This window comes from Achromobacter sp. RW408, assembly GCF_003184165.1.
Lineage (GTDB): Bacteria > Pseudomonadota > Gammaproteobacteria > Burkholderiales > Burkholderiaceae_B > Achromobacter > Achromobacter xylosoxidans.
The window spans coordinates 908,806-966,476 of record NZ_QHHO01000046.1 but is presented as its reverse complement, the minus strand read 5'-3'; the positions used below and the strand labels follow the sequence as shown (position 1 = coordinate 966,476).

General features: G+C 68.4%; 43 protein-coding genes (1 of these 43 running past the window's edge). 16 read left to right on the top strand and 27 right to left on the bottom strand.

What is annotated here, in order from left to right:
- From DK459_RS14500 to clpS, 11 genes are all read right to left on the bottom strand, one after another.
- Window positions 1–428, bottom strand: the 5' portion of a protein-coding gene (locus DK459_RS14500; RefSeq protein WP_006383978.1) for an ABC transporter ATP-binding protein. The gene continues 661 nt to the left of window position 1, outside the view; only the first 428 of its 1,089 coding nucleotides appear in the window; it begins with the start codon at window positions 426–428; the stop codon falls past the left edge of the window.
- Window positions 425–1,276, bottom strand: coding sequence for a branched-chain amino acid ABC transporter permease (locus DK459_RS14495; protein ID WP_370445600.1), 852 nt, complete (start codon window positions 1,274–1,276; stop codon window positions 425–427). Before DK459_RS14495 ends, DK459_RS14500 begins: the two co-directional genes overlap by 4 nt.
- A 240-nt stretch (window positions 1,277–1,516) precedes the next feature.
- Window positions 1,517–2,662: a branched-chain amino acid ABC transporter substrate-binding protein gene (locus tag DK459_RS14490; RefSeq protein WP_006383980.1), complete on the bottom strand. Its 1,146-nt coding sequence runs from the start codon at window positions 2,660–2,662 to the stop codon at window positions 1,517–1,519.
- 187 nt (window positions 2,663–2,849) lie between these two features.
- Window positions 2,850–6,671, bottom strand: coding sequence for a trifunctional transcriptional regulator/proline dehydrogenase/L-glutamate gamma-semialdehyde dehydrogenase (putA, locus tag DK459_RS14485; protein ID WP_110134830.1), 3,822 nt, complete (start codon window positions 6,669–6,671; stop codon window positions 2,850–2,852).
- Window positions 6,672–6,839: 168 nt separating this feature from the next.
- Window positions 6,840–7,532: a membrane integrity-associated transporter subunit PqiC gene (locus tag DK459_RS14480; RefSeq protein ID WP_006383983.1), complete on the bottom strand. Its 693-nt coding sequence runs from the start codon at window positions 7,530–7,532 to the stop codon at window positions 6,840–6,842.
- 4 nt (window positions 7,533–7,536) lie between these two features.
- Complete coding sequence (locus tag DK459_RS14475; RefSeq protein WP_020928439.1) at window positions 7,537–9,201, bottom strand: intermembrane transport protein PqiB; 1,665 nt, start codon at window positions 9,199–9,201, stop codon at window positions 7,537–7,539.
- A gap of 56 nt (window positions 9,202–9,257) precedes the next feature.
- Window positions 9,258–10,574: a PqiA/YebS family transporter subunit gene (locus DK459_RS14470; RefSeq protein WP_006383985.1), complete on the bottom strand. Its 1,317-nt coding sequence runs from the start codon at window positions 10,572–10,574 to the stop codon at window positions 9,258–9,260.
- A gap of 271 nt (window positions 10,575–10,845) precedes the next feature.
- A complete protein-coding gene (gene clpA, locus DK459_RS14465) occupies window positions 10,846–13,155 on the bottom strand; it encodes an ATP-dependent Clp protease ATP-binding subunit ClpA (protein ID WP_024069529.1) in 2,310 nt (769 codons plus the stop codon).
- Window positions 13,156–13,210: 55 nt separating this feature from the next.
- Entirely contained in the window at window positions 13,211–15,433 is a 2,223-nt protein-coding gene (pbpC, locus tag DK459_RS14460; RefSeq protein ID WP_107315709.1) for a penicillin-binding protein 1C, read from the bottom strand.
- Window positions 15,430–20,574, bottom strand: a complete 5,145-nt coding sequence (locus tag DK459_RS14455) for an alpha-2-macroglobulin (protein WP_227740243.1) — start codon at window positions 20,572–20,574, stop codon at window positions 15,430–15,432. The genes pbpC and DK459_RS14455 overlap by 4 nt, the downstream gene beginning before the upstream one ends.
- A gap of 231 nt (window positions 20,575–20,805) precedes the next feature.
- Complete coding sequence (gene clpS / locus DK459_RS14450) at window positions 20,806–21,120, bottom strand: ATP-dependent Clp protease adapter ClpS (RefSeq protein WP_006383989.1); 315 nt, start codon at window positions 21,118–21,120, stop codon at window positions 20,806–20,808.
- Between the two features lie 226 nt (window positions 21,121–21,346).
- Between clpS and DK459_RS14445 the strand changes: the two genes are divergently transcribed.
- A complete protein-coding gene (locus DK459_RS14445) occupies window positions 21,347–21,592 on the top strand; it encodes a cold-shock protein (protein WP_006220277.1) in 246 nt (81 codons plus the stop codon).
- A gap of 92 nt (window positions 21,593–21,684) precedes the next feature.
- Window positions 21,685–22,203 (top strand): DUF192 domain-containing protein, encoded by a 519-nt coding sequence (locus DK459_RS14440; RefSeq protein WP_006383990.1) that lies wholly within the window; start codon window positions 21,685–21,687, stop codon window positions 22,201–22,203.
- Between the two features lie 119 nt (window positions 22,204–22,322).
- Here DK459_RS14440 and pcaF read toward each other — a convergent pair whose 3' ends face one another.
- From pcaF to xseA, 6 genes are all read right to left on the bottom strand, one after another.
- Window positions 22,323–23,528 carry a 3-oxoadipyl-CoA thiolase gene (pcaF, locus tag DK459_RS14435; protein ID WP_006383991.1) on the bottom strand — a complete coding sequence of 402 codons (1,206 nt, stop codon included), beginning with the start codon at window positions 23,526–23,528 and terminating at the stop codon, window positions 22,323–22,325.
- 120 nt (window positions 23,529–23,648) lie between these two features.
- Window positions 23,649–25,058, bottom strand: a complete 1,410-nt coding sequence (locus DK459_RS14430; RefSeq protein WP_006383992.1) for a chloride channel protein — start codon at window positions 25,056–25,058, stop codon at window positions 23,649–23,651.
- Window positions 25,059–25,154: 96 nt separating this feature from the next.
- Window positions 25,155–26,882 (bottom strand): methyl-accepting chemotaxis protein, encoded by a 1,728-nt coding sequence (locus DK459_RS14425; RefSeq protein WP_024069532.1) that lies wholly within the window; start codon window positions 26,880–26,882, stop codon window positions 25,155–25,157.
- 286 nt (window positions 26,883–27,168) lie between these two features.
- Window positions 27,169–27,747 carry a superoxide dismutase [Fe] gene (sodB, locus tag DK459_RS14420; RefSeq protein ID WP_006383994.1) on the bottom strand — a complete coding sequence of 193 codons (579 nt, stop codon included), beginning with the start codon at window positions 27,745–27,747 and terminating at the stop codon, window positions 27,169–27,171.
- A gap of 129 nt (window positions 27,748–27,876) precedes the next feature.
- Window positions 27,877–31,152, bottom strand: coding sequence for an ankyrin repeat domain-containing protein (locus DK459_RS14415; protein WP_370445598.1), 3,276 nt, complete (start codon window positions 31,150–31,152; stop codon window positions 27,877–27,879).
- Between the two features lie 67 nt (window positions 31,153–31,219).
- A complete protein-coding gene (xseA, locus tag DK459_RS14410; protein WP_026384469.1) occupies window positions 31,220–32,584 on the bottom strand; it encodes an exodeoxyribonuclease VII large subunit in 1,365 nt (454 codons plus the stop codon).
- 355 nt (window positions 32,585–32,939) lie between these two features.
- Here xseA and DK459_RS14405 point away from each other — a divergent pair, with 355 nt between their 5' ends.
- The 3 genes from DK459_RS14405 to lpxK are packed head-to-tail and all read left to right on the top strand — an operon-like array spanning window position 32,940 to window position 35,013.
- Window positions 32,940–33,557: a MotA/TolQ/ExbB proton channel family protein gene (locus DK459_RS14405; protein ID WP_020928454.1), complete on the top strand. Its 618-nt coding sequence runs from the start codon at window positions 32,940–32,942 to the stop codon at window positions 33,555–33,557.
- Entirely contained in the window at window positions 33,554–33,967 is a 414-nt protein-coding gene (locus tag DK459_RS14400) for a biopolymer transporter ExbD (protein ID WP_006383999.1), read from the top strand. The genes DK459_RS14405 and DK459_RS14400 overlap by 4 nt, the downstream gene beginning before the upstream one ends.
- Window positions 33,964–35,013 carry a tetraacyldisaccharide 4'-kinase gene (gene lpxK / locus DK459_RS14395; protein WP_020928455.1) on the top strand — a complete coding sequence of 350 codons (1,050 nt, stop codon included), beginning with the start codon at window positions 33,964–33,966 and terminating at the stop codon, window positions 35,011–35,013. The genes DK459_RS14400 and lpxK overlap by 4 nt, the downstream gene beginning before the upstream one ends.
- Here the strand turns inward: lpxK and DK459_RS14390 are convergent.
- Window positions 35,010–37,247 carry an IgaA/UmoB family intracellular growth attenuator gene (locus DK459_RS14390; RefSeq protein ID WP_110134829.1) on the bottom strand — a complete coding sequence of 746 codons (2,238 nt, stop codon included), beginning with the start codon at window positions 37,245–37,247 and terminating at the stop codon, window positions 35,010–35,012. The two genes, lpxK and DK459_RS14390, sit on opposite strands and share 4 nt — an antisense overlap.
- Before the next feature lie 195 nt (window positions 37,248–37,442).
- On the opposite strand from DK459_RS14390, the gene DK459_RS14385 reads away from it, so the two are divergent.
- The 7 genes from DK459_RS14385 (at window position 37,443) to rpsT (ending at window position 43,591) form a co-directional block, all read left to right on the top strand.
- Window positions 37,443–37,625, top strand: coding sequence for a Trm112 family protein (locus DK459_RS14385; protein ID WP_006384001.1), 183 nt, complete (start codon window positions 37,443–37,445; stop codon window positions 37,623–37,625).
- 12 nt (window positions 37,626–37,637) lie between these two features.
- Window positions 37,638–38,402, top strand: coding sequence for a 3-deoxy-manno-octulosonate cytidylyltransferase (gene kdsB, locus DK459_RS14380; RefSeq protein WP_006384002.1), 765 nt, complete (start codon window positions 37,638–37,640; stop codon window positions 38,400–38,402).
- Between the two features lie 92 nt (window positions 38,403–38,494).
- Window positions 38,495–39,151 (top strand): adenylate kinase, encoded by a 657-nt coding sequence (gene adk, locus DK459_RS14375; protein ID WP_020928458.1) that lies wholly within the window; start codon window positions 38,495–38,497, stop codon window positions 39,149–39,151.
- 131 nt (window positions 39,152–39,282) lie between these two features.
- The gene (locus tag DK459_RS14370; RefSeq protein WP_006384004.1) at window positions 39,283–40,041 is read left to right on the top strand and encodes a 3-hydroxyacyl-CoA dehydrogenase; all 759 of its coding nucleotides are present in this window, start codon (window positions 39,283–39,285) and stop codon (window positions 40,039–40,041) included.
- A 177-nt stretch (window positions 40,042–40,218) separates the two neighbouring features.
- A complete protein-coding gene (gene murJ / locus DK459_RS14365) occupies window positions 40,219–41,778 on the top strand; it encodes a murein biosynthesis integral membrane protein MurJ (protein ID WP_020928459.1) in 1,560 nt (519 codons plus the stop codon).
- 199 nt (window positions 41,779–41,977) lie between these two features.
- The gene (locus tag DK459_RS14360) at window positions 41,978–42,949 is read left to right on the top strand and encodes a FecR domain-containing protein (RefSeq protein WP_006384006.1); all 972 of its coding nucleotides are present in this window, start codon (window positions 41,978–41,980) and stop codon (window positions 42,947–42,949) included.
- Between the two features lie 378 nt (window positions 42,950–43,327).
- Window positions 43,328–43,591, top strand: a complete 264-nt coding sequence (gene rpsT, locus DK459_RS14355; protein ID WP_006396042.1) for a 30S ribosomal protein S20 — start codon at window positions 43,328–43,330, stop codon at window positions 43,589–43,591.
- A gap of 163 nt (window positions 43,592–43,754) precedes the next feature.
- Here the strand turns inward: rpsT and DK459_RS14350 are convergent, their stop codons facing one another.
- Entirely contained in the window at window positions 43,755–44,669 is a 915-nt protein-coding gene (locus tag DK459_RS14350; protein WP_024069540.1) for a LysR family transcriptional regulator, read from the bottom strand.
- Between the two features lie 121 nt (window positions 44,670–44,790).
- Here DK459_RS14350 and lysA point away from each other — a divergent pair, with 121 nt between their 5' ends.
- Window positions 44,791–46,020, top strand: a complete 1,230-nt coding sequence (gene lysA / locus DK459_RS14345; protein WP_110134828.1) for a diaminopimelate decarboxylase — start codon at window positions 44,791–44,793, stop codon at window positions 46,018–46,020.
- Between the two features lie 48 nt (window positions 46,021–46,068).
- Here lysA and garL read toward each other — a convergent pair whose 3' ends face one another.
- The 5 genes from garL to DK459_RS14320 all read right to left on the bottom strand — a co-directional run bounded on the left by garL (window position 46,069) and on the right by DK459_RS14320 (window position 50,940).
- Window positions 46,069–46,836, bottom strand: a complete 768-nt coding sequence (gene garL / locus DK459_RS14340; protein ID WP_020928461.1) for a 2-dehydro-3-deoxyglucarate aldolase — start codon at window positions 46,834–46,836, stop codon at window positions 46,069–46,071.
- 68 nt (window positions 46,837–46,904) lie between these two features.
- The gene (locus tag DK459_RS14335) at window positions 46,905–47,900 is read right to left on the bottom strand and encodes a tripartite tricarboxylate transporter substrate binding protein (RefSeq protein WP_006384011.1); all 996 of its coding nucleotides are present in this window, start codon (window positions 47,898–47,900) and stop codon (window positions 46,905–46,907) included.
- A 115-nt stretch (window positions 47,901–48,015) separates the two neighbouring features.
- Window positions 48,016–49,122: an Ldh family oxidoreductase gene (locus DK459_RS14330; protein WP_020928463.1), complete on the bottom strand. Its 1,107-nt coding sequence runs from the start codon at window positions 49,120–49,122 to the stop codon at window positions 48,016–48,018.
- Window positions 49,123–49,176: 54 nt separating this feature from the next.
- Window positions 49,177–49,890 (bottom strand): FadR/GntR family transcriptional regulator, encoded by a 714-nt coding sequence (locus DK459_RS14325; protein WP_006384013.1) that lies wholly within the window; start codon window positions 49,888–49,890, stop codon window positions 49,177–49,179.
- 120 nt (window positions 49,891–50,010) lie between these two features.
- On the bottom strand, window positions 50,011–50,940 hold the full coding sequence (locus DK459_RS14320) for a dihydrodipicolinate synthase family protein (protein ID WP_054436856.1): 930 nt from the start codon (window positions 50,938–50,940) through the stop codon (window positions 50,011–50,013).
- 229 nt (window positions 50,941–51,169) lie between these two features.
- On the opposite strand from DK459_RS14320, the gene DK459_RS14315 reads away from it, so the two are divergent.
- The 3 genes from DK459_RS14315 (at window position 51,170) to DK459_RS14305 (ending at window position 54,295) form a co-directional block, all read left to right on the top strand.
- Complete coding sequence (locus DK459_RS14315) at window positions 51,170–52,183, top strand: tripartite tricarboxylate transporter substrate binding protein (protein WP_053499728.1); 1,014 nt, start codon at window positions 51,170–51,172, stop codon at window positions 52,181–52,183.
- A 73-nt stretch (window positions 52,184–52,256) separates the two neighbouring features.
- Complete coding sequence (locus DK459_RS14310) at window positions 52,257–53,228, top strand: tripartite tricarboxylate transporter substrate binding protein (protein ID WP_006384016.1); 972 nt, start codon at window positions 52,257–52,259, stop codon at window positions 53,226–53,228.
- Between the two features lie 110 nt (window positions 53,229–53,338).
- The gene (locus DK459_RS14305; RefSeq protein WP_024069544.1) at window positions 53,339–54,295 is read left to right on the top strand and encodes a 2-hydroxyacid dehydrogenase; all 957 of its coding nucleotides are present in this window, start codon (window positions 53,339–53,341) and stop codon (window positions 54,293–54,295) included.
- 202 nt (window positions 54,296–54,497) lie between these two features.
- Here the strand turns inward: DK459_RS14305 and DK459_RS14300 are convergent, their stop codons facing one another.
- The 3 genes from DK459_RS14300 to radA form a co-directional block, all read right to left on the bottom strand.
- Window positions 54,498–54,737 carry a hypothetical protein gene (locus DK459_RS14300; protein WP_006384018.1) on the bottom strand — a complete coding sequence of 80 codons (240 nt, stop codon included), beginning with the start codon at window positions 54,735–54,737 and terminating at the stop codon, window positions 54,498–54,500.
- Between the two features lie 201 nt (window positions 54,738–54,938).
- Window positions 54,939–55,712: a sulfite exporter TauE/SafE family protein gene (locus tag DK459_RS14295; protein ID WP_054443695.1), complete on the bottom strand. Its 774-nt coding sequence runs from the start codon at window positions 55,710–55,712 to the stop codon at window positions 54,939–54,941.
- 12 nt (window positions 55,713–55,724) lie between these two features.
- The gene (radA, locus tag DK459_RS14290; protein ID WP_006384021.1) at window positions 55,725–57,089 is read right to left on the bottom strand and encodes a DNA repair protein RadA; all 1,365 of its coding nucleotides are present in this window, start codon (window positions 57,087–57,089) and stop codon (window positions 55,725–55,727) included.
- Between the last annotated feature and the right edge of the window lie 582 nt (window positions 57,090–57,671).

Here is a 57,671-nt window from a genome sequence, read left to right as displayed (position 1 = left end):
AGGTTGTTCAGGAAGATGCGGATGATCTCGCCGAAGCCCAACGTCACGATGGCCAGGTAATCGCCGCGCAACTTGAGCGTCGGCGCCCCCAGCAGCACCCCGAACAGGCACGCCACCGCCAGCGCGATCGGCAGGATCGCCCAGAACGGCAGGTGCAGCCCGAAGTGCGGCGAAGCCAGCAGCGCCCAGGTGTAGGCGCCCACCGCGTAGAACGCGATGTAGCCCAGGTCCAGCAGGCCGGCAAAGCCCACCACGATGTTCAGGCCCAGCGACAGCATCACGTACAGCAGCGCGAAGTTCAGGATGCGGACCCAGCTCTGGCCGGCCATGCCGATCACGAACGGCAGCACCGCCAGCACGATGCCGATCAGCGCGATGCCGATCAGGTTGCGGGTCGACAGCCCGCTGTTTTTCAGGGTGGTGCTCATGCGCGGTCCCCCACACGCTCGCCCAGCAGGCCGGACGGACGGAAAATCAGCACCAGCACCAGCACGAAGAACGCGAACACGTCCTGGTAGTGGCTGCCCAGGAAGCCGCCGGTCAGGTCGCCGATGTAGCCGGCGCCCAGCGATTCGATGATGCCCAGCAGCAGGCCGCCCGCCATGGCGCCGACCAGGTTGCCGATGCCGCCCAGCACCGCGGCCGTGAAGGCCTTCAGGCCCAGCATGAAGCCCATGGTGTACTGCGACACGCCGTAGTAGGTGGCGACCATCATGCCGGCCACCGCGGCCAGCGCCGAGCCGATCAGGAACGCCGCTGAGATCACGGTGTTGATGTTCACGCCCATCAGGCCGGCCACTTCGCGGTTCTGCGCGGTGGCGCGCATGGCGGTGCCCAGGCGCGTCTTGTGCACCACGGCCAGCAACCCGCCCATGATGAGCGCGGCGATCGCGACGATGGCGATCTGCAGCGTGCTCATGCGGGCGCCGAAGATCTCGAACACCTGCGGCGTCAGCACCTGCGGGAAGTTCAGATAGTTGCGGCCCCAGCCCATCATCGCCACGTTCTGCAGGATGATGGACACGCCGATGGCGGTGATCAGGGCGGCCAGGCGCGGCGCGCGGCGCAGCGGCCGGTAGGCCACGCGCTCGGCGGTCCAGCCCACGGCCATGCACAGCGGCACGGACACCAGCAGGCCCAGGCCCAGCACCATGAAGGCGGACGCGGACGGGTCGCCGCCGACCAGCGAGATGGCGATCGTGGTGGCCGCCATCGCGCCGATCATGACGACGTCGCCATGCGCGAAGTTGATCAGCCCGATGATGCCGTACACCATGGTGTAGCCAAGGGCGACCAGGGCGTACACGCTGCCGAGCGTGACGCCGTTAATCAGTTGTTGAATGAAGATATCCATAGGGGCCGTGGAAATAAGCCTGGAAAAATCGCGCGAGGATCGGATGCGGCGCGGCCCCGGGGGCCGCCTTCGCGCAAATCGCCGCCGCGCCGGGCGGCGCGCGCGGGGTCAATCAAGATGGCCAGGCGCGGCGGCGCCGCGTCCTGGCCGGGTCAGGCAGCCTTAGTTGGCCTGGCTGACCATCGTTTCAACCATCTCCCACTTGCCATTCTTGACTTCGTAGATGGTGACCGAGATTTCCTTCAGGTCGCCGTTCTTGTCGTAGGCGATGTGCTCGCTGGTGGCGCCCTTGCGGTTCAGCTTGGCCAGTTCCGGCAGGTACTTCTCGGGCTTGGCCGAACCGGCCGCTTCGATCGCCGCGATCATGTTCCAGGCGCCGTCATAGGCGTACGGCGCGTAGACGCCGGGGGCCTTCTTGAAGCGGGCCTGGTAGCGCTGCTCGAAGTCCTTGCCCGCGGCCATCTTGTCCAGCGGCACGCCGGCCAGCGAGGCGTAGGTGCCGTCGGCGGCGTCGCCGGCCAGCTTGATGAAGGTGTCGCTGCGGGTCATTTCACCCGAGACCAGCGGCGCCTTCAGGCCGAGCGTGGCCAACTGGCGCTTCATCGGGCCGGACTGCGCGTCCAGGCCGCCGTAGAAGATGGCGTCGGGCGCCGAGCCCTTGATGTTGGTCAGGATGGCCGTGAAGTCGTTGGCCTTGTCGGTCGTGTACTCGCGGCGCACCACCTGGCCGCCGGCGGCCTTGACGGCCTTCTCGACCTCGTCGGCCAGGCCCTGGCCGTAGGCGGTACGGTCGTCGATGATGGCGACCTTCTTGGCCTTCAGGCTCTGCACCATGAACTTGCCGACCGCGGCGCCCTGCTGGGTGTCGCTGGTCATCATGCGGAAGGTGGTTTCGTAGCCCTGCTTGGTGTACTCGGGCGAGGTCGCCATGGCGATCTGCGGCAGGCCGGCTTCGTGGTAGACGCGCGAAGCGGGAATCGTGGTGCCCGAGTTGAAGTGGCCCAGGATGCCGACGACGTTCTCGTCGACCAGCTGCTGCGCCACCTGCACGCCCACGCGCGGGTCGGCCTGGTCGTCGCGCGACACCAGCACGAACTTGGCGGGCTGGCCGTCGACCTTCACGCCCTTCTTGTTGGCTTCTTCCAGCGCCAGGTTCAGGCCGTTCTGCATGTCCTCGCCATAGTGCGACTGGGGACCGGTCAGGGGCGCGGCAAAGCCGAACTTGACGTCGGCGGCCTGCGCGGCCGCGGCCATGCCGACGGCGGCGATGCTGGCGGCGACAAGCTTCAAAGTGGTGCGAAACTTCATTGGAATCCTCCGGTATGTCGGATGTGGCTTTGTTATACCTGGGCTTTTGGGCCAGGTGATCTATTTGAGTGCGATTGCCGGGTTGCCACAATCGAACTTCAGGTGCGACCGGATTTTGCTTCCAGTGCAACCTCGCTAGATATTGGAGATAACCCTTGGTTTCCCAAGGGTTACCCCTCGGTCACGCTCAGCCGATGGTCATGAGGCTGGCGTTGCCGCCGGCCGCGGCCGTATTGACGCTGATGGAACGTTCGGTAAGCAGGCGTTCCGGCACATACGCGGCGCCGGCCGCCAACGCGTCCGAGGTCAGCCCATGCACCGCCAGGATCGCGCCCGGACGCTGCGCGATGCGCTGGTTCAGGGCGCGCAGCGTGTCGCCGTCGCCCTCGAACAGCACCGCGTGGTAGTCGGCCTGGTCGACCTCGCCATCGGCCAGGATACCCGCCTGGCCCTGCTGCTCGGCATCCAGCGTGGCCAGCAGCGCCTGCGCCGCCGGCGTGTCGGCGAACCAGGCGTGGTTGCCCGTCAGGCGCGCCGCGGCCCACTGGGCGCGCGCGCCGGTTTCGGTGGCCGCCACGCAGTAGACCGCGCCGCGCGGTTCCACCATATAGGTGTTGGTCTCGCCAGTGGGACCCGGCAGCGCGATGCGCTGCGGCAGCGGCGCCGCCGCGTCCAGCGCCGGCGGCAGGCCCTCGGGCCGCGTGCCCAGCAGGCGGTACATATACAGCGGGCCGCCGGCCTTGGGGCCGGTGCCCGACAGGCACTCGCCGCCAAAGGGCTGCACCCCGACCACCGCGCCGACGATGTTGCGGTTGACGTAGACGTTGCCGGCATGGACCTGGCCGGTCACGTGGGCAATGGTTTCGTCGATGCGGGTGTGCACGCCGAAGGTCAGGCCGTAGCCGGTGCCATTGATGGCGTCCAGCAACGCGTCCAGCTCATCGCGGGCGTAGCGCACCACGTGCAGCACCGGGCCGAACACTTCGCGCGTCAGTTCGCTGATGTGGTCGATCTCGATGATGGTGGGCGCCACGAAGGTGCCGTGGCGGCATTCGCCGTTCAGCTCGACCTGGTCCACCCGGTGGCCGGCCGTGCGCATCGCGTCGATGTGGCGCTGGATGCCGTTGCGCGCCTCGGTGTCGATGACCGGGCCGACGTCGACCGACAGGCGGTCCGGGTTGCCCACGCTCAGTTCGCGCATCGCGCCGCGCAGCATGGTCAGGACGTGATCGGCGTTGTCTTCCTGCACGCATAGCACGCGCAGCGCGGAACAGCGCTGGCCGGCCGAATCGAAGGCCGAGCTGAGCACGTCGAATACCACCTGCTCGGACAGCGCCGACGAATCCACCACCATGGCGTTCTGGCCGCCGGTCTCGGCGATCAGCGGAATGGTATGGCCGTCGTCGTCCAGCCGATCGGCCAGCGTGCGCGCGATGATGCGCGCCACGTCGGTCGAGCCGGTGAACATCACGCCACGCACGCCGGGGCTGGCCACCAGTTGCGCGCCCACGGTCTCGCCACGGCCGGGCAACAGTTGCACCGCGCCGGCCGGCACGCCGGCGGCGCGCAGGATCGCCACCGCCTGCGCCGCGATCAGCGGCGTCTGCTCGGCGGGCTTGGCCAGCACGGTGTTGCCGGCGGCCAGCGCGGCCGCGACCTGGCCGGTGAAGATGGCCAGCGGGAAATTCCAGGGGCTGATGCACAGCACCGTGCCCAGCGGGCGGTGCGTGTCGTTGCTGAATTCGCGGTCAGCCTGGTCGGCGTAGTAGCGCAGGAAGTCCACCGCCTCGCGCACTTCGGCGATGGCGTTGGGCAGCGACTTGCCGGCCTCGCGCACGATCAGGCCCAGCAGGGTCTGCATCTGCTCTTCCAGCAGTTGCGCGGCGCGGCGCAGGCATTGCGCGCGCTCGGCCACGGGGGTCGACTGCCAGATGGGCGCGGCATTGGCCGCGGCGCGCAGGGCGGCCTCGGCTTCTTCGCCATTGGCCTCGATGACATGGCCGACCACGTCGCGCAGGTTGGCGGGGTTGCGCACCTCGATGGCGCGCGCCGCGTCCCAGGCGCCGTCGCCCTCGCCCAGCATGGGCGCGGCGCGCCAGGGCGTGGCGGCGCTGGTCAGCAGCGCGGCCGACAGCGAGCCCAGGCGGTGTTCGTTGCTCAGGTCCAGGCCGGCGGAGTTGGCGCGCGCGCCCTGTTGCGGATTGCCGTAAAGCTCGCGCGGCAACGGAATCTTCTCGTGCGGCGCGCCCAGCGGCACGATGCGCGAGGCGGCCTCGACCGGGTCGGCCACCAGGGTCTCGACCGGAATGCTCTCGTCGCCGATCAGGTTGACGAACGAGGTATTGGCGCCGTTTTCCAGCAGGCGGCGCACCAGGTAGGCCAGCAGCGTTTCGTGCGTGCCGACCGGGGCGTAGATGCGGCACGGACGGTTCAGCTTGCCCTGCGCCAGCGGCCCGACCACCTCGTCATACAGCGGTTCGCCCATGCCGTGCAGGCACTGGAATTCATACTGGCCCGGGTAGTAGTTCTGGCCAGCCAGCTGGTAGATCGCCGACAGCGTGTAGGCGTTGTGGGTGGCGAACTGCGGATATACGGCTTCCGGCGCGCCCAGCAGCTTGCGGGCGCAGGCCAGGTAGGCCACGTCGGTGTAGACCTTGCGGGTGTAGACCGGATAGCCCTCCAGGCCATCGACCTGGGCGCGCTTGATCTCGCTGTCCCAGTAGGCGCCCTTGACCAGGCGCACCATCACGCGATGACGGCTGCGGCGCGCCAGGTCGATGACGTAGTCGATGACGAACGGCGCGCGCTTCTGGTAGGCCTGGATCACGAAGCCGATGCCATTCCAGCCTTCCAGCTCGGGCGTGAAGCACAGCGCCTCCAGCAGATCCAGCGAGATTTCCAGGCGGTCGGCTTCTTCGGCATCGATGTTCAGGCCGATGTCGTAGCTGCGCGCCAGGATGGTCAGCGCCTTCACGCGCGGCAGCAGCTCGGCCATGACGCGTTCGCGCTGGGCGCGCGAATAGCGCGGGTGCAGCGCCGACAGCTTGATGGAGATGCCGGGGCCTTCATAGATGCCGCGGCCGGCGGCGGCCTTGCCGATGGCGTGGATGGCCTGCTCGTACGAAGCGTAATAGCGCTCGGCGTCCTCGGCCGTAGTGGCCGCTTCGCCCAGCATGTCGTACGAATAGCGGAAGCCGCGGCCTTCCATCTTGCGGTTGTTGGCCAGCGCCTCGGAAATGGTCTGGCCCGACACGAATTGCTCGCCCATCATGCGCATGGCGATGTTCACGCCCTTGCGCACCAGCGGCTCGCCGCCCTTGCCGATCAGGCGCGTCAGCGCCTTGGACAGCGACTGCTCGCTGCTCACGGCCACCAGCTTGCCGGTGATCATCAGGCCCCAGGTGGCGGCGTTGACGAACAGCGACTGCGAACCACCCATGTGCGATTTCCAGTCGCCGCGCGAGACCTTGTCGCGGATCAGCGCATCGCGCGTGGCGCGGTCGGGAATGCGCAGCAGCGCCTCGGCCAGGCACATCAGCGCCACGCCCTCCTGGCTGGACAGCGAGAATTCCTGGATCAGTCCCTCGACGCCGCCGCCGCTGCGCTTGCCGCGCAGCTTCTTGACCAGGTCGGTGGCCATCGCATGCACTTTTTCCAGGTTCGGCATGCGTGCCTGGCCCAGCAACAGCGGCACGCACTCGGGCTCGGGCCGGCGATAGGCCGCCGTGATGGCCGCGCGCAGCACCGATTGCGGCTGCACGTCCTGGCCGAACTCGTAGAACGGCGGCGTGGCGGCGGCCTGGTGCTCACCGCCGTCTTCATCGCCTCCCTCGTCGCCGCCCAGGTGGGACATCTCGGCCGGCAGGTGGCCACGCTCGATCTTGTCCAGGTAGGCGAGAATCGCCTGCTTGTGCAGCCAGTGCGGCGTGCAATTGAGTTTTTGCGCGGCGGCCTTCAGGCGGTCGCGCAGCGCGTCATCGACCTTGACGCCGAGGGTGGTGCTGGCCATAAGAGATTGCTTCCTGTCGCATGGCAGAGGTCACACCGGGCACGCAAAGGGGCCCGGCATCGGTAGGACCGTATGCTAGTCAGGTTGCAACCTGGTTTGTATTAAGGTTAACCCTAGGGGTTAACCGTTTGAGATCACGGCAGGTTTTGGCGCTCTGCCCGTCCCCGTTTATGACTTGTCCGCATCGGGCAGCGGCGAGCAGCCCAGCATCTGTACCGCGCCGCCGCTATCCGGCGTCTGCCCGCGCATGGCGGACGCCATGGCGCCCGCCAGCGCGGCCACCGCGCGCTGCTGCGCGGCGACCAGCGCCGGTATGCCGGCCTGCGTCACGGTTTCGGTGACGACGCTGCGGCACAGCAGACCCTGGCCCTTGAGGTTTACCGGCCGCACCCGCCAGGTTGCGTCCAGTTGCGCCATGCTGCCCGACACCAGATCAAACCGCTGCACGTCGGTCTGGACCCGCCACACCGGCGCGGCGGGACCGGGCTTGACCACCTGCACGTCCAGCGCGCCCAGGTCGTGCTTGAGCGCGTCGGAGAGCGCGCCACGGATCTCGTCACCCAAGGGCGAACTCCAGCGCTCGGAATACATCGCCGCCACGCTGCCGTCGCCCGTGCGCACCATCAATTGCGGCTGATCCGCCTGCGACGCGACGTTGACACCCTGCACTTCCAGCAGGAACGGCGCGGCTGCGCGGGGCACGGCCGGGGGCTTCGGCGCCGGCCCTTGCAGCGTGTAGTAATGCACGGGCGGCGATGAGGCGCAGGCGGCCAGCAGCAGCGGCAGGGCCAGCAACGCCAGGCCGCGGCCAAACGCGCCGGAACGGGAAGTCGGGAAGGGGCGGAAACGGAGTCGGGTCATGGGTTCAGTTCCTGACGGGGCCGGCGCCGGGGATCGGGTCCTGGCCGCGGCCGCGCAGCAGCGATTCGGGATTCGATTGCAGGAAGTCGGCCAGCGCCCGCAGCGAACGGGCGGCGCGGCTCAATTCCTGCATGGCCTTCTCGGCGTTGACCGGCAGCGAGGCATCCGAGGCCAGCAGCGCATTGAGGTTGGCCATGGAGTCGCGCGCCTGCTTGAGCACGCCCTGGGCCTCGGGCGCGACCTGCTTGTCCAGGCGGTTCATCAGCTTGGAGGTGCTGGCCAGCGTGGTCCGCAGGTCCTCGCCGATCTTGTCGAACGGAATCTTGTCGATCTTGGCGACGATGTTGCTGACCTGCTGCTGCAATTGGTCGAGCTGGCCCGGCACGGTCGGGATCATGGCCGGCGTGGTCATCTTGAATTCCACCGGCTTGACGTTGGGGAACTCGTCCAGCACCACGTACAGCTGGCCGGTCAGCAGGTTGGCGGTACGCAACTGGGCGCGCAGGCCATGCTTGATCATGATGCCCAGCAGGCGTCCGCCGGCCTCGTCGCCGTCCTTGATGGCGTGCTCGCGCACCTCGTCGTAGACCCGGCCCAGGCGTTCCGGATACAGCGTGGCGTCCACCAGCGCGAAGAAGCGCTTGCTGACGGGATCGAAATCCATGTTGATCTGGGTGACGTTGCCCAGCGTGATGCCCGAGAAGTCGATCGCCGCGCCCACCGCCAGGCCGCGGATCGACTGATCAAAGCGCATGCGGATCGGGAAGGCTTCGCCGTCCGGGTTGGCCTTGGCCGCCGCCTCCGTGGCATACAGCTCGAAGTGCGTATCGGCCGCCGCCGGCGTGTTGGCGTCGCGCGCGCTGTAGACCGGCTCGAACGCCACGCCGCCCACCGCCATCGACACCAGCGACTGGGTGCGGACCTTCAGGCCTTCGGCGTTGACGCTGAAGTCCACGCCGCTGGCGTTCCAGAAACGGGTGCCATTGGTCACGAACTTGTCGTTGGGCGCGTCGACGAATACCTCGACATTGACGGCATTGCCGGTCTTGTCGAGTTCGTAGCCGATCACGCGGCCCACGTTGATGCGGCGGAAATACACCGGCGAACCGATGTCCAGCGACCCCAGGTCCGCCGCCTTGAGCTTGAAGCGCTTGCCGGCGCGGTCATGCGTCACGGCGGGCGGGGTTTCCAGGCCGACGAAATGCAGCTTGGTCGCCTTCTTGGACGAGTCCTTGCCCTCGACCGCATCGACGCCGATGTAGGCGCCGGACAACAAGGTGCCCAGGCCCGACACGCCGCTGACGTCCAGGCGCGGGCGCACCACCCAGAAGTTGGTGCCCTCGCGCGCCAGATCGGCCACATCCTTGGACAGCTCGGCCTGCACCACCACCTTGCTGCGATCGGCGTTGAAACCGATGGACCTGACGGTGCCGACGTTCACGTCCTTGTAGCGCAGCTGGGTCTTGCCGACTTCCAGCCCTTCGGCCGTATTGAATTCGATCGACAGGTCGGGGCCGGCCTGCATCCAGGTGCGCACCACCAGCGACAGGCCCATCAGCGCCGCAACGACGGGCACCAGCCAGATCCATGAAATCCGGCTCTTGCGCTTGCGCGAGATCGTGGGTGACGCGTACTTCCCTTCACCAGATCCAGGTGCTTGGTCGGACATCGGTTTTTCCTTTTCTTCTTGAACAACGCCAGGCGGCAGACAGCGCCGCGCCGGACTCAGCCCGCTTCCACGCCAGCGGACGCCGGGCGCCGGCCCGCTGCCGGCTCCGTGGCGTCCAACTCACTTACCGCTTCCAGGTCCCAACTGCGGCGCAGGTCGAAGCTCATGGCTGACAGCATGGTCAGGATGACCACCACGCCGAAGGCCGCGGCGCCCGCGCCGGCACTGATTTCCATCAGGCCCTGGAAATCGGCCAGGGCCGCCAGCAGGATCACGACGAACACGTCCAGCATCGACCATTGGCCGATGAATTCGACCATCTGGTACAGCCGCGTGCGCGGGCGCAGGTTGGTGGTGCTGCGCCACTGCTCGGTCAACAATAACAGGATCAGCGCCAGCAACTTGGTCAGCGGCACCGCCACGCTGGCGATGAAGACGATCAGCGCGATGTCCCAGGAGCCCATGTCCCACAGTTCCACCACGCCGCCCAGGATGGTGTGGGCGCTGTCGCCCAGCACCGAACTGACTTTCATCACCGGCAGCACGTTGGCGGGAATATAGAACACCACGGCCGCCAGCAACAGGGCCCAGGTGCGATTCAGGTGATCGGGCTTGCGGTAATGGACCACGGCGTGGCAACGCACGCAGTGGTGTTCTTCCTCGGGATCGGCGTCGCGCGGCACGGCCTGCACCTGGCCACAGACATGACAGCCTGTCAGCACCACGTCGGGGCCGGCCTCGGGCACGTGCACCGGCACCACGCCCTCGCTTTCGGCGTAGCGCCACAGCACGTGCGGCGTCAGGCGGCCCAGCATGGTCAGGAAGATGGTGAGCACGCCAAAGGCGAACAGGCCGATGCCGGGCGAAACGGCCGCCATGCCGGCCAGCTTGACCACCGCCACCAGCACGCCGAGCAGGAACACCGGCACCATGCACCATGGCCGCAACAGGCCCAGCAATCGCATCGCGCCTCGGAACGCCGCCGGCTCGACGCCGCGCGACAGCGGGCCCAGCACCCACAACAACACCGCCAGCTGGACCAGCGGCAGCACGAAGCCCGCCAGCCCGGTCATGACGGCCACGGTGTAATGCCCCTGGCGCCAGGTGATGTCGATGGCATCGAGCAGCGAGGCCTGCTGCACCATGCCCTGCACCGACATCGAGGCGACCGGATAGGCATTGGCCACGCCGAAGATGATCAGCGCGGCGATGGCAAGCGCCAGCCAATTGGACAAAGTAAGCCCGCTGTAGCGCCACAGGGTGGCACCGCAGCGGGCGCAATTGGCGGTCTCGCCAGGTTCGAGCTGATGTCGGCGATAGATGCTTGCGCAGTGCTCGCACTCGATCAGCGGCTGGCTCTCCGCGGTCGTCATAGGCAGGGCCTGCTCCCCCTAAAAGAAGCCTCGCACAGGCCTGTAATCGGCTGCCAGGCTAGGCGTGATCGCCGCCGCGTGGCTCCGCCACGCAAGGTGAGCGCAACGACGCCTGGCAGCCGATTACAGGCCTGCCCGAAGGGTGAGTACCCAAATGAGCGCCTCTCAGCGTTGCGAATGCTCGCCGGGGGGCCGCCACGACTGCGCTTCGCGCCTTGATAGTCACTCATTTGGGTACTCATGCGAGGCTTCTTTTAGGGGGAGCAGGCCCTCATTCGACGAGTTCGACTTCCTGCTTGTCCGGGGCGGCCGACGGCGGCTTGCCGTGGTCGTCGAAGTCCAGCGTGACCTTGCCGGCCTCGTCCAGGTCCACCGTGACGGTGCCGCCATCGACCAGCTTGCCGAACAGCAGCTCGTCGGCCAGCGCGCGCCGGATGGTGTCCTGGATCAGGCGCTGCATCGGCCTGGCGCCCATCAGCGGGTCGAAGCCTTCCTTGGCCAGGTGCTCGCGCAGGGCCGTGGTGAACACGGCTTCGACGCGGCGCTCGTGCAACTGGTCTTCGAGCTGCATCAGGAACTTGTCGACCACGCGCAGGATGATCTCGCGATCCAGCGGCGCGAACGGGATGATCGCATCCAGCCGGTTGCGGAACTCGGGCGTGAACATGCGGCGGATTTCCGCCATTTCGTCGCCCACCACACGCGAATTGGCGAAGCCGATGGACGGACGGTTCAAGGTCTCGGCGCCCGCGTTGGTCGTCATGATGAGGATGACGTTGCGGAAGTCCGCCTTGCGGCCGTTGTTGTCCGTCAGCGTGCCATGGTCCATGACCTGCAGCAGGATGTTGAAGACGTCCGGGTGGGCCTTTTCGATTTCATCGAGCAGCAGCACGCAATGCGGCTGCTTGGTGATGGCCTCGGTCAGCAAGCCCCCCTGGTCGAAACCGACGTATCCCGGCGGCGCGCCGATCAGGCGCGACACCGCATGGCGTTCCATGTACTCGGACATGTCGAAGCGCAGCAGCTCCACGCCCAGCGTGAAGGCCAGCTGGCGCGCGACTTCGGTCTTGCCGACGCCGGTGGGGCCGGAGAACAGGAAGGCGCCGATCGGCTTTTCCGGCTTGCCCAGGCCCGAGCGCGCCATCTTGATGGCGGCGGACAAGGCCTCGATGGCGTTGTCCTGGCCGAACACGACGGTCTTGAGGTCGCGGTCGAGCGTGGCGAGCTTGCTGCGGTCGTCGTTGGAAACCGACTGCGGCGGAATGCGCGCGATCTTGGAAACGATGTTCTCGATGTCGACCTTGCCGATCACCTTCTTCTGGCGCGAACGCGGCAACAGGCGCTGCGCGGCGCCGGCCTCGTCGATCACGTCGATGGCCTTGTCGGGCAGGTGGCGGTCGTTGATGAAGCGCGCCGACAGCTCGGCGGCGGCCGACAGCGCGGCGGCCGAATAGCGCACGTTGTGGTGTTCCTCGAAGCGGCTCTTCAGGCCGCGCAGGATCTGCACGGTCTGCTCGACGCTGGGCTCGGCCACGTCGATCTTCTGGAAGCGGCGCGACAGGGCGTGGTCTTTCTCGAAGACACCGCGGTATTCGGTGTACGTGGTGGCGCCGATGCACTTGAGCTGACCCGAGGACAGGGCCGGTTTGAGCAGGTTGGAGGCATCCAGCGTGCCGCCCGAGGCCGAGCCGGCGCCGATCAGCGTGTGGATTTCGTCGATGAACAGGATGGCGTCGGGATTGCCGCGGATCTGCTTGAGCACGCCCTTCAGGCGTTGCTCGAAATCACCGCGGTACTTGGTGCCCGCCAGCAGCGCGCCCATGTCCAGCGCGAACACTTGCGCGGCCTGCAGGATCTCGGGAACCTCGCCGCGCGTGATGCGCCAGGCCAGGCCCTCGGCGATGGCGGTCTTGCCCACCCCGGCCTCGCCGACCAGCAGCGGGTTGTTCTTGCGGCGGCGGCACAACACCTGGATCACGCGCTCGACTTCGTGCTCGCGCCCGATCAGCGGGTCGATGCGCCCGGCCAACGCCGCGGCGTTCAGGTCGGTCGCATACTGGTCCAGCGGCGACTGGCGCGATTCGCCCTGTTCTTCACCATTGGTTTGCTGCTCTTTCTGCACGGCGGCGGACTCCACCTGTGGCTGTTTGGTAATGCCATGCGACAGGAAATTCACCACGTCCAGCCGCGTCACGCCCTGCTGTTGCAGGTAGTACACGGCGTGCGAATCCTTTTCGCCGAAAATGGCCACGAGCACGTTCGCGCCGGTGACCGGCTTCTTGCCGGTGCCGCCCGCGGACACGTGCATGATCGCGCGCTGGATGACGCGCTGGAAACCCAGCGTGGGCTGGGTGTCGACTTCCGCGCCGCTGGGGATCACCGGCGTGTTTTCCGAAACGAACTGACGCAGGTTGCGGCGCAGGTCATCCAGGTTGGCGGCGCAGGCGCGCAACACTTCGACGGCGGAAGCGTTATCGAGCAGCGCGAGCAACAGGTGCTCGACGGTAATAAATTCGTGCCGGGCCGAACGGGCCTCGACAAAAGCCATATGCAGGCTGACTTCAAGCTCTTGGGAAATCACGCTTCCTCCGTAACGCATCGAAGCGGGCAAATACACGATTCATATTCTATGCCGATCAGGGCGTAACGCCAGCGATTTCAAAAACCACGCTGTCATGACGGCCTTGCGCGTCCATGACGGTAAGCGTATACCGTCCGTCCCGCGTCAGCACCAGATTAAACGGACGACCCGACGCGGCATGACCCACCACGCGACCATCGAGCATCCACCAAACTTCGCCTTCGGCGCCCTGCACATCCACATCCACCGCCACCTGCGCGCTGCCAGGCACCGGCCGCAATACCGACCCGGTGGCCACGCCCCCCAGGCGCAACGGCCCTTGGGTGGCATCGGCATAGCCGGCGAACGACGGCGGCACCGTGTCATTCAAGGCCCAGGCCGCGCGCTGCTCGGGGCATTCGCCCGACGGCACGCTGCCCAGCCGGTAACCCAGCGGCCAGCAGGTCACGACCGGCTGCACCGTGGCGGGCCGCACGCGCACGTGCTGGGCGCCTTCCGGCAGGGCCGCCACGATATCCTGTAGTAGCGGCGCCGCCACATTCGCCCCGAAAAATCCGGGGTTGGGGGTGCCGTCCGGCCGGCCTACCCACACGCCGATCGTCCAGCTGTCGGTCACACCGACCGCCCAGGCATCCCGGAATCCGAAACTCGTCCCGGTTTTCCAGGCCAGTTGCCGCGCCGGGCTGCCCGACTGATAAAAGGGCCGGTCCGGGTGGCCGCCGCCTTCCAGGATGTCACGCACGATCCAGGCCGCGCCAGCACTCATCATACGGGACTCGACCCGGGGCTGCTCCGGCCGCAGGCGCGCGCGCCCGGAAATGCCGCCACGGGCCAGGGCCCGATAAGCACCCACCAGTTCTTCCAATGTGGTGCCGCCCCCGCCCAAAATCAAGCTCAGATTCGGTTCGGCCCCGGCCGGCAAACGTAACCAGACCCCGCCCGTCAGCATAACCGACGCAAAGCGGGTCGGCCCGACGCGGTCCAGCAGGTCCACCGCCGGCACGTTGAGCGAGCGCTGCAGCGCCTGCGCCACGCTGACCGGCCCCGAGAACGACGCCTGGAAATTGCCCGGCGCGTAGCCGCCAAACGACAGCGGCGCATCGATCAGCAGGCTTTCCGAGTGGATCAGGCCGTCGTCCAGCGCCTGGGCGTACAGGAACGGCTTGAGCGTCGAGCCGGGCGAGCGCACGCCGCGCACCATATCCACGTGGGCGTAGCGGGAATCATCGGAAAAATCGGCGGAACCGGCGTAGGCCTTGACCTCCAGCGTGTCGTTGTCCATCACCAGCACCGCCATCGAAACCTTGGGCGGCAGGTTGTCGACGCGGTCCAGCAGCATGCGCTCGACCGCGGCCTGCATGTCGGCGTCCAGCGTCGAGGTCAGCAGCGGCGGACGGCTGCCGGGACGGCGCGAACCCGCCTGCGGCCGGCCGGCCTCCTGCAACAGGCGCTGCGCCGCCAGCGGCGCCAGCCAGCGTGCCCGCAGCGGCGGCGCCACCACCTGCTCGATCTTGGCGTCAGCCACCTCGGCCGGCGTCCAGCGGCCCAGCTCCACCATGCGGTCCAGGACCTTGTCGCGCGCCGCCTGCGCGGCCTGGGGATGGCGGTCCGGCCGCAGCCGCGACGGCGCCTGCGGCAAGGCGGTCAGCATGGCGGCCTCGGCCGGGCTGAGATCGCGCGCCGGCTTGCCCAGCCACAGGCGCGAGCCCATTTCCACGCCCTCGACAATGCCGCCCATGGGCGCGTGGGTCAGGTACAGCGACAGGATCTCGTCCTTGCTGTAGTGCATTTCCAATTGCACCGCGCGCCAGGCCTGGCGCAGCTTGGCGCTCATCGAGCGCGACGGTTTGCCGGCCAGTTGCGGGTCGATCAGGCGCGCCACCTGCATCGTCAGGGTCGAACCGCCCGAAACGATGCGGCGGTTGGTGGCCCATTGCCAGCCGGCGCGCGCCAGCGACACCGGGTTGACGCCGGGGTGCCAGTAGAACCAGCGGTCCTCGTAGGTCAGCAGCGTATCGAGGTAGTGCGGCGACACCTGGTCAGGCTTGACCGGGTAGCGCCAGATGCCGTCGCGGCTGGGATAGTTGCGCAGCGGCGTGCCGTCGGCGGCGACCACCACGGCCGCGCCGCCGGAGTCGATGGTCGGCAAGGGATAGAGGCGGTCGAGCACGAATAACAACGCGGCCAGCGCTGACAACACGCTGGCCGCGAAGAGTCCGCGCCGCCGCCAGCGGCGGGCGCGCGAGGCGCCCGCCGGCGGGGTGGCGGCGGTGTTCAAGGACGCTGCTTGGCGCTGCGATCGCGGATCTCGACCGTGCTCCATTGCTCGCCTACGCCACGGATCTCGGGCCGGTACATGTCTTCGGCCACGGTCGACGGCACCGCGTAGCGGCCCGGCGTCACGACCCGCACCAGGTAGAACACGTCCACCTTGCCGCGACCCAGCGAAACCGCCGCAACATAACGATCATCGCGGAATTCGCGGTGCTTGATGTTGGGGTCGGCCATTGCGTCGGCCACGCGGCGCCCGCCGATGCTCCAGTCCTGCATTTCGGGGCTTTGCGACAGGTTCAGGTTCTCGACCTCGAAGCCGGCGGGCACGCGGTCCACCAGCAGGCCATCCGGGATGTTCTGGTTGGCGCTGGCCTGGACCCACACCACCAGCATGTCGCCGGTCTGCAGCGTGCCGCCATCCCACGGCTTGCCGTCCGGACGGTACCAGCCGCGCTTGAGCTGGATCACGTCGTTGCGCGGCGCGGGCACCGTGGTCGGGCTGCCCTGGATGTCGTACTCGATGAAGAGCGACTGGCTGCCGGTGTTGAGCAACTGCGTGCCGGCCAGCTCGGCCGCGCTCAGCGACACGGTGCGGTCGGACCTGCCGCCTTCCAGCTCCTTACGCACGCCGTTGACGGTCAGCGCGGCCTGCCACGGGGTCGACTTGTCGCCGCCGGCGGCGCGCGCGGCCAGCAGCAGGGCCATCTGTTCCTGCGTCGACAGGTACGAACGGTTGCCCATGCGCGCGGCCAGTTGCGTCATCAGGTTCTCGACGCGGTCATGGCGCAGCTCGTACTGGTTGGCCAGCGCGTACGCCAGCGCGTAGTCGCGCACGGCGCTGCCGTAGTCGCCGAGCCAGTCGTCGTAGTAGCTGTTGGCGCGGCGGGTGATGCCGTATTCGCGCGTCATGGCCAGGTCGAGCGCGCTCTTCATGCGCCCTTCGTCGCCCATCAGCTTGAACGCGGCGGCCAGCTGGATCAGGGGCAGCGGCGAACGCGCGCGGTCCTGGTAGTTGTCGAACAGCTGGCGAACCGTCGACAGCGGCGCCTTCTTGTCACGCGCCAGCGCCAGGGCGGCCGTGGCCAGGCCGGCGAAGCGGCGATGGTCTTCGCGCAGCACGCTCAGCCCGCTGCTGTCCAGGCGGCCCGACTCGAAGTCGCGCTTCAGGTTGGCCGACCAGGTGCCGAACGAACCGCTGCTCTGCTGCACCTGCTCCAGCAGCCACTGGCGCGAACGGTCCAGCGAGGCCTCGGGGATGGTGAAGCCCTTGTCGCGCGCATCCTGCAGGAAGCCCACGGCGTAGGCCGTCAGCCACACGTCGCGCGCCGAAGAACTGCTCCACAGATTGTAGGAGCCGACGGCGTTGCGCATGCCGGACAGGCGGCCGATGGCGCCAGCCACCTTGGCTTCGCGCTCGGCCTGGGTGCGCGGCTTGAGGCCGAACTGCTTGGCCGCTTCTTCGTCGATCAGCACCCACGGCAGGGTCGCGCTGATGGTCTGCTCGGTGCAACCATAGGGGTAGTTGAGCAGGCCTTCGACCACGCGGTTGACGTTGATCGGCGGACGGTTCGAGACCGTCATGCTGACCGTGGTGGAGTCCGGATAGTAGGACGCCACCCACGACGCCTGCGGCGTGTTCGACTCGCCCGGGTTCAGGCGCAGGCGGCGCACCTGGCGCTCGGCCGCGTAGGCCGGCTGCACCTGCAGCACTGATTCGCGCACGATGTGGATCGGCTTGGCGCCGCCCTGCCCGTCCACGGTCAGGCGCATCAGGCCCAGGCCATACGAGCCGGTGGTGCTGGCGGTGAAGCGCAGCGTGGTGCGTTGCTTGTCCTTGAGCGTCACGGTGCGGGTGCCGTCGACGATGCCGACCGGATCCAGCGCTTCCAGCTTGACCGTCACCTTCTGGTCGGAGCCGCTCAGGTTGGTCACGTCCAGCGCGATGGCGGCCTGGTCGCCCGGGGTGATGAAGCGCGGCGTGTTCAGCTCGGCCACGATCGGCGCCGCCACCACCATTTCGGCGTCGGTGCTGCCGTAGTTGTCGGCGGTGAACGCGACGGCCATCAGGCGCAGCGTGCCGTTGAAGTCGGGCAGGTCCAGCGGGATGTCGGCCTCGCCCTTGTCGTTGAGCTTGACCGGACCCGAGAACAGGTCGACCAGCTTGACCTTCTTGGGCAGGCTCTTGCTGTCGCCGCGCATGGCGGCGTCGCCGCCCCACTTCAGCTTGCCCTTGGTGCCGTCCATCTTCTCGATCAGCTTGCCGTACATGTCCAGCAGTTCGGGCGCGTAGCGGTGCTTGCCGAAGAAGAAGTCCAGCGGATCGGGCGTGCGGTACTGGTTGATGTTGAGGATGCCGACGTCGACCGCCGACAGCGTCACCATGGCCTGCTTGCCCTGCGCGCCATCGACCTTCACGCGGACCGTGGTCTTGGTCTCGGGTTCGGTCTTGGCGGCGGCGCTCAGCTTGACGTCGAGCTTGCGGTCGGCGCTGGCGATCGGCAGGAACGTCAGGCCCAGCGCGCGCGCCGGCGTCACGCGGTCGCCTTCGCTGCCGGGGCGGAACACCGCCGCGGCCACGTACAGGTCATGGCGCTTCCAGCTCTTGTCGATCGGGATTTCCACTTGCGTGCCGGTCGCCTTCACGGCCACCCAGGTCGACCACAGCATGCGGTCGCCTTCGACGGTGATCAGGGCCTGGCCGTCGTGCGGCGGCGTCAGGGTCAGCTTGACGCTGTCGCCCGGCTTGGCGGGCACGCCTTCCAGCTTCATCTGGACGCGATCGGGGCGGTTGCCCATGGCGTCGGCGTCCTGGGCGTCCCAGCCCGCGTAGAAGCGGTAGCGCAGGGTTTCGCCGGTCTCGGGATCGGCGATTTCCAGGCGGTAGCGGCCCCACTTGACCGGCACCGTGAACTGGCTGCGGTCCTTCAGCGCGATCTCGCGCGAGTCCAGCAGTTCCTCGGTTTCGGTGTAGCCGCTGTTCCAGCCGCGCTGGTCGTCAAAGCGCCAGTAGTACTGGCGTTCCTCGCGGTACAGGCGCATCTGGGCCTGCGCCAGCGGCGCGATCTTGCCCTGCGCATCCACGCGCAGCACTTCGAAGGCGGCCGGGGCGCCTTCGCGCGCGACATCGCTGTCGAACTGCGGACGCACGGCAATCAGCTTGTCGGCGGGCCAGACGCTGCGCTCGATCGAGCGCACCACCGGGCGGCCGCCCGATTCCAGCAGGCTGGCCGAAACCCGCACCTTCATCGGCGAATGGGTGCCTTCGGTGCGCGGTTCGACCTCCAGTTGCGCGGCGCCGGTCGAATCCAGCGCCGCTTCCGGCAGTTCCTCGAAATGGCGGCGCGAATCATCGTCCACGTCGCCGAAAATGAAGCCGGGCCATTGCTGCGGCAACGCGTAGCGGTCGCGCTTGACCTGGAAGCTGGACAGCAGGCGGTTGCCGGCGGCCGGCGCGCCATACAGATAGTCGCCCTGCACGTCGACGGTCAGGGTGTCGTCCGGCGACAACACGTCCTGGTCGGAGGTCAGCGCCATCTTCATGCGTTCGGGCAGGAATTCCTCGACCTGGAACTTCCAGGAGGCATCCGGCGCGCGCGAAGCGGGATCGACGCGCAATTCCAGCATCCAGGCGCCGGTCTGGGCGTCCGGCGGCAGATCGATGGCGCGTTCGACGTAGCCCTGCAGGTCCTTGGCGGGCTGCCACAGATTGGTCGAGACCACGCGGCCGTCGGGGCGCTTGAGGGTCGCTGTCAGCGGCGACGGCGGCATCACGCGGCCGTCGAGGTCGCGCGGCAGCACCGACACGTGGAAGGTTTCACCGGGGCGATAGAGGTTGCGGCCGGCGTAGACGAACAGGTTGTTGGGGCGGGAGATATGCCCGCCGGTATCGAATTCGGACAGGTCCAGCGCCGGTTCGGCCAGCGCCAGCACGGTCATTTCCTTGTCGCGCGAGGCGCGGATGACGCGGGCGTTGGTGAAGCTGCCGTCAAAGCGCACGTGGCCCTGGCCGTCGGCCTGGGCCTTGGCCAGCACCTTGCCGGCGCCGTCCACCAGTTCGAACAGCGCGCCGGAGATCGCCTGGCCGCTCTTGAGCGACACCGAGTAGGCCTCGATGCGATCGCTGTAGCGGCGCGCGTGCAGGCCGATGTCGCTGACATAAAAATAGGTGACCTGGTACTCATAGCGGAAACGGCCGGGCTGGCTCATCACCGCGACGTAGATGCCGGGTTCCTGCAATTCCTTGATGCCTTCGACCGGCAGGAAGGTGACGTGGCGGCGGTTCGGCTTGTCGTCCGTCAGGAAGCGGCCCTGGTAGACGCTGGTGGTCAGCGTATTCAGGCGGTCCAGGTCCCAGTTGCTGACCGAGCCCTTCAGGCTGCGGTTGCCGGCATAGCGCCAATCGTCTTCGTCGTAGCCGCCGGATTCCTCTTCATCCGACGAGGCCGTGCTGCGGCCGATGCCCAGCACCGACTCGAACAGTTCCGGCACGCGCTCGGGCGCGACGCGCAGGAATTGCACGTCGACTTCGGGCATGTTGACGGTCGCCACCGGCAGGCCGCCGTTCTGGCCGGCCGGCAGCACCACGCCGCGGCTGGCGAAATAGAACGAAGGCGGCATGGCGTCGGTCACCACGTCGCAGTGCGAGCCCGTGGCCAGCGCAACCTTGTCGCCCTGGCCCGGCAGGCCCGCGCGCACCGAAACCGAATACGAGCGTTGCGGCTGGACGTAGGGGAAATACACCATGCGCGGATTGGAGCCGACCACCCAGTTGCCCTGGACGATCTTGCCCTTGGGCGCGGCGTCGCCCGGCTGGACGGAGCTCGGCTGCTGGCCGTTGGCGCTGCGCTCGGTGTCCTGGTCGGGCTTGCCCGAAGCGGCGCCCGTGTCGGTGACCTGCAGGAACTTGCTCAGGTCGGCCTTGGCCTCGACCGGCTGCGTGAAGGTGACCGCCAGCGCCAGCGAATCGTTGTACTGGCGCGGCTGGCAATTGAGCACCGCGAAGGCGTCGGCAGTGCCAACCGTGGCCGTGGCCGGCAGGGCCTCGGGCTTGGCGGCGCCGCCCGTCGCGGCGGGCGCGGCCGTGGTCGCCGCCGGCGTAGCCGTCTGCGGCGTTGCGGGCGCGGACGGTTGGCCGCCCTTGCCCATCCACCATCCCACGCCGATGGCGCCGGCCACCACGATCGCGCCGGCTACCGCCAGCCAGGTCTTGCTGTTCTTTCCACTCACGGCAAACCTCCCCGCCTACTCGAATGCAATGCTCCTTTGCGGCGGAGCTGCCGACCTGATAATGCCGCGCGCTTCTCGGTGCGCGGTTCCTGCTTTTGCAACCCTGTACAGCAGAACGCCGCCAGTCGTGGCGGCGCTGTTCCTGCGAGTTCAGACCGGTTCCATCACGCACTGCAAGGGATGCTGGCGGGCCCGCGCATACTGCGCCACCTGGGCGATCCGGGTGGCGGCGAGGTCGCGCGGATAGACGCCGCAAACGCCGCGGCCTTCGTGATGCACCTGCAACATGATGCGCGTGGCCTCTTCATGATTCTTATTGAAGAACTTCTGCAGCACCTTCACGACGAACTCCATCGGGGTGTAGTCGTCATTGAGCAACAGGACCTGGTACATCGGAGGCGGCGCGGCGCGGGCCGGTGCCTTTTCGACGGCCAAATCGTGCTGGGTATCCAAGGTAGAACTCATAGGGCGGCTATTCTATTTAATCAGGGGACGGCTTGCATGTAACTTACGCAAAATTACACGTAGAAATGCGTAGTTTCCATACTTGACTCCGCAAAGAAAAGCGGCGCATTATCCACGCATTCTGGGGTTTTCAACTCATCGAAAATCTGCCAGGAAGCCGGAGGGGGGACAGGGGTCTAGGCCGCGATGCCCTTCTGTCAACATACGATTCAATGAGGCAGTCCGCATGTCTGATACGACCGCAACCGCCGTCCAAGGGGACAATCCCAAATCGACGGGTACCGTCAAATGGTTCAACGATGCAAAGGGGTTCGGCTTCATTACGCCCGACGACGGCGGTGAAGATCTGTTCGCCCACTTCTCGTCCATCCAGATGAATGGTTTTAAAACCCTGAAAGAAGGCCAGAAAGTGGCTTTCGAGATAATCCAGGGGCCCAAAGGCAAACAGGCGCTCAATATCACCGCTGCCTGAGTTACCCTTTACAGCGCAACGGTAAGGTTGCGCCATTATCAGGCGGGGCTTCCGGGCCCCGCCTTGTTATTTTCTTATTACTGCGTCGGGTTATGCTGAAGAATGCTGCTTTGTTTCATGTCGGTCGTACGTTGTTCAAGACGGCGTTCATTAAAGCGGCATCGCGCAGGACGGCAACGGCACTGCTGAGCGCCGCCGCGCTGGCCCTGCCGCTGGCGGCCGGCGCGCAGGTCCCGTCGGGTCCGCAGGCGCCGCTGCCCACCACGCAACTGGCGGCCGGTATCCATATTATCCGCGCAGAAGTCGCCAACACGGAAGCCACCCGCCGCGATGGCCTCATGTTCCGCAAGGAACTGCCCGGCAACGACGGCATGCTGTTCGTGTTCGAACAGCCCGACGTGCAGTGCTTCTGGATGCGCAATACCCTGCTGCCCCTGTCGATCGCTTTTATCGCCGACGACGGCACGATCGTCAACATCGAAGACATGGCCCCGCAGACCGACGACGCCCATTGTTCCAAGAAACCGGTGCGCTACGCGCTGGAAATGGCGCAGGGCTGGTACGAGGCGCACGGCATCAAGTCTGGCCGCAAGATCGACGGCCTGCCCTGAGACGGCCGCCGCGAGACATGCAAAAAAGGGAGCCCGCGGGCTCCCTTTTTTGCATGTCCGCCCGGCGCGCCGGGCGGCTTGCGCCGGCGGACGCGGCCCGGGCGGAGGCCGCCGCAAAATCAGACGCGTTCGATGATCAGGGCAATGCCCTGGCCCACGCCGATGCACATGGTGCAAAGCGCATAGCGGCCGCCGGTGCGATGCAACTGGTTGATCGCGGTGGTGGCCAGGCGCGCGCCGCTGGCGCCCAGCGGATGGCCCAGGGCGATGGCGCCGCCATTGGGATTGACGCGCGGATCGTTGTCGGCGATGCCCAGCTGGCGCAGCACGGCCAGGCCCTGGGCGGCGAACGCCTCGTTCAGTTCGATCACGTCCATCTGGTCCAGCGTCAGGCCGGTCTGGGCCAGCACCTTGCGGGTGGCAGGCGCCGGACCGATGCCCATGATGCGCGGCGCGACGCCGGCGGTGGCCATGCCGACGACGCGGGCGCGCGGGGTCAGGCCGTGGCGGGCAGCGCCCTTTTCGTCGGCCAGCAGCAGCGCGGCGGCGCCGTCGTTGACACCCGAGGCGTTGCCGGCCGTGACCGTGCCGCCCTCGCGCACCACGCCCTTGAGCTTGGCCAGCGCCTCGATGCTGGTCTCGCGCGGGTGTTCATCCTTGGCGACGATGATCGGATCGCCCTTCTTCTGGGCGATCGAGACCGGCACGATTTCGGCGTCGAAGAAGCCTTCCTGCTGGGCGCGGGCCGTCTTCTGCTGGCTGGCCAGCGCGAACAGGTCCTGGTCTTCGCGGTTGATCTTGAAATCGTCGGCGACGTTCTCGGCGGTTTCCGGCATGGAATCGACGCCGTACTGGGCCTTCATCAGCTTGTTGATGAAGCGCCAGCCGATGGTGGTGTCGTAGATGGCGGCGTTGCGCGAGAAGGCGCTGTCGGCCTTGCCCATGACGAACGGCGCGCGGCTCATGCTTTCGACGCCGCCAGCCAGCATCAGGCCGGCTTCGCCGGCGCGGATGGCGCGCGCGGCGCTGCCGATGGCGTCCAGGCCCGAACCGCACAGGCGGTTGACGGTGGCGCCGGGCACTTCGACCGGCAGGCCGGCCAGCAGCGTGGCCATGCGAGCGACGTTGCGGTTGTCTTCGCCGGCCTGGTTGGCGCAGCCCATGATGGCATCGTCGAGCTCTTCCCAGCGCACGCCGGGGTTGCGCGCCACCAGCGCCTTGATGGCGACGGCCGCGAGGTCGTCGGGGCGCACGGAAGCCAGCGCGCCGCCATAGCGGCCGAAGGGGGTGCGGATCGCGTCACAGATAAAGGCATGCACGGTCATGGGATGCTCGGATTGAAGTGGAAAAATGGAATGCGGTCGATCTTAACGCAGCGGTTTTCGCGCCAAGTTGGTGCATTCCCCGGATGTCCGCTGCACGGACGGTGTCCAGCAGCTGTTCACTCACCGTACGGCTGATGTGCCCGTGCGCGCCGCGCGCCCCGCCTCGACGATGGCCTGGCGCCGAAAGCGCCCGGCGGCCAGGTGATAGAACGGCTGCGGGCAGAACTGGCGCGACACGCCCGAGGCCAGCAGCGAGCCGACCAGCAGCCAGAACAGCATCGGCTGGCTGCCGGTCATCTCCATGACCACCACGCTCGCCGTGAGCGGCGCCTGGGTGGCGGCGGCCAGGAATGCGGCCATCGACACCAGCACCAGCACGCGCTGGTCCACGCCCTCGCCCGCCAGCTCCCAGATGTGATGGCCAATGCCCGCGCCGGTGGTGAGCGCGGGGGTGAAGATGCCGCCCGGAATGCCGGCCCAATACGACGCCACGGTGGCGGCCAGCTTGGCCAGGCCAAAGCCGGCGGGCAGCGCGTGCTGGGTTTCGCCCGACAGCAGGTCGGCCGCCGCGCCGTAGCCGGTGCCGTAGACGCTGCCGGCCGTGGCCAGGCCGATCAGCGCCAGGGCCAGGCCCATGGCGAAGGCGGTCCAGATGGGGTGCGCGCGGATCCAGGCGCGCCACGACGCGGGCGCCATCGCCGCCGGCCCCTTGCCCAGCAGGCGCGCGAAGATGCCGCCCAGCGCGCCGTTGAGCGCGGCGCAGATCAGTACCCACCACAGCATGCCGTGGGCCAGCGGCGCGCCGGCAAAGGTGCCGAAATAGGGGTTGTTGCCTTGCACGGCGACCACCAGGAAGCCGGCGGCCAGCACGCCGATCAGCACCAGCCGCTGCCAGCGCAGCACGGTGCCGCGCCCCAATTCCTCGATGGCGAAGATGACGCCGGCCAGCGGCGCATTGAATGCCGCGGCCAGCCCCCCGGCCGCGCCTGCCGCCAGCAATTCGTTGGCATGGAAGCCGCGCAGCTGCAGGCCGCGGCGTTTCCAGAAGTCGCCCCAGGCCAGCATCACGGCCGCGCCGACCTGCACCGACGGCCCTTCGCGTCCGATCGAGGCGCCGGCCAGCATGCCGCAAAAAGCCAGCGGGATCTTCCACAACACCTGCGCCAGCGACACCAGGCTGCGCTGGCTTGGCCCGGGCGGCAGCGACAAGGCGCCGATGACCTGCGGAATGCCGCTGCCCGCGGCATTGGGCGCGAACCGCAGCGTGGCCCAGCGCAGGGCGGCCAGCGCGCAAGGCAGCACCAGCAAGGCCAGCCAGCCGGCGCGGCCGACCCATTCGCGATTCCACTCCAACGCCAGGTCGGCCAGATAGGCAAAGCCCAGCGACACCAGCGCCACCAATGCCGCGCCGCCGAGCAACAGGGCCATCGGCAGGCTCTTGCGCGACAGACGGTTGGTTTGGCGCAGCTTGCGGCGCAGGAGATGGCGCGAGCCGGTGGCGACGCGGCGCAAAGGTGTGGGCAGGGACATGAGCGAAGCCAGGCGGCAGGACAAGGCTGAACCGGAAGTGGCTACACCTTACCATCGCCGCCTGACGGCCAGCCCACAAACCGCGGCATCCGCGCTTCAGAACGACGACCAGTCGTCCTCGTCCGGGCTGTGCTTGAGCGCCGGGCGCGCCACCACCGGTTCTTGGCGCGGCGCCACCGGCGCCGGATGCGGCGTGGCGCGACCGGCCTGGATCAGGCGGGCCTGCGGCTCCGCGCCCATCGTCACCACGCCGGCATCGATCTTGAAGCGGCGCACCTGTTGCGACAGCCGGCCCGCCTGATCCTGCATGCTGCCGGCCGCGGCGGCGGCCTGCTCCACCAGCGCGGCATTCTGCTGGGTCACGGTGTCCATTTGCGCCACGGCCTGGTTGACCTGGCCGATGCCGGTCGATTGCTCGGCCGAGGCGCTGGCGATTTCGTGCACCAGGATCGCCGCCTGGCGCACGCTATCGACCACCTCGCGCATGGTGCTGCCGGCTTCGTCGGCCTGGCGCGTGCCGCCTTCGACGCGATGGACGGATTCGTCGATCAGGGCCTTGATTTCCTTGGCGGCCACGGCGGAACGCTGTGCCAGGGTGCGGACTTCGCCCGCCACCACGGCGAAACCGCGGCCCTGCTCGCCGGCGCGCGCGGCCTCGACCGCGGCATTGAGCGCCAGGATGTTGGTCTGGAACGCGATGCCGTCGATCACGCTGGTGATATCGGCGATGCGGCGCGAGCTTTCGGAGATGGCGCTCATGGTCTGCACCACCACGTCGACCACCTCGCCGCCACGGATCGCCACCTCGGAGGCCTGGGTGACCAGCTTCTCGGCTTCGCCGGCATTGCTGGCGTTCTGCTGCACGGTGCTGGTGAGCTGTTCCATGGAGGCCGCGGTCTGTTCCAGCGACGCGGCCTGTTCCTCGGTGCGCTGCGACAGGTCGGCGTTGCCCTGCGCGATCTGCGACGAGGCCGAGGCGATGCTTTCGCAGCCGTCGCGCACGTCGCGCACGATGCGCGACAGGCTCTCGTTCATGGCCTTGAGCGCGGCCATCAGGTCGCCGGTCTCGTCGCGCGAAGTGACCTGGATGTTGCCGCTCAGGTCACCATTGGCGACACGACGCGCGGCGTCCACCGCCAGCCCCAGGGGCCGCGTGATGCCGCGCGTCACCAGCCAGCCGAGCAGCAGGCCGAGGGCCACGCCGGCCAGCGACAGCAGGATCATGATGAGACGGGTGCTGCGATACAGATCGGTGACTTCGTGCACCGCCTGATCGGCGGCTTCTTCCTTGGCCTGCGCCAACTCGCTCATCAGGCTCTCGGCCTTGCCCGACGACGCCGCCGCGCGCTTGGTGATGCTGGCAATGGCGGGATCGACCTGCGCCAGGGGCAGCGATTGCGCGTTGTCGAAGAATTCGATGGCCTCGCGCTTCCAGAGCTCCTCGGCTTCGGTGAATTGCGCCAGCAGGCGTTTGCCGCTTTCGCGGATGAAGTTCTGCGCGGCCTTGGCGCGCAGGCGCTCCAGGTTTTCGACATCGCGGTCGAATTCGGCGCGCAGCGCCTGGCGTTCCTCCTGGGACGTGGCCGCCAGGAAACTCTTGCGCGCCCGGCCAGCCGCGATCAGGCTGATGTTGGCTTCCTTGATGTCGGACAGTCCGCGAAATTCGATCTGGGCGATCTGATCATTCATGTCGTTGATGCGGGCCAGCCCCCACACCCCGAACGCGCCGATGATGCCGCCCAGCAAGGCCACCAGCAGGAACGCGCCCGACAGGCGCACGCCGATGCGCGCGCCGATATGCAATCTCGAAAAAAACCGCAACATGCTTGCCTTCCCGTCAGACACCACGGTACCGGGCGGCCATGCCGCGGTCCTTGGCCCCATGGCTCAGCCGCAGACTGCCATCAACAATAGCGGCTGCCTTTCCCCGGGTTAGGCCGGAGGAACGGGAGATTCATTCTCATTTTCGACAAAATGGATTCGACAATATACAAAATTTGACCATGTAATACAGAATTACGGCGGCATTTCCACGGCACGGAAAACAAAAAGGCCCCTCGCGATGCGAGGGGCCTCGGCCTTGGCGATGCGCGACGGGCGCGCAGCGGAATCAGGCGAAATTCTTGGCCGCGAAGTCCCAGTTCACCAGGGCCCAGAAGTTTTCCAGGTACTTGGGACGGGCATTGCGGTAGTCGATGTAGTACGCGTGTTCCCAGACATCACAGGTCAGCAGCGGCTTGTCGGCCGTGGTCAGCGGGGTGGCGGCGTTGCTGGTGTTGACGATGTCGACCGAGCCGTCGGCCTTCTTGACCAGCCAGGTCCAGCCCGAACCGAAGTTGCCGGCGGCCGACTTGTTGAAGGCTTCCTTGAAGGCGTCGAAGCTGCCCCACTTGGCGTTGATGGCGTCGGCCAGCTTGCCGGTCGGCGCGCCGCCGGCCTTGGGAGCCAGGCTGTTCCAGTAGAAGGTGTGGTTCCAGATCTGCGCGGCGTTGTTGAAGATGCCACCCGAGGACTTCTTGACGATGTCTTCCAGCGACAGGTTCTCGAACTCGGTGCCCGGGATCAGGTTGTTCAGGTTCGTGACGTAGGTCTGGTGGTGCTTGCCGTAGTGGAACTCCAGCGTCTCTTTCGAGATGTGCGGAGCCAGCGCGTCCAGTTCGTAAGGCAGGGGGGGAAGAGTATGTGCCATGTGTCGGTTCCTTCTGTTGAGTGCACGATCAAGCCGTTCAATTGTATCGGCAACTCTACGAGGATACCGCGTTAACCCCGCGGCGACGCGGGGTTAACAGGTATGTGTTTATGACCGCGCGCGTAAACGCTACTCTTTCTCATAGCGCAGCTCGCGCCCGCCCTGCGCGGCCACCAGCGCGCCATCGGCGCGCAATGCCAATGTCATATGCAACGGCGTGCGACTGGCGGATTCTGGCAATTCCAGATCGATGCGCAAGGCACGCGCCGTGATATCGGACTTGCTCACATCCACGCTGTGCCAACGCGCGCCGGAGGGCAAGGGCACGAACACGGCCAGGGCCTTCAGGTCACCCGGCGCGATCGGCGCGCTGACGCCATCGGCCCCTTCCGACTGCTTGGGCGTGCCGGCGTAATCGGCGCTGGCCGAGGACATGGCCACGTCGACCTTCACGGGCCGCCCCTGGTAGTACACGCGCACCGTCAATTGGTCGCCATCGGCCGCGCGCGCATCCGCGCCGACCTTGCCGATCGCCGAAAACGGCTGGATCGGCGGCGTGTCCAGGATCACCTGCTTGCCATCGCTGCGCCAGGTGCCGCTGGCCTGGATGTCCGTGGCGCCGTAGCTCATCAGGTAATCGAAGCTGCCGTCGGCCGACAGCAGCAGCTCGCTGCCCACTTCACGCACGCCGCGCAGATAGTAATGGCCGGGGATACGGGCGGCCGACTTGGCCGTCGCCTTGCCAGCAGCCCGCGCGCGCGGGCAGGCCTGTTCAAGCACGACGCCGGCCGCCTGCAACACCGCCGCGAAGTCCGGCGCCGCCTGGCATGCCAGCGTCTGGTTGAAGGACTGCCCCGACGGCGCGGCCGCGCCGTCGAAGCGCGCCTGGTGCCGCGCCAGCAACGCCAGCATCCGTGGCTGGCCGCTGGCCAGCGCCAACCAGGCGGGGCTGCGCCCCTGCGCATCGGCCGCGTCCGCGCTGGCGCCCGCGGCCAGCAGGGCTTCGGCCAGGTCGGCGCGGCCCAGCTCGATGGCCGCGCCCAGCGGCGTGACGCCGCGCTCGCCTTGCGGCGCGTCCAGGTCCGCGCCCATTTCCTTCACGCGCCGCAATACGTCGACCACGGTGTCGCGTCGCGCGACCGCCAGTTGCCGGTCGCGCAGCAACGCCGACAGCAGGCGTTGCGGCAGCCCCCCTTCCTGGCGCGCGCAATCATCGCGCGCGCCGCGATAGCCGGCCGCCTGCAGTTGCGCGAAATAGCCCGGCCGGTCCAGCAGGACATATTCGCCGCCCGACGGCAGGCACGCGGCCTCGGCGGATTGCCCGCTGCCTTGCGCCACGCGCGCGACCCGCGCCATGTCGCCGGAGAGCAGCGCCGCATTCAGCAAGGCGTGAGGCGCGGGCGCGCGAGGCAGGCGCGGATCGTCCATCCTGGCGCCGGCGCGCAGCAGGCGCTCGAGCATCGCATCGTCGCCACCGGCAATGGCCCAGTACAAGGCGCTGCGACCGTCCGGCGCGAGGCCCAGCGGGTCGGCGCCCCTGGCCAGCAGCAGGTCGACCATCGCGGCCTGGCCCGAAGTCACCGCCGCCAGCAGCGGCGGCATTCCCTTGCCGTCGAACGCATCGTTCGACGTGGCGGCGGCGGGCGCCGGATTGACGGGCACGCCGGCCTCGATCAGGTACGTGGCCATTGCCGCATCGCGATTCTCCAGCGCCTGGCGTATGGCGTCCGCATCGAGCGTTTTCAGGTCCAGCCCGGCATCGGCCAGCAGCCGCAACATGGCAGCGCCCTGCCTGCCGGGCTGGCGCAGGGCCAGCGCCAGCGGCGAATGCGCGGAGTCGGCCAGCAGAGCCTGCAAGGCCTCGCGCGGCGTGGCCGCGAGCAGTTCGCGCAGCAGCGCCGCGTTGTCCGCCTCGATGGCGCGCTCGATGGCCGATTTGCGCTCATACCCTTGCCGCCACGCGGCCGGATTCGCGCCCCCGGCCAGCAGCGCGCGCGCCGCATCGGTCTGGCCCGCGCGCACGGCGTCCGCCAGCGGCGTGTCGCCATGCGCGTCGCCGGCGTCGCCGTCGACCGGGGCGCCCAATGCCAGCAGGCGTTGCAGCGTCGCCGTGTCGCCCTTGGCCGCGGCCAGGTTCATGATGGGCTGTTCCTCGGCCTGCATCCTGACGAAGACGGCGGGATCGGTGCCGTTGCGCGGGCCGCGCTGGCTGAACGGCATGCCCGAGCGCAACAGCGGCGCGGCGATGTCGCCATGGCCCGCCACGACCGCGGCCTGCGCGGCGTCCAGCCAAAAATCCAGGTCGCCGGTGGCGCCGTAGGCTTTGTCCGGCGTGGTGCGCGGGCCCATTTCGGCCAGCGCCGCGGTCGCGCCGGCGTTGCCTGTGTAGGCCGCCAGCGCCAACGGGCTGGCGCCATCGTCGTAGGCCGGCCGGGTGCCGGTGGCGGCCAGAGCCCGCACCACCTCGGCGCCCTCGGTCAGTTCGACCAGCGGTCCCCACGCGAGATAATCCGCGGCCTTGCGCGGCTGGCCGTCCGCGTCCTTGAACGCGCGCCGCGTGGCGTCATCGGCATGTTCGTCGATGTAGGCAAACGGCCGCGCCGCGCCGGCCTTGAGCAGCGCCAGCACCATGCGGGTGGTTTCCTGGCGATCGGGCAGCCTGGGCAGGTAGGTCATGCGCACCGCGAATTCGAAGTCGCGGTTGAGCAGGAATTCCAGCGGGGTCTTGTTCTCGTCGCCACGCTGGTCGGGCCGCGCGCCGGCGGCCAGCAGCATGTCCATCATCTCGGGCGAGCCATACAGCAGCGCCAGTTGCAGCGACGGGCGGCGCGATTCGTAGGTGATGTCGTCGAGCGCCGGCCTGGTGGCCAGCAGGGCCTGGAGCATGCGCGTGCGCGCTGGCAGCGCGTCGCGATAGGCCTGGCGCAAGCGCGCGGCCTCTTGCGCCGGCATGTCCCAATACACGTGTTTGCCGCGCTTGCCCGCTGGGGTCAACAGCGCGTGCAGGAGCGGCACGCCGTCAAGGGCATAGTCGCCCGGCCGCTCCACCTTGCCCAACGCGGCGCTGAACGCGGCTTCGTCGCCGGCGGCCACCGCGCTGAACAGGGCGCGGGTGTCGGACGTTTCGGCCGCGCGGTAGTCGCGATAGGGCGAGGTGCAATCGCAATCGGCCTTGGACGCCGGCCCGGTGGCGGGCGCGGCGGGCGGCGGTGGCGGATCCAGCGGGATATCGGGCGCCGAGACGGCCGCGGCGCGCGTGGCGGCCTTTGCCGTCCTGGTCGGGGCGCCGTCGGCTTGCGCCGGTTGCGCCGTCACGATGGAGGTGGCGAGCAGAGCCGCCCACAGGGCCGCTCGCCGGGCAACGGGGCGCGCCGCGCGCGCCGACTTGCGTGTGTTCAACCGCATTGTTCCACCTCGCCGGCCGGCCATTGCGCGGGCCGAGTTGACCTTGCACCGCCCTGCCGCGCCGGCGTCAGGGCTCCCGCGTTTCGCGGACCTCTTTGACCTCGACGCGGGCGCCGCCCTGCGCGAAGCTCAGGTCCAGGCCCTGCCCCGCCGCCAGGCCGGCCGCATCGCGCACGATGCGGCCGTCGGCGTCGCGGGCGATGGCATAGCCGCGCGCCAGCGTATTGCCGGGATCGAGCGCGCGCAGTTGCGCGCCGGCCGCGGCCAGCTGGTCACGCCGACGCGCCAGCAGGCGCGCGTGCGCCTGGCCCAATTGACGCGTCACGGCGGCCAGCCGTTCGGCGCCGCGCCGGACGTCGGGCACGCGGTGAGCCAGGCGCTGCGCCAGCAGATTGACGCGGGCGCCGCGGCGGGCCTGCGGACCGGCCCAGGCCGAGGCCAGGCGGTAGCTCAGGCTGTTCAGGCGTTCGCGCTGGTGCTCCAGGCGCTGGGCCGGCGACACCAGTTGCGCGGCGGCGCGGTCCAGCCGCTGCGCCGCCCGCTCCAGTCGACGCTGTTGGCCGCGTGCCAGGGTCTCGGCCGCATACATGACGCGACCGAGCAGTTCCGAACGCGGCACGCAGGCCAGCTCGGCGGCCGCGGTCGGGGTCGGCGCGCGCACGTCGGCGACGAAGTCGGCGATGGTGAAGTCGGTTTCATGGCCGACGCCGCTGATGGTGGTGATGGCGCTGGCGTCGATCTCGCGCGCCAGGGCCTCGTCATTGAAGCTCCAGAGATCCTCGATGCTGCCGCCGCCGCGCACCAGCAGCAGCGTGTCGACCTCGCAACGGGCATTCGCCAGGCGGATCTGCGCCGCCAGCCGGCCGGCGGCATCGGCGCCCTGCACCGGCGCCGGATAGATGATGACGGGCACCTGCGGCGCGCGCCGGGCCAGCGCCGACAGCACGTCGCGCAGCGCGGCGGCGTGCAGCGAGGTGATCACGCCGATGGCGCGTGGCAGCGGCACCGGTTCGCGCTTGCGGGCGGGGTCGAACAGGCCTTCCGCGTTGAGCTGCTCCTTCAGGCGCAGGAAGGCCTCGTAGAGGTTGCCGATACCGGCGCGGCGCATGGCGTCGACCTGCAGTTGGTAGTCGCCGCGCGGCTCGTACAGCGACACCCTGACCCTGATTTCAACCTGGTCCCCGGCACGCGGCACGAAACCCACCGCGCTGGCGCGCCCCCGGAACATGACGGCCCGCACCGCGGCGCGGCTGTCCTTGAGCGTGAAGTACCAATGCCCGGAAGCCGCCTGCGTGAAGTTCGAAATCTCGCCGCGCACCCACAGCGCCGGGATGCTGCGCTCCAACAACTGCCCCACTGCTTGGTTCAGCTGGGCAACTGTCAGGATATCCCGCGTGAATACGTTGTTTGTGACTGCAAGTTCAATTGTCATAAGGCTTTCCGATGCGTACCTGTCCACAGGGCATACGTAGCGGGCCGCAATGATACCGCGTCCGGGCATTTTTGCCGCGGCTGGCCCGAAAGCCAGCAAATTCGACCTAAGGATATGATTTTTATGGAATTTTTACCCAACACCGGCTGCTCGAAATAAGCGCAAACAAGCGCAAGCCCTGTGCCCGCAAGCGTTCCGGCGAAGTTTTGCACAGAATTATCCACAAATTCTGTGGATAGCTTGGCGGCCGGCCGCCCTTGCCACATCCCCGTCGCGCCGTTACAGTTTCGGCTTGATCAGATGCCGACGCGCGGCCCCCTTCGCGCCCTTCGGCCCTCCCCTGGAGTTAACCGTTTTGCTTTCCATCTTGCGCGAGGCCGGCTGGCCGATCTGGCCCCTGCTGGCGACTTCCGTGCTGGGCCTGGCGCTGATCTTCGAGCGCTTCCTGTCCCTGCGCCGCAGCCAGGTCATGCCACGCGGCCTGAACGAGCAGGTGGCCGAGATGCTGCGCAACCGCCAGGACAGCCCCGACGCCCTGAACCGCCTGGAACGCAATTCCCCGCTGGGCCGCGTGCTGGCCGAGGTCATGCGCCACCGCCACCTGCCGCGCGAGGAACTGCGCAGCGTGGTCGAGGACACCGGCCGCGCCGTCGCCCATGACCTGAGCCGCTACATCCCGGCCATCGGCACCATCGCCGTGGTGGCACCGCTGATGGGCCTGTTCGGCACCGTGGTCGGCATGATCGAGATCTTCGGCTCGTACACGCCGGAAGGCGGCGATCCGGCGCAGCTGGCGCGCGGCATCTCCATCGCGTTGTACAACACCGGCTTCGGCATCCTCATCGCCATTCCCGCCATGATCGCCCACCGCTACCTGCGCGGCCGGGTCGAGGGCTACCTGAACACCATGGAAATCGCCGCGGCGCGCCTGGCGCGCGCCGTCTCGCCCGCCTCGCGCGAGGACCGCCCATGAATTTCCGTGGCGCCCGGGGCGACCGCGACGAGCTGGACATCAACCTGATCCCGCTCATCGACGTCCTGCTGGTCATTCTGATCTTCCTGGCGGCCACCACCTCGTTCGCCCGCTACACCCAGTTGAAGGTCACGCTGCCGCAGGCGTCGGCCGAGCAGGAAACCCCGCCGGCCCTGGAAGTGGCCATCAGCCAGGACGGGCGCTACGCCCTCAACGGCACCCTGATCGACGTGTCCACGCCGCCCGAGATCGCCGACCTGCTGCGCCAGGCCGCCGCCGGCAAGACCGAACCGCTGGTGATCATCAACGCCGATGCCCAGGCCACTCACCAGTCCGTGATCAACGTGATGGAAGCAGCCCGCCTGGCCGGCATCGGCCGCGTCAACTTCGCTGCCCAGACCGCCCGGTGAGCGTGCCGTCTCCCAAGGCCTCGCTGCTTGCGCGCCAATGGCAGCACGGCGGCTGGCTCTCCACCCTGCTGCGGCCGCTGGCCGCGCTGACCGCCCGCGTCGTGGCGCGCAAGCGCGCCGATTATCGCGACGGCCGCAAGCCGGCCTACCGCGCGCCCGTGCCGGTCGTGGTGATCGGCAACATCTACGTCGGCGGCACCGGCAAGACCCCGATGGTCATCGCCACCGTGGAGGGCCTGCGCGCCCGCGGCTACACGCCGGGCGTGGTCAGCCGCGGCTACGGCGTGAAGCTGGGGCCCCAGGCGCGGGTCGGCCAGGGCGAGCTGGACGCGGCCCGGTTCGGCGATGAACCCGCGCTGATCGCGCGCGTCACCGGCGCGCCCATCTCGGTGCATCCGCGCCGCGCGCTGGCGGCCCAGGCGCTGCTGCAGGCGCATCCGCGGGTGGACGTGATCGTCTCCGACGATGGCCTGCAGCACCTGGCGTTGGCGCGGGATGTGGAAATCGTGGTGCAGGACCGGCGCGGCATCGGCAATGGCCGGCTGCTGCCCGCCGGTCCCCTGCGCGAACCGGCCTCCCGGCTGCGTGAAGTGGACGCGGTGATCACCAATATCGGCGTGCCCGACGGCCGCGCAGCGGCGCCGACCGGCGCGGGGCCGCGCCAGGCCGACATGTGGCTGGAACCTGGAGAGGCGCGCCAGATCGAGGGCGGCTCGCGCCGGCCGCTGGCCACCTTCGCCGGCCAGCCGGACGTGGCAGCGGCCGCCGGCATCGGCAATCCCGAACGTTTCTTCACCACCCTGCGCTCGCAGGGCATCACACTGGCGGCGACGTTGCCGCTGCCCGACCACCACGACTACGCCAGTTCGCCGTTCCAGGCGCTGGCCGCGCAGACCATCCTGGTCACGTCCAAGGACGCGATCAAGTGCGCCGCGTTGCACGATGCGCGCCTGTGGGAAGTGCCGGTGCGGGCCGGTTTTTCCGACCCGCAACTGTTCGATTGGCTGGCGCAGGCGCTGCGCCAGCGCGCCCCGCGCCGGTCCTAGAAGAAGGCGGGCCGCGCCGCGACCGGACGCCGCGCGTATTCCGCCAGGCCGCGCTTGCGGGCCGCCGCCGCGCGCAGCCGCAGCGCCGCCAGGGGCACGTGCACGGCCACCAGCAGCAGTGCCAACGCCAGCCATAGCACGCGCGCCAGCGACGGCCACGGATCGTCCAGCGAACGCCGCGCATCGATGTCGACGACGGTGGCGCCGGACGCCTCGCGCCCGACCGCGGTGACCACGCCGCCTGCCTGGAACGGCCGGGCCCCATCGGCCGCCAGCATCGCGGTCTGGTGGACCCACGACTGCAACAGATCAGGCATGTCGTCGCGCGGCGACAATTGCGGCAGATCGGCGTAGCGGCCCGGCCACACTTGCAGGACCACGCCGCCGCGCTGGCGCGCCATCAGGTCATTGCCCGCGCGCGCCAGGGCCTCGCGCACCTGCGGCTCCATGCTGCTCCTGGCCAGGCCGCGCAGCAGGTTGGCGGCACGTGTGATGATGACGCCATCATCGGCATTGCCCCGCTGCTTCAGGGCCCCGCCCTGTGCCAGCCGCAGCAGTGCCAGCCAGCTGTCCGGCTCGTCGCGCGCCAGCATCAGGCTGTCGGCCGTCTCGGCCTTGAGGCGGTCGCACTCGGCAATGGCCTGGCCGGTGGCGGCCTCGCAGGCCAGTTCGATCGTCAGCACCAGGTCGGTCACGCGGTTCACGGTCACCGCCGACACATTGCGGGCGTTGTAGGCGGCCAGCGGATTGCCGGCCATGCTGCCGTAGATCTGGTTGCGGACCAGCAGGTCCATCATCGGATTGGGCCGGGTCTTGAGGAAACCGCCGGAATACAGCGCCAGCGCGGCCGGAGCCACCCGCAGCTCGTCGGCCTGGATCGCATCGCCCTGCCAACGGATCCGCTCGCAGTCGAAGCGCACCTCGTCCTGACGGTACGCATCGGGCTGGAACTGGCAGCGGCCCATGCCCTTCAAGGCCACCACGTCGCCGGGCGCGGGCGGATCCTGGGCCAGCGCCGCGGCCGTGTCGTAGACCCGCGGCTGCGCGCCGCGCGCCCAGGCCGACGCCAGCGCGATGTCGCCATGCAGATCGCCGCCGCCGATCAGGCCCAGCGCCGCGCCGGCAAGCAGGCCGGCGAGCGCCAGCGTCACGTGCCGGCCCCAGGCCACCCGCGGGAACAGGCGCTGCTCTTCATCCACGGAAAAACGATTGCCCAGGCGCAGCACGGCATAGTCTTCCACCCGCAGGTCCACGTCGACGCGGCCGTCGTCCGGCAACTCCAGGTTGGCGCGCCAATGGTCGGGCAGCGACACCGGCACCTTGTCGCCCAGGAACAACCGGGTCGACACCGCCTGCGCGTTGGCCGGATTGGTCAGCACGATCGCGTTCAGTTCGCCGCGCACCCGGTTCACCTTCTGCGCCGCGCCCAGCGGCCGGCGGCGCCAGGTCAGCCAGATCGCCAGCAGCGCGGGCGCGGCGGCCGAGGCCAGCCACGCCATGCCGCCGCCCGCCGCGGCGACGCCCAGGCAGACGAACGCGGCCAGCCACAGCATGGCGGGCCAGAAGGCGATGCCGGCCGGACGGCGCCAGGCGATTTCGGCGGGCGTTTCCTCGCGCTGGCTCAGGATCTCGACCCGCATGGCCTCGGCGAACTCGTGCTCGGCCTGGGCGTCTGGCGCCTCGCCCGCGCCATCCGCGGTGACGGCGTCGGCATCGACCACGTTCTGCATCGCCCCCAGCTTGCCGCTGGACCATTGCTGGTTCTGTTTCTGCCGGCGCGCCTCGCGCTCGCGGCCGCCGGCCAGGTCGAATTCGCCGTTCAGCGCCACCACGATGGCGAATTTCTCCGTCATCACGACTTCGGCCTGGTTGTCCTCGCGCAGATAGTCGCGGGCGTCATAAGGCAGCACCACGTCGACGCCGCCCAGGGTGTCGTGCATGGTGGCCGCGCCGTGGCCCGATTCCAGCCCGTGGCGCACGAAGGCGCCGCGCAGCGGGAACACGCCGTCATTCAGCAGCGCGACGCTTTGGGTGGGCTTGGCGGGCCGCACCAGGAACGGCTGCACCAGCGCCTGCTCCTGCGCGCTCAGGCGCCGCAGCGGCTGGCCTTCCTGCTTGAGTTCGCGCAGCGCGCCCTTGTTGCCGCTGCGGCGCGCCATGTAGGTGATGGCGCTGATGACCGACCAGACCAGGATGATGAGCATCAGGCCGATGCGTATGGTGTTGGAATCCATTGTCCTGTTTTTCCTCTTTCCTCACGTCGCGGCGGATCATAGGCCACTATCCGTCCCGCAATTTCTTACGGCCGCATCAAAATATGACAATAATTAACAGAACAAGTAATCCGGCGGCCCGGCGTCCGCCCTTTCCGGCGTGCCGGGCGGCTGCTCGCGGGCTGCCCGCGCCCAAACTGTTTTAGAATCGCGCTCATGGAATCCCGCCTTCTCGACATCCTCGTCTGCCCCCTGTGCAAGGGCCGCCTCGAACACGACCGGACCCAGGCCGAACTGGTCTGCCGCGCCGACCGCCTGGCCTTCCCGCTGCGCGACGGCATTCCCGTCATGCTTGAATCCGAGGCGCGCTCGCTGGACGACGCCCCCGCTTCTTCCTGACCCGTCCCTATCGTGAGCTTCATCGCCCTGATTCCGGCGCGGGCCGCCTCGACCCGCCTGCCCGACAAGCCGCTGGCCGACATCGCCGGCAAGCCGATGGTGGTGCGCACCGCCGAACGCGCCGCGCAGTCCGGCGCCGCGCAGGTCTATGTCGCGACCGACGACGCGCGCGTGCAGCAGGCCGCCCAGGCCCATGGCGTGCGGGCGCTGATGACGCGCGGCGACCATCTCACCGGCACCGACCGGCTGGCCGAGGCGGTCGAACAACTCGGCCTGCCCGACGACGCCATCGTGGTCAACGTGCAGGGCGACGAGCCGCTGATCGAACCCGAACTCATCGACGCCGTGGCCGCGCGCCTGGCCGACAGCCCGCAGGCGGACATCGCCACCTGCGCCTGTCCGCTGGCGGACGCCCAGGCGCTGTTCAATCCCAACGTGGTCAAGCTGGTCTGCGCCACCGACGGCCGCGCGCTGTATTTCTCGCGCGCGCCGATCCCGTGGGCGCGTGATGCGCTGGCCGGCGGCGAGCGCGTGCTGGCCGAGGGGCTGCCGGCCTGGCACCACATCGGCCTGTACGCCTACCGCGTGTCATTCCTGCGCCGCTTCCCCACCCTGCCGCAAGGCGCGCTGGAACGGTTCGAATCGCTGGAACAGTTGCGTGCCATGGAGCACGGCCACGTCATCGTCGTCCACCAGGCGTCGCATCCTCCGGCCGCTGGCGTAGATACCCCGGCCGACCTGGAACGCGTTCGCTTGATCTACAGCAATCGTATATAAGGGTTATTTCGCATGGCGCGGCCCCGCAGAGGCTGTTGCATTGCGGCATAATCGCTCGGATCACAAAAAATAAACCCCATTCAGGAGCACTCATGCGTCTCATCTTGCTCGGACCTCCCGGCGCCGGCAAAGGCACTCAGGCCGCGTTTCTCACCCAGCATTTCGGCATTCCGCAGATCTCCACCGGCGACATGCTGCGCGCGGCGGTCAAGGCCGGCACGCCCCTGGGCATCGAAGCCAAGAAGGTCATGGACGCCGGCGGCCTGGTCTCGGATGAGATCATCATCGGCCTGGTCCAGGATCGCCTGAAGCAGCCCGACTGCGCCAACGGCTACCTGTTCGACGGCTTCCCCCGCACCATCCCGCAGGCCGACGCGCTCAAGAGCGCCGGCGTCAAGCTGGACTACGTGGTCGAGATCGAAGTCCCCGAAGAAGACATCATCGAACGCATGAGCGGGCGCCGCGTGCACCAGCCCAGCGGCCGCAGCTACCACGTGCGCTTCAACCCGCCCAAGGTCGAAGGCAAGGACGACGTCACTGGCGAAGACCTGATCCAGCGCGACGACGATCGCGAGGAAACGGTGCGCAACCGCCTGAACGTGTATCGCCAGCAGACCCGTCCGCTGGTCGACTACTACTCGTCGTGGGCGCAGCAGAGCCCCGCCGACGCGCCGAAATATCGCAAGATCTCCGGCGTCGGCGCGGTCGAGGAAATCAAGTCGCGCCTGTTCGAAGCCGTCAAGAGCTGATCGGCGCTTCGCAGGCCCAGGCCTTCGGCGCCGGCCGGACGCAACGCGTTCCGGCCCCGGCCCGAAGGCCTTGTCGCATCCGGCGCCCGGCGCGCCGTTTTCATCCCTTGAATTGATCTGGTGGTAGAGACATGGAAATCGCGAACAAGGTATTCATCGTTACCGGCGGCGCATCCGGCCTGGGCGCCGGCACCGTGCGCATGCTGGTGGCCAACGGCGCCAAGGTGGTCATCGCCGACCTGCAGGACGGTCCCGGCGAGGAACTGGCCAAGGAACTCGGCCAGCGCTACGTGCACTGCGACGTGACGCAAGAGGCCGACGGCCAGCGCGCCGTTGCCGCCGCCAAGGAACTCGGCACCCTGTTCGGCCTGGTCAACTGCGCCGGCGTGGCCCCCGCCGCCAAGATCGTCGGCAAGAACGGCGCGCATCCGCTGGATCTGTTCCAGAAGGTCGTTTCGATCAACCTGATCGGCAGCTTCAACATGATGCGCCTGGCCGCCGAGGCCATGAGCGGCAACACGCCCGAGCCCACCGGCGAACGCGGCGTGATGATCAACACCGCGTCGGTCGCCGCGTTCGACGGCCAGATCGGCCAGGCGGCCTACGCCGCATCGAAGGCGGGCGTGGCTGGCATGACGCTGCCGATCGCCCGCGACCTGGCCAAGACCGGCATCCGCTGCATGACCATCGCCCCCGGCATCTTCGGCACCCCGATGATCTTCGGCATGCCGCAGGAAGTGCAGGATTCGCTGGCCGCCAGCATCCCCTTCCCCGCCCGCCTGGGCCGTCCGGAGGACTACGCCAAGCTGGTGCACGCCATCATCACCAATGACATGCTGAATGGCGAGACCATCCGCCTGGATGGCGCCATCCGAATGCCCCCGAAGTAAAAATGCCCCCACGCTTCGCCCCCTGCGGGGGCTCTCTGCCCCCCGAGGGGGCTTTTTCCCCTTGGGGCGGCCCGGCGGGGAAAAGCCATCCTTTGAAGCGCCCAGGCATGCAACGGTTCTTCCCTTCGAGGAAGGCAACTTCCTATTGACGGCCGCCCGCCTCCATCCAGTCACTCCATGAGCCTGTTCCGTTCCGCGGCCACCGTCAGCAGCTTCACCCTGCTGTCCCGTATTTCCGGGCTGGTCCGCGACATCCTGGTGGCGCGCGCCTTCGGCGCCGGCCCCATCACCGACGCCTTCTGGGTCGCCTTCCGTATTCCCAACCTGTTGCGCCGGCTGTTCGCCGAGGGCGCCTTCGCCCAGGCCTTCGTGCCGATCCTGGGGCATGCCCGCAACAACCGTTCCGAAACCGAGGTCCGCGCCCTGCTCGACCGCGTGGCCCTGCTGCTGACCGCGGCCCTGATGGCGATCACGCTGATCGGCATCGTGGCCGCGCCGTGGGTGGTGTCGGCCATGGCCAGCGGCCTGCGCGGCGCGGCCCGCGATACCGAATTCGGCGCCGCCGTCTGGATGACGCGGGTGATGTTCCCCTACATCTTCTGCATGTCGCTGATCGCGTTCGCCTCGGGCGTGCTCAACACCTGGCGGCGCTTCGCGGTGCCGGCGTTCACGCCCGTCCTGCTGAACCTGTCCATGATCGGCGCCTGCCTCTGGCTGGCGCCGCGCATGGACGTGCCGGTCTACGCCCTGGCGATCGGGGTGATGATAGGCGGCGTGGCGCAACTGGCCGTGCAGTGGGTGGCGCTGGCGCGGCTGGGCCTGACGCCGCGCTTCTCGCTGCGCTTCCGCCAGGCCTGGGCCGACCCGACGGTGCAGCGCATCCTCAAGCAGATGGCGCCGGCCACGCTCGGCGTATCGGTGGCGCAGATCTCGCTGCTGATCAATACCAACATCGCCACCTGGCTCACGCCCGGCAGCGTCACCTGGCTGTCGTTCGCCGACCGCCTGATGGAATTCCCGACCGCGCTGCTGGGCGTGGCGCTGGGCACCGTGCTGCTGCCCAGCCTGTCGGCGGCCCATGCCCGCGACGACCATGGCGGCTACAGCGCCCTGCTGGATTGGGGCCTGCGGCTGGTGCTGCTGCTGGGCCTGCCGGCGGCGGTGGGCATGGCGCTGCTGTCGGACGGCCTGGTGGCCACGCTGTTCCACTACGGCGCGTTTTCGGCGCAGGACGTGCTGCAGACCCGGCTGGCCGTGATTTCCTATTCGGCCGGCCTGATCGGGCTGCTGGCGGTGAAGATCCTGGCGCCCGGCTTCTACGCCAAGCAGGACATCCGCACGCCCGTGAAGATCGCCATCGGCGTGCTGGTCCTGACCCAGTTGATGAACCTGGCGCTGGTGCCGCTGCTGGCCCACGCCGGCCTGGCGCTCGCCATCGGCCTGGGCGCCTGCCTGAACGCGCTGGCGCTGCTGATCGGGCTGCGGCGCCGTGGCGTCTACCAGCCCGGCACGGGGTGGAGCCGTTTCGCCCTGCGGCTGATTCCGGCCCTGGCGGCGCTGGCGGCCCTGCTGGTCTACGCCGATGGCCGTATTGACTGGATCGGCCTGCAGGCCCATACCGGATACCGCGCGCTCTGGCTGGGCGGCGTGCTGGCGGCCAGCGGCGCGGTCTACTTCGGCATGTTGTTACTGTTTGGGTTCCGTCCCCGAGATTTCGGACGCCGGGCGGCGGGCTGATTTCGGGCATTCTCGCCACAACCTCCGCAAAAAGCCGGCTACCCGCCGGCTTTTTTTGCATTTGATCCGTCAAGAATTGACAAGGAGGCGGTAATCTTTGGTAAAAAACCTTTATTATTTACAAATTGCCATCGAAAGGATTCCCGCCTGACGCTTTCGCAGGCGGCGTGATGAAGTGAAGTACGCCCAAGGACACCCCATGGCGGACCAAGTAATCAATTGGTTGCTGCTGCTGCGCTCCGGTAAAGCGACAGCGCAGGACTACAACGATTTCCTGGCGTGGCGAGCAGCAGATCCTCTTCATGAGAATGCCTGGCAGCAATTGACCGGCACTCTGACGGGATCGAATTTCGGCCGACTGGGCGACGCCTATCCGGCCGGCTATGCCACGGCGCCCCCGCCACCGTTGATTCCCCCTGCGCCGGCCCCCGCAGCCGTCGGCGTGCCGCCGCGCCGACGCTTCCTGGCCGGCTCGCTGGCGCTCGCCAGCGCGGGCGCCTGCGCCGCCTACGTGGGCAATGCCTTCTACCCCCTGAGCAATGTCGCGGCCGATGCCGCCACGGCCACCGGCGAGCGCCGGCGCTACATCCTGTCCGACGGCAGCCAGCTGCTGCTGGACGCGCGCAGCCGCGTCAACCTCGATTTCACCCCGGCCTACCGCCAGGTGCGCCTGCTGGATGGCGCCGTCACCGTGTCGGTGGCGCCCGATGCGCGCCGTCCCTTCCTGGTGCAGACCGCCGAGGGCACCGTGCGCGCCCTGGGCACCCGCTACATGGTGCGCCAGCAGGCCCAGCGCACGGTGGTGGTGGTGCATGAACACGAAGTCGTGGTGGAAACCATGGCCGGCGCCCACGGCATCGTCCGCGCCGGCACCGGCGCGCGCTTCGACGTCTCGCGCATCGACACGCCACGCGCCGAACTGGTGGCCGAAGCCGCCTGGGAAGCCGGCTGGGTCGACGCCCGCGGCCGCCCGCTGGCCGAAGTCATCGCCGCCCTGCGCCCCTACCGCAGCGGCACGCTGCGCGTCTCCATGGCCGCCGGCGGCCTGCCGGTATCCGGCCACTTCCCGCTGGACGACACCGACGCGGCGCTGGATGCGCTGCAGGACCAGATGCCCATCCACGTGCGGCGCTATACGCCCTGGTTCGTCTCGATCAACGTCGCGGCCTGACCACGGCCACCGACACCGCGCTGTAACGAAAAGCCGCTTCGTTGTATACTCAGTACCGTATTTTTATCCAGTAGGCGCGGCAGGACCGCCGTCAGGCGTCGATGCCCGGGATTTATCCGATGGTTCCATTCCAGGGATTTTTCCCGCGGAGGTTTTCCACGGATATTCCATGGGCAGTTCCATGGATCGATCCCATCGACGCCCATCAGGTCTCAGCCCGGGTACATCACCCGGGTTCTGCAGCCCGAGGGGTTTTCCTCGCAGCGCCCCCCGCCCGGTTGACGGGCGCTCCATCGGCAGACACGGCATTTAAAGCTTGCAATCCCTCGGGGACTTGCTAAAATGTTCGACTTTGCCGAATTCAACTTACATAGCAACATGGCCAATACCGCCCAAGCCCGCAAGCGCGCTCGCCAATCCGTTGAGCGCAACAAGCACAATTCCAGCCTGCGCTCGATGCTGCGCACCGCCATCAAGCGCGTTCGCCAATCCATCGCCGCTGGCGACAAGGCTGCGGCTGGCGAAGTGTTCCAAAAGGCCAGCAGCGTGATCGATCGCGTGGCCGACAAGAACATCATCCACAAGAACAAGGCCGCTCGCCACAAGAGCCGCCTGGCCGCCGCCATCAAGGCGCTGGCCTAAGCCATTCTGCCGCCCCGCCATGCGGGGCGTCATGAATACGGCAAATGAAGAAGGATGCCCACGGGCATCCTTTTTTGTTGCCTGGCGCTTTTGCCCGTTCTTGATTTTGGGCCACCCGTTTTTGAGTCGCCCGTTTTTGAGCCACCCGTTTTTGAGCAGCCCCTCACTGCGGCCGGGCCGCCAGCCGGGCGCGCATCTGCGCGGCTTCGTCCCGCAGCATGGCGGTGAAGGGATCAACCAGCGGGTTCCTGGGACGATGCTCCGGAAACACCAGGTTGACCCGGAACGGAAACGACCGCCGCAGCGGCCGGATATGCAGGCCACGCCCGGCGAAATCGAGCGCGGTGAGCGGATTGACGATGGCCAGGCCCAGCCCCTGGCGCACGAACGCGCACACCGAGACCGCCGTCGGCGTCTCGATGATGGCGCGCCGCAGGACGCCCTGGGCCGCGAAGGCTTCGTCGATCTGGATCCGGTAAGGGTCGCTGGCCGACAGGCTGACGAAGGGCTCGCCAGCGAAATCGGCCAGGTCTAGCGCCTGCCGCGCCAGCAGCGGATGGCCGTCGGGCAGCACCGCGACCTCGTCGACCTCCACCAGAAGCTCCAGGCGCGTGCCGGCCGGCTCCAGGTCGTGTTCGGTCAATCCCAGGTCGTAGCGCTGCGCCGTGAGCCACTCCTCCAGGAACGGCGATTCCTGCGCCTCCAGCGCCAGGCTCACGCCCGGATGGGCCTGGCTGAAGCGACGGAACGCGCCCGGCAGCAGCGAATGGGAAAACGCCGGCAGCGCGATCACGGCCAGTTGGCCATCCTGGAATGCCCGCAGGCGCGCGGCGGTCGATGCGACCCGCTCCAGCCCGGCATAGGACTGCCGGACCTCGTCATACAGCGCCAGCGCCGGCATGGTGGGCCGCAAGCGGCCGCGCACGCGCTCGAACAGCGCGAAGCCGATGGCCTGTTCCATGCGCGCCAGCTCGCGGCTGACGGTGGGTTGCGAGGTGAACAACAGGTCGGCGGCCTTGGTGACGCTGCCGGCGATCATCAGGGCGCGGAACACTTCGATGTGGCGATGGGTCAGCATGCCCTATCCATATCAGGAATGAATCGACGTGGAAAATATAAGCATTTTACTGGATGGGCTCGCTGGGGCATGATGCCGGCCTGATTTCCCTTTCCCCCCCCCGCTACAAGGTTCACCCGCGATGGCTTTCGATCCGCGCCAGCTCACTCAACTCGCCGCCGAGCACGGCACCCCGCTGTGGGTCTACGATGCCGCCGTCATCCGCGAACGCATCGCCCAGCTGCGCCGCTTCGACGTCATCCGCTACGCGCAGAAGGCCTGCTCCAACCTGCACATCCTGCGCCTGATGCGCGCCGAGGGCGTGATGGTGGACGCGGTGTCGCTGGGCGAGATCGAGCGCAGCCTGGCCGCCGGCTTCGAGCCCGCGGGCGAGCCGGCCGGCGTGGTGTTCACGGCCGACCTGATTGACCACGCCACCCTGGCCACCGTCGTCAAGCACGGCATCACCGTCAACGCCGGCTCGCTCGACATGCTCGAACGCGTCGGCCAGCACGCGCCGGGGCACCGCGTGTGGCTGCGCATCAACCCGGGCTTCGGCCACGGCCACAGCAACAAGACCAACACCGGCGGCCCGCAGAGCAAGCATGGCATCTGGATCGACGACGTCGCCGCCGCCATCGGCATCGTGCGCCGCTACGGCCTGAAGCTGGTCGGCATCCACATGCACATCGGCTCGGGCGTGGACTACGGCCACCTGTCCAGCGTGTGCGACGCGATGGTCGACGTGGTCGCTTCGCTGGACCACGACATCGAGGCCATCTCGGCCGGCGGCGGCCTGTCGATTCCGTATCGCGAAGGCGAGCCGCGCATCGACTGCGACCACTACTTCGAGCAATGGGACGCGGCCCGCAAGCGCATCGAACAGCGCCTGGGGCACGAGGTGCGCCTGGAGATCGAACCGGGCCGCTTCCTGGTGGCCGAGGCCGGCGCGCTGGTGGCCGAAGTGCACGCGATCAACCGCCGCCCCGAGCGCGACTTCGCGCTGGTGGACGCCGGCTTCAACGACCTGATGCGCCCGGCCATGTACGGCAGCTACCACCGCATCTCGGTGCACGCGCCGGACGGCGCCACGCCGCCCACGGCCGAGACCCGCATCGCCGTGGCCGGCCCGCTGTGCGAATCGGGCGACGTGTTCACGCAAGATGCCGGCGGCGTGGTGTCGGACCAGTCGCTGCCGCGGCCGCGCATCGGTGATTTCCTGGTGTTCCACAACGCCGGCGCCTACGGCGCGTCGATGTCCTCGAACTACAACACCCGGCCGCTGGCGGCCGAAGTGCTGCTGGACCGCAACGAGGCGCGCCTGATCCGCCGCCGCCAGACGGTCGCCGACCTGCTGGCGCTGGAACAATAAGGCAAGGCGCGGCCGTGGCGAACGCGACGGCCGCGCGATCAGGCAGGATCAGGTGGGAAAGGCCTCGCGCAAGGCGAAGGTGGCCTGCTTGAACACGCCCAGATCGGTGCCGACCGCGACGAAGTGCATGCCCATGTCCAGGTAGCGGCGCGCATCGGCCTGCACCGGCGCCAGGATGCCCACCGCCTTGCCCTGCGCGGTGACGCGCTGGTACAGGTGGCGGATGGCTTCCTGCACTTCCGGATGGCCCGGATTGCCCAGGTGGCCCAGGGCCGCGGCCAGGTCGGATGGGCCGATGAAGACCCCATCCACGCCCTCGACCGCGGCGATTTCGTCGACCGCCTCGATGCCCGGACGGCTCTCGATCTGCAGCAGCACGCAGATGTTGTCGTTGATGGTCTTGAGGTAATCCGGCACGGTGCCGTAGCGGTTGCTGCGCTGCATGCCGGCCACGCCGCGGATGCCCTGCGGCGGATAGCGGGTCGCGGCCACCGCGCGGCGCGCGTCGTCCTCGGATTCGATGAAGGGGATCAGCAGGTTGTAGAAGCCGATATCCAGCAGGCGCTTGATTTCGACCGGGTCGTTCCAGGTGGGTCGGCCGATGGCGGCGCTGGCGCTGCCCTGCAGGGCCTGCAACTGCTGCAGGAACATCGGCACGGTATTGGGTGAATGCTCGCCGTCCAGCAGCAGCCAGTCGAAGTCGGCCAGGCCCGCCAGTTCGGCGGTGACGTGGCTGGACATGCACATCCAGAAGCCGATCAGGCGTTCGCGCGCCAGGATGCGTTGGCGAAAGCGGTTGGGCAAGGGTGAAGTCATCGCTGCGTGTTTCCCATCGAATGAACCCCGGGCGCCGCCCGGCGCGCGGGGTGTGTTGATACAGAACGCTAGTCCATGCGGGCGCCGGAGGCCTTGGCCGCCGCGCCCCACTTGGTGATTTCGGATTGGACGAAGGCCGAGAACGCCTTGGGGTCGTCGCCCACCACCACGAAGCCTACGCTTTCCAGCTTTTGCCGGATATCCGGTGAAGCCAGGGCCTTGACGGTGGCCTGGTTCAGGCGCTGGATGATGGCCGGCGGCGTCTTGGCGGGCGCGGACAGGCCGAACCACGATTCGGCGGCAAAGCCCGGATAGCCCGATTCCGCCACCGTGGGCGTGTCCGGATAGGCCGGGTTGCGCTGGGCGCTGGCCACCGCCAGGGCGCGCAGCTTGCCCGACTTGACCTGCGGCAGCAGCGAGTCCTGGTTCAGGAACATCACCGACACGCGCCCGCCGATCATGTCGGTGATGGCGGCGGCGCCGCCCTTGTAGGGCACGTGCACCAGGTCGAGCTTGGCGGCCTGCTTGAGCATTTCCATGGCCAGGTGGCCGGACGACCCGTTGCCCGAGCTGGCGTGGGTGTACTTGCCGGGATTGGCGCGCACCAGCTTGATGAAGTCGGCGAAGTTGGTGGCCGGGAAATCCATGTTGGCCACCAGCACGTTGGGCCCGGTGGCCAGCAGCGAGATATGGGCGAAGTCGCTGTCGCGGTACGGCATGCTCTGGTAGAGCGAATAGCTGATGGCGTTCGAGCCCACGCCCGACAGCAGCAGCGTGTAGCCGTCGGGCTCGGCCTTGGCGACCACGTCGGAACCGATGTTGCCGTTGGCGCCGCCCTTGTTCTCGACCACCACGCTCTGGCCCAGTTCCCTGGACAGTTCGGCGGCCAGCAGGCGCCCGACCGCGTCGGTGCTGCCGCCCGCGGGGAACGGCACGATCAGCTTGACCGGCCGCGTCGGCCAGTCCTGCGCCAGCAGCAGGCCCGGCGCCAGCGCGGCGGCCGCGCCCAATGCGATGGCGGCCAGTCCCAGCCGGCGGCGCGCCGGCGATGTCTTGTGTTGCATGGTTGTCTCCTTGTCGTGTTTTTCTAATGCTTGCCGCCCGGTGGGCCGGGTCGGTGGATCACCGCGCGGTCGTTGCCGCGCGGCGGGGAAAACGTCATGCGACCGGACGGCGCATTCAGTCCAGCAGATAAGGCACCGAAGCGCGCTGGCAGATCTCGCGCAGGCGCACGGCCAGCGCGGGCGGGATCGGGATGCCGTCGATCCGGCGGCGCGCGCGCTCGGCGGCCTCGGGCTCGCCGGCCACCAGCACCGGCTCGTCGGGCCGCGCCGGCGGGGTGTCGTGCAGCGTGTCGATCAGGTCGTCCATGTCCGATTCAAATGAGCCGCTGGCGCGGAACGCGTCGGGATTGAGCGCCAGGAAGAAATGGCCGACGTCGTCCGGCTCGCCCGGCCGCCGGGTGACGTTGCGGCGCGCCGCCAGCGCGCTGCCGCTGAGCGTGCCGCCCAGGATCTGCGCCATCATCGCCAGGCCGTAGCCCTTGTGGCTGCTCATGGCCGGCGTGCCGCCCAGCGGCGTCAGCCCGCCTTCGGGATGCTTGAAGATGAACTGCATGGCGGTATCGGCCGCGGTGACCGGCTCGCCCCGCCCGTCCACCGCCCAGCCCGGCGGCAGCGGCTTGCCGAGGAAGTCGTACACCTTGACCTTGTTGGCCGCCACGGTGGTGGTGGCCATGTCGAGCACGAACGGCTCGTTGTGCGCGGCCGGCGCGCCGAAAGCGATGGGATTGGTGCCCAGCATCGGCATGGCGCCGCGCGTGGGCACCATGATGACGCCGTTGGCGCTGCTGGTGACCAGCCCGACCACGCCGCGTTCGACCGCGATGCGCGCATAGACGCCGGCCGCGCCGAAGTGGTGGGAATTGCACACCGACACCGCGCCCACGCCGTGTTCCAGCGCCTTGTCGACGGCCAGGTTCATGGCCTGCGCCGACACCGGGTAGCCCAGGCCGCCCATGCCGTCCAGCAATGCGCTGGCGCCGCCGTCGCGCACCAGGCGCGGCCGCGCGTCGAGCCTGAGCGTGCCCGCGCGCAGCTTTTCCTCGTATGAAGGCAGCATCGAGATGCCGTGCGAATCGATGCCCAGCAGATCCGTCTCGGCCATCAGGCCGGCGGTGATGGCGGCCAGGTCGGGCGCCATGCCCCAGGCCTGCAACACGATCAGAATCTGTTCACGCACCTGCCCCGCCGATGCCGCTGTTCCTGCCGAACCATTGCCTTGCACGCGATGTCTCCTGCTGTTGTCAGTGTGAAGCTCCCGGACGGCGCGAGCGGCCGGTCAATCGCGTTCGCGGTCGACCAGCCGGTGGCGGGCCTGGCCCAGGTGGAATTGCATGGCGACCCGGGCGCGCTCGCCGTCCTGGGCGCGGATCGCGTCCAGGATGGTGGCGTGCTCGTCCAGGACGCGCTGGGCGCGCTGGCGCGACCCGGTGCGGGTCAGGTTGAGCGTCAGGCGCATGAAGCCGTTGATGGACTCGTGGATGCTTTCCAGCACCCCGAGATAGAAGTCGTTGCCGGTGGCCTCGGTGATGCTGGCGTGGAACGCCAGGTCGGCCTCGGCCGACATCTGGCCGCGCGCCAGACTGTCGGCGAAGGCGGCGTGCGCGGCTTCGATCTTTTGCAATTGCTCGTCGGTGCGGCGCAGCGCCGCCAGCCGCGCGGCATCGCCTTCGAGCGCCACGCGCAGTTCCTGCGCGCGCAGGTAGGCGCCGACGTTGCCGACGTCGCTGAAGGCGGTCAGGCGCGGCGCCGGCTGGTGGCTGACGAAGGTGCCCAGGCCCTGGTGGGCGGTGATGAGGCCGTCGGCGCGCAGGCGCAGCAAGGCTTCGCGCACCACCGGCCGCGATACGCCGAAGCGTTCGGAGATCTCGTTCTCGGAAGGCAGCTTGTCGCCGACGTTGAGATTGCCGGCGACGATCTGCTCGAAGATCTGCCCGTACAACTGGTCGGCCAGCCGGACGCGGTGGCCGCGTTCCAGCACCAGCGCGCCCATGGCGTCCGGCTCGGCGGACGCGGGCGGCGCGGACGGGGGCGATGCTTTGGGTCGGGCCACGAAATCTCCTGGGGCGTATCGGCAGCGCTCATCGTACCGTCAATGCCGCGCGCGCGGCCATCAGGCCGCCACGGCGTCGCGGTCCCAGGCGGCCAGCGCGCGCGCCACCGGCGCCACCCGTTCGCGCTCGGCGCTGGAGATGCCGGTCAGCAGCGGCAGCATCGGCCCCATGTCGGCCACGCCGGACAGGGTCACGGCGTCGTGCAGCACGCGGATCGGGCTGATCGCATCGCGGCAGTCCTCCAGGCCCAGGTAGCTGGCGCGCACCGTTTCGGCTTCGTCATAGCGGCCTTCGTTGAGCAGCTGAAGCAGGCGCATCGAACCACGCGGCGCAACGCAGACCGAGCCCGAGGTGAAGCTCTTCAGCCCGAAGTCGCGGTAGTGGACGATGGCCGGACGTTCGCCAATGCCGCTGACCACGCGGTTGCTGTCCACGCTTTGCAGCAACGCCGACAGGTAGGCGTCGCGCGCCGGATTCTCGCGCACCACGGCGTACTTGAACGCGACGATGCGGCCTTCCTCGACCAGGCGCGCCGCCGTTGCCGGCGCCAGGTAATCGGCCGACTTGATGTAGACCACGGCGGGCTTGCCCAGCGCATCGGTGAAGCGGCGCACGCCATCGGCCAGGCCGGCATCGGTGTAGGGAAACGACATGGGCAGCAGCATGGCCGTCGGAAAGGCGCGGCTGCGCAGGATTGCCGCCTGATCCATCATCTTGCCGAAATCCGGACCAACCGACGGCAGGATCCAGGTGTCCGGCCCGGCCAGCGACGCCAGCAGGTCGACGATGCGCGCGTACTCGCCCACGCCGACGTTGTAGAAGTTGGCATTGCCGCCGTACATCACGTTGCGCACCCCGCCCGCCTCCAGGTGCCGCAGCAGGGCCTGGTTGGCGGCTTCGTTCAGGGACAGGTCCGCGTGGCGCGCCAGCGGCGGCACCGCGATGACGGAACGCTGCAGGTCCTGGACGGTGACCGGGGAGGTTTTCATGGCGGGTCTCCTGGTGGATTCCGCGGCGGAATCCAGTTGTTAGATGAGTGGCTTCCAAAAAGTATACTTGGTTGACAAGTAGACCCTCAATACCTATATTCGTTTTACAAGTCATCGGCATCACGACGGCAGGGCGCGACAGACGCCGGCAGCATTCAAGCGGGCTCCGGCCCGGCAGGAACACCCCACAAACGATGCGCGGCCACGCGCACACGAGGAGACGATTTCCATGCTTGCAGCCCCTTTGCGCGGCCGCCTGGCCCTTGCCGCCTGCCTGGCCGCCTGCCTGGCCGCCGCAGCCCTGCTGCCGTGCGCGGCCGGCGCCAGCGCCGATTACCCGGCGCGCGACGTCAGGATCGTCGTGCCCTTCCCGGCCGGCGGCACGGCCGACATTGCCGCGCGCGTGGTAGCCGCCGAACTGGGCAAGGCCTGGGGCAAGGCGGTGGTGGTGGACAACAAGGCGGGCGCGGGCGGCAACGTAGGCACCGCCGAAGCCGCCCGCGCCACGCCCGACGGCTACACCCTGTTGATGGGCACCGTCAGCACCCATGCCATCAACCAGTCCGTCTATGCCAAGCTGCCCTACGATCCGGTCAAGGACTTCACGCCGGTCACGCTGGTGATCCCGGTGCCCAACGTGCTCGAACTGAATCCCGGTTTCGCCGACAAGCACGGCATCCGCAACGTGGCGGACCTGATCAAGTACCTGAAGGCCAATCCCGGCAGCGTCAACATGGCCTCGACCGGCAACGGCACCTCGACCCACCTGTCCGGCGAGCTGTTCCAGGCCATGACCGGCACCCGCATGACGCACGTGCCCTACAAGGGCAGCAGCCCGGCGCTGACCGACGTGATGGCGGGCTCGGCCGACCTGATCTTCGACAACCTGCCCTCGTCGATGGGCTTCATCAAGGGCGGCAAGTTGCGGCCGCTGGCGGTCACCACCGCCACGCGCTCGCCGGCGCTGCCGGACGTGCCGACGTTGGCCGAGGCGGGCGTGACGGGCTACGAGGCCTCCAGCTGGTTCGGCCTGCTGGCCCCCGCCGGCACGCCGCGCGAGATCGTCGACAAGATCCAGCGCGATGTCGCCGCGGCGCTGCAGCAGGCGCCGGTACGCGCCCAGCTGCAGGCCCAGGGCGCCACGCCGTCGGGCAACACGCCGGCACAGTTCACCCAGTTCATGGCGCGGGAAACCGTCAAGTGGGCCGCGGTCGTGAAGCAATCGGGCGCCAAGGTCGACTGACCGGCGCCGGTCCGGACCCGGCCGCCACGCGTGGGCGCCGGGTTCTTCATCATCACGCGAACCAGGAGACACCATGAACAGATCGATATGCGCGGTCGCGCTGTCCGCCGCCGCCCTGCTTGCCGGGCCGGCGGTCCACGCCGCCGGCTATCCCACCAAGCCCGTCACGATGATCGTGCCGTTCGTGCCGGGCGGCTCGTCCGACATCACCGCGCGCAGCGTCACGCCCGGGCTGACGAAGGCGCTCGGCCAGACCTTCGTGGTCGAGAACAAGCCGGGCGCCAACAGCGCCATCGGCGCGCAGGCGCTGGCCCGCTCCACGCCCGACGGCTACACCATGATGGTCGGCTCGATCGGCACCTTCGCCATCAACGAGGCGCTGTACAAGAATCTTTCGTACAACCCCAGCAAGGACTTCGAATACCTGACGCAGGCCGTGCGCAACCCCAACGTGCTGGTGGCCTCGCCGTCGTTCCCGGCCAGCACGGTGGCCGAGCTGGTGGACTATGCGAACAAGAATCCGGGCAAAGTGTCGTACGCTTCGTCCGGCACGGGTTCGTCCGACCACCTGTCGGCGGTGATGTTCCGCCAGCGCACGCAGACCTCGGGCGTGGACGTGCCGTACCGCGGCGGGGGCGCCGCCATCGCCGACCTGATCGGCGGCCAGGTCAACGTGTCGTTCCAGAACCTGGGCGCGGTGCAGACCCACATCAAGGCCGGCAAGCTCAAGGCGCTGGCCATCACCGGCGATGCGCGCGCGGCCGATCTGCCGGACGTGCCGACGCTGGCCGAGGCCGGCATCAAGGACATGGTGGTGTATTCGTGGCAGGGCTTCGCGGTGCCCAAGGGCACCCCGCCGGACGTGGTGCAACAGCTGACCAAGGCCCTGCAGGCCGCCCTGCGCGACCCGCAGACCGAAAAGACGCTGCAGGGGCTGGGCTTCGAAGTGGTGGCCAACACGCCGCAGCAGTTCAGCGCGTTCCAGCAGGCCGAGGTCAAGCGCTGGAAGGACGTGATCCAGAAGGCCAACATCCAGCTGGAATAAGGCCGCCGGGCGGCGCGGCCGGCGGCCTGCCGCGCCGCCCGCCCCCTCTCAGCCGGATTCAAGGCCGGATCAAGTAGCATGAAGGTTTCGCCACCCACCTGTACGACAACATGACCACCAAGCATCGCATCATCCAGGTCGGCTCGCTGGCCGGCTCGCCCTCCGCCAACCAGCGCCTCGCGGAGCGCTACGACGTCATCGAGCTCTGGAAGCAGCCCGACCGCAAGGCCGCCCTGGCCGAACTGGGCAAGGGCGTCACCGCCGTCGTCACCTCGGCCAACTTCGGCGCCAATGCCGAGCTCATCAACGCCCTGCCCGACCTGAAGGCCATCTGCAGCTGGGGCGTGGGCTACGAGACCATCGACGTGCAGGCGGCGCATGCGCGTGGCGTGCAGGTCAGCAACACGCCCGACGTGCTGACCGACTGCGTGGCGGACCTGGCCTGGGGCCTGATGATCGCCGGCGCCCGCCGCATGGGCCAGGGCGAACGCTTCGTGCGCGCCGGCCAGTGGGGCCAGGTGCACGGCAGCATTCCACTGGGCCAGCGCGTCAGCGGCAAGAAGCTCGGCATCGTCGGCCTGGGCCGCATCGGCGAAGCCATCGCCCGCCGCGGCCTCGGCTTCGACATGCAGGTGCGCTATCACAATCGCAGGAAGCGCGACGACGTCGACTACGGCTACGAGGCCTCGCTGACCGACCTGGCGGCCTGGGCCGATTTCCTGGTCGTGGCCACCGTGGGCGGTCCCGCCACGCGCCACCTGGTCAACCGCGAGGTGCTGGAAGCGCTTGGCCCGCGCGGCATCATCGTCAACATCGCGCGCGGTCCGGTCATCGACGAGGCCGCGCTGGTGGCCGCGCTCGAGGCCGGCAAGCTCGGCTGCGCCGCGCTCGACGTGTTCGAGCATGAACCCAAGGTGCCCGAGGCGCTGATCAAGAGCGACCAGGCGGTGCTGCTGCCGCACATCGGCAGCGCCACGCTGGAGACGCGCCAGGCGATGGAAGACCTGATGCTGGAAAACCTGGCGGCGTATTTCGACACCGGCCGCGTGATCACGCCGGTGGACTGACGACGCGGACGGGAACGGCGGCGCGGCCAGCGCCGTCGGCGCCCACGCAAGTGGCTCGAATACGGGCAACACAAACGCAGGCAATACAAACGAAAAAGCCTCCCGGCGCCCATACCGAGAGGCTTTCGACTTCCAGGTCCGAAAACCCGTCCGTCGTGCAAAGGAACTGCCGGACCTCGCGGTCCGATGCTGCGTGACTGCCTTACTTCGCGGGCGCCGTGGCGGTACCCGATTTGTCCATCTTGGCGGCGCCCGATTTCTCGGTGCCCTGCTTGGCGGACGTTTTGTCGGACTTGTGATGCTTGTGCTGCGCCTGGGTCTTGGTTTCGCCCGACTTGGTCGTGGCATCGGCGCCCGCCGCGAACGCCGAAGGCGCGGCGGCAAGGCCGAGGCACAAGGCCGAAGTGGACAGGAACGCAGCGATACGGGAGTGGGTCGTCATTACATGAACTCCTAATGGTGAAAGCCCGGGGGCTGGCCCCTGGCCTTTCCGACACGGGGCGGCAACATCGCCGCATGACCCGTACTCCGTTGGAACCGGCGCCCCGCCGAAGGTTCAGCGCGCCGCGGGAAATTTTCGCGCCCTTTCCGACGTTAACGCTTCGTCATGGGATCGTGACAATCGACTCCCGGCGAGCGGCGCTCAGCTTTCAAATACCAGCAGCGCCACGGTGGCGAACAGCATCGCCGCGAAGCTGGCTCTCAGCTTGCGTTCAGGCAGACGATAGGCCAGCCGCACGCCGACCGGCACGAACAGCAGGCTGCCCGCCGCCAGCGGCAGGCCCACCAGCCAGTCGGTTTGGCCGGCCCATGAGTACGTCACCAGCGCCACCGCGGAACCCGGGATCACCATGCACAGCGCCAGCGCCTGCGCGGTGGTCTGCGGCAGCCGGAACACCGTGGTGATGATGGGCACCGCCAACACCGCGCCACCGACGCCGAAAAAGCCGCCCAGCGTGCCGCACAGCACGCCCAGCGCGGTGGCGCGGCGCGGCGTGAACACCGGGGCGTTGCCGCCGGCCCTGGGCGCGCGCCGGGCGCGGCCGGCGCGCCAGGTCTGCCAGGCGTAGAACAGCGCGATGAAGAACAGGAACACGGCGAAGCTCAGGCGCAACACGCCCGAATCGATGCCCAGCGCCAGCCGCGCGCCGACCCAGGTGAACACCACCGCGCCGCCCGCGCCCGCCAGCGCCACGCGGCGGTCGATGCGGGTCTGCTGGTTGTACTTGCGCACCGCCATCATGATGGTGGGCAGCACCATGATCAGCGCGGTGCCCTGCGCCAGCTGCTGCGACATGCCCATCAGCAGCACCAGCGCCGGAATCGCGATCATGCCGCCGCCGATGCCCAGCACGCCGCCCATGAAGCCAATGAGGCACCCCGCGCCCAGGCACAGGGCGATCAGCAACAGACTCACGTGAGGCTCCCGTCAGCGCAGCTTGTCGAGCGCGGCGTCGAGCCGGTCCACCGCCCAGATCTCCAGCCCCTCGATGGGCTGGCGCGGCGCATTGGCCTTGGGGATGAGCGCGATCGAGAAGCCCAGCTTGGCGGCTTCGCGCAGGCGTTCCTGGCCGCGCGGCGCGGGCCGGATCTCGCCCGCCAGGCCGACTTCGCCGAAGGCGATCAGCCCGCGCGGCAGGGGCCGGTCGCGCAGCGACGACATGATGGCCAGCAGCACCGGCAGGTCGGCCGCGGGCTCGGTGATGCGCACCCCGCCCACGGCGTTGACGAACACGTCCTGGTCGAAGGTCGAGACGCCGGCATGGCGGTGCAGCACCGCCAGCAGCATCGCCAGGCGGTTGCCCTCCAGGCCGACCGTCAGGCGGCGCGGATTGGGCGCGTGGGAACTGTCCACCAGCGCCTGGATCTCGACCAGCAGCGGACGGGTGCCCTCCTGCGTGGCCATTACGCAGGAGCCGGCCACCTGCTGCTCGTGCTGCGACAGGAACAGCGCCGACGGGTTAGCCACGCCGCGCAGGCCGCGGTCGGTCATGGCGAACACGCCCAGCTCGTTGACCGCGCCGAAGCGGTTCTTGAAGGCGCGCACCAGGCGGAACGACGAGTGCGTGTCGCCCTCGAAGTACAGCACCGTATCAACGATGTGTTCGAGCACGCGCGGTCCGGCCAGCGCGCCGTCCTTGGTGACGTGGCCGATCATGACGATGGCGATGCCGGTCTGCTTGGCCAGGCGCGTCAATTGCGCGGCGCACTCGCGCACCTGCGACACCGAGCCGGGCGCGGCGGTCAGTTCGCCGCTGTAGAGGGTCTGGATCGAGTCGATCACGGCCACGCTGGGCTTCTGCTCGGACACCGCCGCCTGGATCGCCTCCAGGCGGATTTCCGCCAGCAGGTTGACGTTGCCGGTCTGCAAACCCAGCCGGCGCGCGCGCAACGCCACTTGCTCGGCCGATTCCTCGCCCGTGACATAAAGCACGTTGGTGCTTTCCGAGAGCGACGCCAGCGCCTGCAGCAGCAGGGTCGACTTGCCGATGCCGGGATCGCCGCCGATCAGCACCACGGCGCCGGCCACCAGGCCGCCGCCCAGCACGCGGTCGAATTCCTCCAGCCCGGTGGGGGTACGCGGGGTTTCGCGCGCCTCGATCTCGGACAGGCTGCGCACGGGGCTGCTGGAGGCCAGCGGCGCGTAGCGGTGCGAGGCGGCCGCCGCGGGCACGGACGATTCGAGGGTTTCTTCCAGAGTGTTCCAGGCATTGCAGTGCGGACACTTGCCTTGCCATTTCGGGGTGGTGCCGCCGCATTCGGCGCACACGTATACGGTTCGGGTCTTGGCCATGGGCGCAAGTTTACCGGCAGCAGGCGGGTCGCGGGGTCGCCGGCGCGCGGCCGCGACACCGCTTTTCCAGCCCATTTGGCCCCATGCCGGTGCATACCGCTTTCAATCTGCTTGCAGAAACAGGGACGCCATGCAGTTACACCATGCAAACACAAGAAATTCACTGGCAGATTTCTGCAAATCGCGCATAATCACCGGGTGATGCGCAATGTTGAACCGCCGGTTATATGGCGGCATACCCGGCGCCGCCGTCCACCCCGACGGCACGACGGAAATCGCGGCGCATTGCAAGCTGTCGGCCGTGCATGCGGCCACCTAAACCGGAACACGACCCCCAGCCTGGACGAGATCGCCGGACCACCGGCGCGGCGCGGGCAAAGGTCAAACGCGCATGCGCCCTGCCACCAGGCGCCTGCGCGAGGAGTACGCGCATGAGCATTGCCTATCGCCCCCCCTTCGACGAAGACGACGAACTGGATTTGCGCGCCGTGTATCGCAAGCCCAGGACCGGCGGCAGCCCCGAACTGGACGCGGCCGTGCGCCGCACCTGGCATCCCGGCCACAGTTGGCACCCGGGCTGGG

Coding starts and splice junctions, on each gene's coding strand:
- DK459_RS14495 (WP_370445600.1), bottom strand. CDS start 1,276: ATGGTGTACGGCATCATCGGGCTGATCAACTTCGCGCATGGCGACGTC.
- DK459_RS14490 (WP_006383980.1), bottom strand. CDS start 2,662: ATGAAGTTTCGCACCACTTTGAAGCTTGTCGCCGCCAGCATCGCCGCC.
- putA (WP_110134830.1), bottom strand. CDS start 6,671: ATGGCCAGCACCACCCTCGGCGTCAAGGTCGATGACGCGCTGCGCGAC.
- DK459_RS14480 (WP_006383983.1), bottom strand. CDS start 7,532: ATGACCCGACTCCGTTTCCGCCCCTTCCCGACTTCCCGTTCCGGCGCG.
- DK459_RS14475 (WP_020928439.1), bottom strand. CDS start 9,201: ATGTCCGACCAAGCACCTGGATCTGGTGAAGGGAAGTACGCGTCACCC.
- DK459_RS14470 (WP_006383985.1), bottom strand. CDS start 10,574: ATGACGACCGCGGAGAGCCAGCCGCTGATCGAGTGCGAGCACTGCGCA.
- DK459_RS14455 (WP_227740243.1), bottom strand. CDS start 20,574: ATGGGCAAGGGCGGCCAACCGTCCGCGCCCGCAACGCCGCAGACGGCT.
- clpS (WP_006383989.1), bottom strand. CDS start 21,120: ATGAGTTCTACCTTGGATACCCAGCACGATTTGGCCGTCGAAAAGGCA.
- DK459_RS14445 (WP_006220277.1), top strand. CDS start 21,347: ATGTCTGATACGACCGCAACCGCCGTCCAAGGGGACAATCCCAAATCG.
- DK459_RS14440 (WP_006383990.1), top strand. CDS start 21,685: ATGCTGAAGAATGCTGCTTTGTTTCATGTCGGTCGTACGTTGTTCAAG.
- pcaF (WP_006383991.1), bottom strand. CDS start 23,528: ATGACCGTGCATGCCTTTATCTGTGACGCGATCCGCACCCCCTTCGGC.
- DK459_RS14430 (WP_006383992.1), bottom strand. CDS start 25,058: ATGTCCCTGCCCACACCTTTGCGCCGCGTCGCCACCGGCTCGCGCCAT.
- DK459_RS14425 (WP_024069532.1), bottom strand. CDS start 26,882: ATGTTGCGGTTTTTTTCGAGATTGCATATCGGCGCGCGCATCGGCGTG.
- sodB (WP_006383994.1), bottom strand. CDS start 27,747: ATGGCACATACTCTTCCCCCCCTGCCTTACGAACTGGACGCGCTGGCT.
- DK459_RS14415 (WP_370445598.1), bottom strand. CDS start 31,152: ATGCGGTTGAACACACGCAAGTCGGCGCGCGCGGCGCGCCCCGTTGCC.
- xseA (WP_026384469.1), bottom strand. CDS start 32,584: ATGACAATTGAACTTGCAGTCACAAACAACGTATTCACGCGGGATATC.
- DK459_RS14400 (WP_006383999.1), top strand. CDS start 33,554: ATGAATTTCCGTGGCGCCCGGGGCGACCGCGACGAGCTGGACATCAAC.
- DK459_RS14390 (WP_110134829.1), bottom strand. CDS start 37,247: ATGGATTCCAACACCATACGCATCGGCCTGATGCTCATCATCCTGGTC.
- DK459_RS14385 (WP_006384001.1), top strand. CDS start 37,443: ATGGAATCCCGCCTTCTCGACATCCTCGTCTGCCCCCTGTGCAAGGGC.
- adk (WP_020928458.1), top strand. CDS start 38,495: ATGCGTCTCATCTTGCTCGGACCTCCCGGCGCCGGCAAAGGCACTCAG.
- DK459_RS14370 (WP_006384004.1), top strand. CDS start 39,283: ATGGAAATCGCGAACAAGGTATTCATCGTTACCGGCGGCGCATCCGGC.
- murJ (WP_020928459.1), top strand. CDS start 40,219: ATGAGCCTGTTCCGTTCCGCGGCCACCGTCAGCAGCTTCACCCTGCTG.
- DK459_RS14360 (WP_006384006.1), top strand. CDS start 41,978: ATGGCGGACCAAGTAATCAATTGGTTGCTGCTGCTGCGCTCCGGTAAA.
- rpsT (WP_006396042.1), top strand. CDS start 43,328: ATGGCCAATACCGCCCAAGCCCGCAAGCGCGCTCGCCAATCCGTTGAG.
- DK459_RS14350 (WP_024069540.1), bottom strand. CDS start 44,669: ATGCTGACCCATCGCCACATCGAAGTGTTCCGCGCCCTGATGATCGCC.
- lysA (WP_110134828.1), top strand. CDS start 44,791: ATGGCTTTCGATCCGCGCCAGCTCACTCAACTCGCCGCCGAGCACGGC.
- garL (WP_020928461.1), bottom strand. CDS start 46,836: ATGACTTCACCCTTGCCCAACCGCTTTCGCCAACGCATCCTGGCGCGC.
- DK459_RS14335 (WP_006384011.1), bottom strand. CDS start 47,900: ATGCAACACAAGACATCGCCGGCGCGCCGCCGGCTGGGACTGGCCGCC.
- DK459_RS14325 (WP_006384013.1), bottom strand. CDS start 49,890: ATGGGCGCGCTGGTGCTGGAACGCGGCCACCGCGTCCGGCTGGCCGAC.
- DK459_RS14320 (WP_054436856.1), bottom strand. CDS start 50,940: ATGAAAACCTCCCCGGTCACCGTCCAGGACCTGCAGCGTTCCGTCATC.
- DK459_RS14315 (WP_053499728.1), top strand. CDS start 51,170: ATGCTTGCAGCCCCTTTGCGCGGCCGCCTGGCCCTTGCCGCCTGCCTG.
- DK459_RS14310 (WP_006384016.1), top strand. CDS start 52,257: ATGAACAGATCGATATGCGCGGTCGCGCTGTCCGCCGCCGCCCTGCTT.
- DK459_RS14305 (WP_024069544.1), top strand. CDS start 53,339: ATGACCACCAAGCATCGCATCATCCAGGTCGGCTCGCTGGCCGGCTCG.
- DK459_RS14300 (WP_006384018.1), bottom strand. CDS start 54,737: ATGACGACCCACTCCCGTATCGCTGCGTTCCTGTCCACTTCGGCCTTG.
- radA (WP_006384021.1), bottom strand. CDS start 57,089: ATGGCCAAGACCCGAACCGTATACGTGTGCGCCGAATGCGGCGGCACC.